Source organism: Streptomyces sp. NPDC020801, assembly GCF_044334385.1.
Taxonomy (GTDB): Bacteria; Actinomycetota; Actinomycetes; order Streptomycetales; family Streptomycetaceae; genus Streptomyces.
This window is the reverse complement of sequence record NZ_JBIRST010000011.1, coordinates 1-57,671: the sequence shown is the minus strand read 5'-3', so window position 1 is coordinate 57,671 and position 57,671 is coordinate 1. Positions and strand designations below refer to the sequence as shown.

Annotated in this window: 43 protein-coding genes, 1 tRNA gene, 1 rRNA gene and 6 pseudogenes (1 of these 51 running past the window's edge); 21 read left to right on the top strand and 30 right to left on the bottom strand. The window is 71.7% G+C overall.

Annotation, left to right across the window (positions count from 1 at the left end; all coding sequences use genetic code 11):
* From ACH4UM_RS22940 to miaA, 5 genes are all read right to left on the bottom strand, one after another.
* Positions 1–1,397 carry the 5' portion of a M1 family metallopeptidase gene (locus ACH4UM_RS22940; protein ID WP_398182228.1) on the bottom strand. Its footprint begins 91 nt before the window's first position, so 1,397 of the gene's 1,488 nt are visible here — the first part of the coding sequence; the start codon lies at positions 1,395–1,397; the stop codon falls past the left edge of the window.
* A 295-nt stretch (positions 1,398–1,692) separates the two neighbouring features.
* Positions 1,693–3,957, bottom strand: coding sequence for a RelA/SpoT family protein (locus ACH4UM_RS22935; protein WP_398182225.1), 2,265 nt, complete (start codon positions 3,955–3,957; stop codon positions 1,693–1,695).
* A 299-nt stretch (positions 3,958–4,256) separates the two neighbouring features.
* A complete protein-coding gene (dapF, locus tag ACH4UM_RS22930) occupies positions 4,257–5,126 on the bottom strand; it encodes a diaminopimelate epimerase (protein WP_398182223.1) in 870 nt (289 codons plus the stop codon).
* A 325-nt stretch (positions 5,127–5,451) separates the two neighbouring features.
* Entirely contained in the window at positions 5,452–5,949 is a 498-nt protein-coding gene (locus tag ACH4UM_RS22925; protein WP_398182909.1) for a hypothetical protein, read from the bottom strand.
* Positions 5,950–6,056: 107 nt separating this feature from the next.
* Positions 6,057–6,995: a tRNA (adenosine(37)-N6)-dimethylallyltransferase MiaA gene (miaA, locus tag ACH4UM_RS22920; RefSeq protein ID WP_398182220.1), complete on the bottom strand. Its 939-nt coding sequence runs from the start codon at positions 6,993–6,995 to the stop codon at positions 6,057–6,059.
* 276 nt (positions 6,996–7,271) lie between these two features.
* On the opposite strand from miaA, the gene ACH4UM_RS22915 reads away from it, so the two are divergent.
* Complete coding sequence (locus ACH4UM_RS22915) at positions 7,272–7,511, top strand: hypothetical protein (protein WP_398182217.1); 240 nt, start codon at positions 7,272–7,274, stop codon at positions 7,509–7,511.
* A gap of 23 nt (positions 7,512–7,534) precedes the next feature.
* Positions 7,535–7,825, top strand: a complete 291-nt coding sequence (locus ACH4UM_RS22910; protein WP_398182215.1) for an antitoxin — start codon at positions 7,535–7,537, stop codon at positions 7,823–7,825.
* A gap of 153 nt (positions 7,826–7,978) precedes the next feature.
* Here ACH4UM_RS22910 and ACH4UM_RS22905 read toward each other — a convergent pair whose 3' ends face one another.
* Positions 7,979–8,692 (bottom strand): class III extradiol dioxygenase subunit B-like domain-containing protein, encoded by a 714-nt coding sequence (locus ACH4UM_RS22905; RefSeq protein WP_398182212.1) that lies wholly within the window; start codon positions 8,690–8,692, stop codon positions 7,979–7,981.
* Positions 8,693–8,857: 165 nt separating this feature from the next.
* Entirely contained in the window at positions 8,858–10,387 is a 1,530-nt protein-coding gene (gene miaB, locus ACH4UM_RS22900) for a tRNA (N6-isopentenyl adenosine(37)-C2)-methylthiotransferase MiaB (protein WP_398182209.1), read from the bottom strand.
* 241 nt (positions 10,388–10,628) lie between these two features.
* Between miaB and ACH4UM_RS22895 the strand changes: the two genes are divergently transcribed.
* From ACH4UM_RS22895 to ACH4UM_RS22885, 3 genes and pseudogenes are all read left to right on the top strand, one after another.
* Positions 10,629–10,991 (top strand): SDR family NAD(P)-dependent oxidoreductase, encoded by a 363-nt coding sequence (locus ACH4UM_RS22895; protein ID WP_398182206.1) that lies wholly within the window; start codon positions 10,629–10,631, stop codon positions 10,989–10,991.
* Positions 10,892–11,113, top strand: a pseudogene (locus ACH4UM_RS22890) (hypothetical protein); the annotation flags it as partial. The gene ACH4UM_RS22895 and the pseudogene ACH4UM_RS22890, both read left to right, overlap by 100 nt.
* 91 nt (positions 11,114–11,204) lie before the next feature.
* A complete protein-coding gene (locus tag ACH4UM_RS22885; RefSeq protein ID WP_398182936.1) occupies positions 11,205–11,471 on the top strand; it encodes a hypothetical protein in 267 nt (88 codons plus the stop codon).
* 206 nt (positions 11,472–11,677) lie between these two features.
* On the opposite strand, the pseudogene ACH4UM_RS22880 reads toward ACH4UM_RS22885, so the two are convergent.
* Positions 11,678–11,878 (bottom strand): annotated as a pseudogene (locus ACH4UM_RS22880) (SDR family NAD(P)-dependent oxidoreductase); the annotation flags it as partial.
* 487 nt (positions 11,879–12,365) lie between these two features.
* Here ACH4UM_RS22880 and ACH4UM_RS22875 point away from each other — a divergent pair.
* Positions 12,366–13,826 carry a hypothetical protein gene (locus ACH4UM_RS22875; protein WP_398182906.1) on the top strand — a complete coding sequence of 487 codons (1,461 nt, stop codon included), beginning with the start codon at positions 12,366–12,368 and terminating at the stop codon, positions 13,824–13,826.
* A gap of 24 nt (positions 13,827–13,850) precedes the next feature.
* Here ACH4UM_RS22875 and ACH4UM_RS22870 read toward each other — a convergent pair whose 3' ends face one another.
* Complete coding sequence (locus tag ACH4UM_RS22870; protein ID WP_398182203.1) at positions 13,851–14,255, bottom strand: MazG nucleotide pyrophosphohydrolase domain-containing protein; 405 nt, start codon at positions 14,253–14,255, stop codon at positions 13,851–13,853.
* A gap of 269 nt (positions 14,256–14,524) precedes the next feature.
* Between ACH4UM_RS22870 and ACH4UM_RS22865 the strand changes: the two genes are divergently transcribed.
* Positions 14,525–15,523 carry a TAXI family TRAP transporter solute-binding subunit gene (locus ACH4UM_RS22865; protein WP_398182200.1) on the top strand — a complete coding sequence of 333 codons (999 nt, stop codon included), beginning with the start codon at positions 14,525–14,527 and terminating at the stop codon, positions 15,521–15,523.
* A 16-nt stretch (positions 15,524–15,539) separates the two neighbouring features.
* Here ACH4UM_RS22865 and ACH4UM_RS22860 read toward each other — a convergent pair whose 3' ends face one another.
* On the bottom strand, positions 15,540–16,970 hold the full coding sequence (locus ACH4UM_RS22860; RefSeq protein ID WP_398182197.1) for an ATP-binding protein: 1,431 nt from the start codon (positions 16,968–16,970) through the stop codon (positions 15,540–15,542).
* 15 nt (positions 16,971–16,985) lie between these two features.
* Positions 16,986–17,672 (bottom strand): response regulator transcription factor, encoded by a 687-nt coding sequence (locus tag ACH4UM_RS22855; protein WP_398182194.1) that lies wholly within the window; start codon positions 17,670–17,672, stop codon positions 16,986–16,988.
* Between the two features lie 287 nt (positions 17,673–17,959).
* Between ACH4UM_RS22855 and ACH4UM_RS22850 the strand changes: the two genes are divergently transcribed.
* The 8 genes from ACH4UM_RS22850 to ACH4UM_RS22815 all read left to right on the top strand — a co-directional run bounded on the left by ACH4UM_RS22850 (position 17,960) and on the right by ACH4UM_RS22815 (position 24,426).
* On the top strand, positions 17,960–18,736 hold the full coding sequence (locus ACH4UM_RS22850; protein WP_398182191.1) for an amino acid ABC transporter ATP-binding protein: 777 nt from the start codon (positions 17,960–17,962) through the stop codon (positions 18,734–18,736).
* Between the two features lie 126 nt (positions 18,737–18,862).
* On the top strand, positions 18,863–19,699 hold the full coding sequence (locus ACH4UM_RS22845) for a glutamate ABC transporter substrate-binding protein (protein WP_398182188.1): 837 nt from the start codon (positions 18,863–18,865) through the stop codon (positions 19,697–19,699).
* A gap of 76 nt (positions 19,700–19,775) precedes the next feature.
* Complete coding sequence (locus ACH4UM_RS22840) at positions 19,776–20,441, top strand: amino acid ABC transporter permease (protein ID WP_398182185.1); 666 nt, start codon at positions 19,776–19,778, stop codon at positions 20,439–20,441.
* Positions 20,438–21,361: an amino acid ABC transporter permease gene (locus ACH4UM_RS22835; RefSeq protein ID WP_398182182.1), complete on the top strand. Its 924-nt coding sequence runs from the start codon at positions 20,438–20,440 to the stop codon at positions 21,359–21,361. Before ACH4UM_RS22840 ends, ACH4UM_RS22835 begins: the two co-directional genes overlap by 4 nt.
* Before the next feature lie 176 nt (positions 21,362–21,537).
* Entirely contained in the window at positions 21,538–23,148 is a 1,611-nt protein-coding gene (locus ACH4UM_RS22830) for an FAD-dependent monooxygenase (RefSeq protein ID WP_398182904.1), read from the top strand.
* 94 nt (positions 23,149–23,242) lie between these two features.
* Positions 23,243–23,329, top strand: a complete 87-nt coding sequence (locus ACH4UM_RS22825; protein WP_318198091.1) for a putative leader peptide — start codon at positions 23,243–23,245, stop codon at positions 23,327–23,329.
* A gap of 90 nt (positions 23,330–23,419) precedes the next feature.
* The gene (locus tag ACH4UM_RS22820) at positions 23,420–24,028 is read left to right on the top strand and encodes a cysteine dioxygenase (protein ID WP_398182180.1); all 609 of its coding nucleotides are present in this window, start codon (positions 23,420–23,422) and stop codon (positions 24,026–24,028) included.
* The gene (locus tag ACH4UM_RS22815) at positions 24,019–24,426 is read left to right on the top strand and encodes a rhodanese-like domain-containing protein (RefSeq protein WP_398182901.1); all 408 of its coding nucleotides are present in this window, start codon (positions 24,019–24,021) and stop codon (positions 24,424–24,426) included. Before ACH4UM_RS22820 ends, ACH4UM_RS22815 begins: the two co-directional genes overlap by 10 nt.
* A gap of 119 nt (positions 24,427–24,545) precedes the next feature.
* On the opposite strand, the gene recX is transcribed toward ACH4UM_RS22815, so the two are convergent.
* The gene (gene recX, locus ACH4UM_RS22810) at positions 24,546–25,415 is read right to left on the bottom strand and encodes a recombination regulator RecX (protein WP_398182178.1); all 870 of its coding nucleotides are present in this window, start codon (positions 25,413–25,415) and stop codon (positions 24,546–24,548) included.
* Between the two features lie 3 nt (positions 25,416–25,418).
* Complete coding sequence (gene recA / locus ACH4UM_RS22805; RefSeq protein ID WP_398182176.1) at positions 25,419–26,546, bottom strand: recombinase RecA; 1,128 nt, start codon at positions 26,544–26,546, stop codon at positions 25,419–25,421.
* Positions 26,547–26,788: 242 nt separating this feature from the next.
* Here recA and ACH4UM_RS22800 point away from each other — a divergent pair.
* A pseudogene (locus tag ACH4UM_RS22800) lies at positions 26,789–27,010 on the top strand (hypothetical protein); the annotation flags it as partial.
* Positions 27,011–27,027: 17 nt separating this feature from the next.
* Here ACH4UM_RS22800 and ACH4UM_RS22795 read toward each other — a convergent pair.
* Together ACH4UM_RS22795 and ACH4UM_RS22790 are read right to left on the bottom strand one after the other, a co-directional pair.
* Positions 27,028–28,332 carry an AI-2E family transporter gene (locus ACH4UM_RS22795; protein ID WP_398182174.1) on the bottom strand — a complete coding sequence of 435 codons (1,305 nt, stop codon included), beginning with the start codon at positions 28,330–28,332 and terminating at the stop codon, positions 27,028–27,030.
* A 59-nt stretch (positions 28,333–28,391) separates the two neighbouring features.
* Positions 28,392–28,586, bottom strand: coding sequence for a DUF3046 domain-containing protein (locus ACH4UM_RS22790; protein ID WP_398182172.1), 195 nt, complete (start codon positions 28,584–28,586; stop codon positions 28,392–28,394).
* Between the two features lie 80 nt (positions 28,587–28,666).
* On the opposite strand from ACH4UM_RS22790, the gene ACH4UM_RS22785 reads away from it, so the two are divergent.
* The gene (locus tag ACH4UM_RS22785; RefSeq protein WP_398182169.1) at positions 28,667–29,611 is read left to right on the top strand and encodes a hypothetical protein; all 945 of its coding nucleotides are present in this window, start codon (positions 28,667–28,669) and stop codon (positions 29,609–29,611) included.
* Between the two features lie 127 nt (positions 29,612–29,738).
* Here ACH4UM_RS22785 and ACH4UM_RS22780 read toward each other — a convergent pair whose 3' ends face one another.
* The 3 genes and pseudogenes from ACH4UM_RS22780 to ACH4UM_RS22770 all read right to left on the bottom strand — a co-directional run bounded on the left by ACH4UM_RS22780 (position 29,739) and on the right by ACH4UM_RS22770 (position 31,704).
* Positions 29,739–30,047, bottom strand: a complete 309-nt coding sequence (locus ACH4UM_RS22780; RefSeq protein ID WP_398182166.1) for an AzlD domain-containing protein — start codon at positions 30,045–30,047, stop codon at positions 29,739–29,741.
* Positions 30,044–30,811 (bottom strand): annotated as a pseudogene (locus tag ACH4UM_RS22775) (AzlC family ABC transporter permease). Before ACH4UM_RS22775 ends, ACH4UM_RS22780 begins: the two are co-directional and overlap by 4 nt.
* Positions 30,694–31,704, bottom strand: a pseudogene (locus tag ACH4UM_RS22770) (AraC family transcriptional regulator). The pseudogenes ACH4UM_RS22775 and ACH4UM_RS22770 overlap by 118 nt, the downstream one beginning before the upstream one ends.
* Before the next feature lie 113 nt (positions 31,705–31,817).
* Between ACH4UM_RS22770 and ACH4UM_RS22765 the strand changes: the two are divergent.
* The 3 genes from ACH4UM_RS22765 to ACH4UM_RS22755 are packed head-to-tail and all read left to right on the top strand — an operon-like array spanning position 31,818 to position 38,467.
* Positions 31,818–36,785, top strand: a complete 4,968-nt coding sequence (locus ACH4UM_RS22765) for an ATP-dependent helicase (protein WP_398182163.1) — start codon at positions 31,818–31,820, stop codon at positions 36,783–36,785.
* Positions 36,786–36,824: 39 nt separating this feature from the next.
* A complete protein-coding gene (locus ACH4UM_RS22760; protein ID WP_398182161.1) occupies positions 36,825–37,670 on the top strand; it encodes an Fpg/Nei family DNA glycosylase in 846 nt (281 codons plus the stop codon).
* Positions 37,671–37,702: 32 nt separating this feature from the next.
* Positions 37,703–38,467, top strand: coding sequence for an SDR family NAD(P)-dependent oxidoreductase (locus ACH4UM_RS22755; protein ID WP_398182158.1), 765 nt, complete (start codon positions 37,703–37,705; stop codon positions 38,465–38,467).
* 484 nt (positions 38,468–38,951) lie between these two features.
* On the opposite strand, the pseudogene ACH4UM_RS22750 reads toward ACH4UM_RS22755, so the two are convergent.
* From ACH4UM_RS22750 to ACH4UM_RS22710, 9 genes and pseudogenes are all read right to left on the bottom strand, one after another.
* Positions 38,952–39,179: pseudogene (locus tag ACH4UM_RS22750) on the bottom strand (hypothetical protein); the annotation flags it as partial.
* A 264-nt stretch (positions 39,180–39,443) separates the two neighbouring features.
* On the bottom strand, positions 39,444–39,818 hold the full coding sequence (locus tag ACH4UM_RS22745; RefSeq protein WP_276112160.1) for a helix-turn-helix domain-containing protein: 375 nt from the start codon (positions 39,816–39,818) through the stop codon (positions 39,444–39,446).
* Between the two features lie 109 nt (positions 39,819–39,927).
* Positions 39,928–40,473, bottom strand: a complete 546-nt coding sequence (locus tag ACH4UM_RS22740) for a CinA family protein (protein ID WP_398182155.1) — start codon at positions 40,471–40,473, stop codon at positions 39,928–39,930.
* Positions 40,470–41,288 carry a CDP-diacylglycerol--glycerol-3-phosphate 3-phosphatidyltransferase gene (gene pgsA / locus ACH4UM_RS22735; protein ID WP_398182152.1) on the bottom strand — a complete coding sequence of 273 codons (819 nt, stop codon included), beginning with the start codon at positions 41,286–41,288 and terminating at the stop codon, positions 40,470–40,472. Before pgsA ends, ACH4UM_RS22740 begins: the two co-directional genes overlap by 4 nt.
* Positions 41,285–42,757 (bottom strand): 30S ribosomal protein S12 methylthiotransferase RimO, encoded by a 1,473-nt coding sequence (gene rimO / locus ACH4UM_RS22730; protein ID WP_398182149.1) that lies wholly within the window; start codon positions 42,755–42,757, stop codon positions 41,285–41,287. Before rimO ends, pgsA begins: the two co-directional genes overlap by 4 nt.
* Before the next feature lie 102 nt (positions 42,758–42,859).
* Positions 42,860–43,693 (bottom strand): helix-turn-helix domain-containing protein, encoded by an 834-nt coding sequence (locus ACH4UM_RS22725; protein WP_398182146.1) that lies wholly within the window; start codon positions 43,691–43,693, stop codon positions 42,860–42,862.
* A gap of 280 nt (positions 43,694–43,973) precedes the next feature.
* Positions 43,974–46,745 carry a DNA translocase FtsK gene (locus tag ACH4UM_RS22720; RefSeq protein WP_398182144.1) on the bottom strand — a complete coding sequence of 924 codons (2,772 nt, stop codon included), beginning with the start codon at positions 46,743–46,745 and terminating at the stop codon, positions 43,974–43,976.
* A 173-nt stretch (positions 46,746–46,918) separates the two neighbouring features.
* Positions 46,919–47,599, bottom strand: a complete 681-nt coding sequence (locus ACH4UM_RS22715) for a two-component system response regulator (protein ID WP_398182141.1) — start codon at positions 47,597–47,599, stop codon at positions 46,919–46,921.
* Between the two features lie 313 nt (positions 47,600–47,912).
* Positions 47,913–53,447: a HAMP domain-containing protein gene (locus ACH4UM_RS22710; RefSeq protein WP_398182139.1), complete on the bottom strand. Its 5,535-nt coding sequence runs from the start codon at positions 53,445–53,447 to the stop codon at positions 47,913–47,915.
* 391 nt (positions 53,448–53,838) lie between these two features.
* Here ACH4UM_RS22710 and ACH4UM_RS22705 point away from each other — a divergent pair, with 391 nt between their 5' ends.
* On the top strand, positions 53,839–56,592 hold the full coding sequence (locus tag ACH4UM_RS22705) for a SpoIIE family protein phosphatase (protein ID WP_398182137.1): 2,754 nt from the start codon (positions 53,839–53,841) through the stop codon (positions 56,590–56,592).
* Between the two features lie 82 nt (positions 56,593–56,674).
* Here ACH4UM_RS22705 and ACH4UM_RS22700 read toward each other — a convergent pair.
* From ACH4UM_RS22700 to rrf, 3 genes are all read right to left on the bottom strand, one after another.
* A tRNA-Thr gene (locus ACH4UM_RS22700) sits at positions 56,675–56,750 on the bottom strand.
* A gap of 41 nt (positions 56,751–56,791) precedes the next feature.
* Complete coding sequence (locus ACH4UM_RS22695) at positions 56,792–57,472, bottom strand: DegT/DnrJ/EryC1/StrS family aminotransferase (protein WP_398182898.1); 681 nt, start codon at positions 57,470–57,472, stop codon at positions 56,792–56,794.
* A 114-nt stretch (positions 57,473–57,586) separates the two neighbouring features.
* Positions 57,587–57,671: ribosomal RNA gene (rrf, locus tag ACH4UM_RS22690) — 5S ribosomal RNA — on the bottom strand; the annotation flags it as partial.

Genomic DNA, 57,671 nt, shown 5'->3' with positions numbered 1-57,671 from the left:
AAGAAGCCGCTCAGATCGCGTCCGGCGAGGTCGGAGGCCAGTCGCTCGAAGTCGGCCGTGGTCGCCGTGCCGTCCCGGTGGGCCCGCACCCAGGCGCGCTCCAGACGTTCGAAGGCCGGCTTGCCGATCTCCTGGCGCAGCGCGTACAGGACGAGCGCGGCACCGTCGTAGACGTTGGCGCGGAAGATGCCGATCTTCTGGCCGGGCTGCGGCGGCTTGGGCAGCGCGGGCGGGCCGCCGGACGCACGCCAGCGGTCGGAGGCGCCGTAGGCGGCCTTCATCCGGGCCTCCATGGACTTGTGCGCCTTCTCGTCCGCGTAGAGGGACTCGTACCAGGTGGCGTGTCCCTCGTTGAGCCACAGGTCGGACCAGGTGCGCGGGCTGACGCTGTCGCCGAACCACTGGTGGGACAGCTCGTGCACCATCACCGACTCCACGTACCACTTCGGGTAGGCGGGTTCGGTGAACAGGTTCCTCTCGAAGAGAGAGAGGGTCTGCGTCTCGAGTTCGAAGCCGGTGGCGGCCGATGCCATGAGCACGCCGTAGGTCTCGAAGGGGTAGCGCCCGACCTTGCTCTCCATCCAGGCGATCTGGTCGGGCGTCTTGGCGAGCCACGGCTCGAGCGCCTCTCGGTCCTTGGTGGGGACGACGTCGCGCACGGGCAGGCCGTGCGGGCCGGTGCGGTGCACCACGGTGGAGCGGCCGATGGAGAGCTGTGCCAGCTCGGTGGCCATCGGGTGCCGGGTGCGGTACGTCCAGGTGGTCGTCCCGGCACGGCGCCGGGCGCCCACGGGCAGACCGTTGGCCACGGCCGTGTAGCCGTCGGGGGCGGTGACCCGGATCGTGAACATCGCCTTGTCGGAGGGGTGGTCGTTGCACGGGAACACCAGGTGTGCGGCGTCCGCCTGGTTGGCCATGGCGAGGCCGTCCGCGGTGCGCACCCAGCCGCCGTCCCGGCCCTTCTCGGCGACGGGATCGCTGGTGTGGTGCACGGTGATCCGCATCCAGCTGTGCCGGGGCAGCGGAGTCCGCGGGGTGATCACGAGGTCCTCACCGGCGGTGGCGAACGTGGCCGGCAGCCCGTCCACGTCGACCGAGCCGACCCTGCCGTGCGCGAAGTCGAGGTTCACGCGGTCCAGGTCGCGGGTCGTACGGGCGTCGATGGTGGTGACGGCCTGGAGCGGCTTGCTGTTGTCGCCGGGATAGCTGAAGGAGAGGTCGTACGACGACACGTCGTATCCCGGGTTGCCCAGGTACGGGAAGAGCCGGTCGCCGATGCCGAGCGGTGCGGGCGGGGCGCTCGCGGCGACGAGACAGAGGGAGGCGGCGCAGGCGGCGCAGGCGAGGAGAGCCGCCTTCGGGCGGCGCGGGACGCGGGATCGGAGGCTGAGCGGCATGCACCACCGCTACCAGCGCACGCACGCGCCACGGCGACGACGCGCGCCCGGCCCACCCGAACGGGGCCTGCCGAAGCACGCCGGCCGGGGCCGCGCCGGGGCGCGGGGGTGTACCGGGGTGCAGGAACGCGCCAGGGGCGCAGGGCCGTACCGGAGGCGCAGAGCCATGCCGGGGGCGCAGAGCCATGCCCCGGCGCGGTACTGGGCGCGGAGGTCAAACAGAGCGCGGAGGCGCGCGGTCGCGTGACGTTGTGTCGGGGGCGTGCGAGGGGGGACGCGGAGGCCCCAAGGGGCGTCAGGCGGGCGGCGGCTGGGGCTGGGTGCGGCTCACGTCGTACACGCCCGGGACGTTGCGCATAGCCCGCATGAGGGCGGGGAGGCCGGCGGCGTCGGGGAGCTGGAGGGTGTAGGTGTGCCGGACGCGCTGCTGCGTGGGCGGAGCCACGGTCGCCGAGATGACCTCGACGCCCTGGAGGGCGATGGCCTCGGTGAGGTCGGCCAGCAGATGGGGGCGGCCGAACGATTCGGCGAGCAGCGTGACACGGCACTCGGTGGTGTCGCCCCAGCGCACGTCGATCCCCGCGCGCCCCGTGCTCCTCATCCGCGCGACCGCGGCGCACTCGACGCGGTGCACCGTCACCACTCCCCCGCGCACTGCGAAGCCGGTGACCTCGTCGGGCGGCACGGGCGTACAGCAGCCCGCGAGCCGCGCGGTCGCGTGCGGTTGGTCGACGACCAGGACGCTCGCCCTGCCGGGCCGGGCCGGTCGGCCGTCCGCGAGGGCGCCGTCGGAGGCGCGGGAGCCGGCCGCGGAGGGCTCCGCGCCGGCGCGCGGAGCGCGGCCGGTCTCCACTCCCGTGCCGGTCTCCGGGACCGGGGCAGCGCCGCCCGGCATGCCGGGGGTCGCGGTCGTCTCGCCGCCGCCGGCCACCCCGCCCGGTGCCTGAGCCGGGGCGTGGCCGGGCGCCGGGTGGGCTGCCAGCCACCGTTGGATGGCGATACGGGCCGCGGGGGTGTGGGCGTGGTCGAGCCACTCCCTGGAGGGCTCGGAGGCAGGGTCCTGGCCCATGAGGAGCTGGACGGTGTCGCCGTCCCTCAGGACGGTGCTCAGCGTCGCCAGGCGACCGTTGACCCGGGCGCCGATGCACGCGTGCGCGTCCTCGCCGTACTGGGCGTACGCGGCGTCCACGCAGGTGGCCCCGTCGGGCAGGCCCAGCGTGCCGCCGTCGGGCCGGAAGACGGTGATCTCGCGGTCCTGGGCCAGGTCCTCGCGCAGCGTGGACCAGAAGGTGTCGGGGTCGGGCGCGGCCTGCTGCCAGTCCAGGAGGCGGGAGAGCCAGCCTGGCCGGGTGGGGTCGGCGCGCTCCCCGTCACTGCCCGCCGACTGCTCCTCCGAAGGAGGAGGAGCGTAGGGATTGCCGAGCGCCACGACGCCGGCCTCGGCGACCTTGTGCATCTGGTGGGTGCGGACGAGGACTTCGACGACCTGGCCGTCCTCGCGGGCGACGGCGGTGTGCAGCGACTGGTACAGGTTGAACTTAGGGACGGCGATGAAGTCCTTGAACTCCGAGACGACCGGCGTCATGCAGGTGTGCAGTTCACCGAGGACCGCGTAGCAGTCGGCGTCCTCGTTCACCAGGACCAGCAGCCGGCCGAAGTCGCAGCCGCGCAGCCGGCCGCGCTTGCGGCCGACCCGGTGCACGGAGACGAAGTGGCGTGGCCGGATGAGGACTTCGGCCGGGATGTCCGCCTCGCGCAGCACACCGCGGACCTGCTCGGCGACCTCGGCGAGCGGGTCGCCCGGGCGGGCCGCGTTCTCGTCGATCAGCTCGCGCGTGTGCTGGTATTCCTCGGGGTGGAGGATCGCGAAGACGAGGTCCTCCAGTTCGGTCTTGAGTGCCTGCACTCCGAGCCGTTCCGCGAGCGGGATGAGGACGTCCCGGGTCACCTTGGCGATACGGGCCTGTTTCTCCGGGCGCATCACCCCCAGGGTGCGCATGTTGTGCAGCCGGTCGGCGAGCTTGATCGACATCACGCGGACGTCGCTGCCGGTGGCGACGAGCATCTTGCGGAAGGTCTCGGGCTCGGCGGCGGCACCGTAGTCGACCTTCTCCAGCTTGGTGACGCCGTCGACGAGGTAGCGGACCTCTGCGCCGAACTGCTCGCCGACCTGGTCCAGCGTCACGTCGGTGTCCTCGACCGTGTCGTGCAGCAGGGACGCCGTCAAGGTCGTGGTCTCGGCGCCGAGTTCGGCGAGGATCAGGGTCACCGCGAGGGGGTGCGTGATGTACGGCTCGCCGCTCTTGCGCATCTGGCCCCGATGGGAGGACTCGGCCAGGACGTAGGCGTGGCGCAGCGGTTCGAGGTCGGCGTCGGGGAAGTGTGCGCGATGGGCCTCGGCCACATGGCCGATGGCGTCGGGCAGCCGGTCGCGCGCGGCGGGTCCGAGGAGTGCGGCCCGGCCCAGGCGGCGCAGGTCGATCCGCGGGCGGGCCCTTCTGCGGGGCGCCGCGGGAGCCACCGGGCCCGGGGCCGCGGGATTCGTGGCATCGGCACTCATGGGCACCTCCGGCTGCGTGGACCGGCGGACGGGGTGCCCCAGGGCGTACTCGGCTCAGGGGTTGGCGACGGATCCCCCGTCCGGGCCGGTGCTTGATGCTACCGAGCCCAGCACGTCCGGCCGACCGCCTCTCGGCAAGCGTGAAACGGATCACCCAATCGAGCGATGATTTCGAGGTTTACGGTTTTCGGCCACCTGACATGCCGTCAGCCGTGGAATCCAACCCGCGCCCTGGCACCAGGGCTTGGATGTTGCCCAGGCCCTCGGTCACCGACGCCGCGATGCCCGCTCGGCCGGGATCAGCCGGCCACTGTTTCCAGCCACTCCGCGCCGATCTCGCCCTCGGCGACGATCACCGCGGGTCCGGTCATCTCGATCTGCCCGTCCGGCCGCTCGGTGATCACCAGGGTGCCGCCGGGCACGTCCACCGTGTACGTCACCGGGGTCCCCGTGACCGCGGGGTCGACGCCGTCGCGCCGGGCGGCCGCCACGGCGACGGCGCACGCGCCCGTGCCGCACGAGCGGGTCTCGCCGGAGCCACGCTCGTGCACGCGCATCGCGACACGGCCCGGGCCGCGGTCGACCACGAACTCGACGTTGACGCCGTCGGGGTAGGCGGAGGCCGGGCCGAAGTGCGGCGGGGAGAACAGGTTGCCGGCGTCCCCGAGGTCGTCGACGAAGGCGACCGCGTGGGGATTGCCCATGTTCACGTTCCGCGCGGGCCAGCGGCGCTCGCCGACGCTCACCGTGACATCGCCCTCGGGGCACCGCGCCCTGCCCATGCCGACGGTGATGTCGCCGTTCTTGGCGATGTGGACCGTCTTCACGCCCCCGCGTGTGGCGATCGCGAGGTCGCCCTCGGTCGCGTGCCCGGCGTGCTGGAGGTAGCGCGCGAAGACCCGGACGCCGTTGCCGCACATCTCCGCGATCGAGCCGTCGCCGTTGCGGTAGTCCATGAACCATTCCGCTTCGGCCGCCATCTCCCGGGCCTCCGGGTGCGCGGCCGACCGCACGACGTGCAGCACGCCGTCCCCACCGATGCCCGCGCGGCGGTCGCACAGGGCTGCGACGGCGGCCGGGGACAGGTCGACGGCGTTCTCCGGGTCGGGGACGATCACGAAGTCGTTCTCCGTGCCATGACCCTTGAGGAAGGCGATGCGCGTGCTCATGCCTCGATCGTACGGGGTGGGTACGACAGGCCGACGATCACGCTCACCGGCCGGCCCGGCACCGCACGGCCGGACCACGGGCAGCCCGCCGCGGAGAGCCCGGCCACGGCGGCCCGACACCGGGACACCGGACGGCCGGGCACCCGGCGGCGACCAGCAGCCTGGTGCTGTGGCCGGAAAGGTTTGCCGGAAGGCTCGCGGCGTCCGGTGCGGTGCATCGCAAGGCGGAGCATCGCCCGCGTACCGGACGTACTCGGGTGATGCGACAACGCGGCGAGGTGCCGTGCCGGGCGTCGCGAGCCGGTGAACCTTTCCGGCCGCAGCACTAGCGGAGCCGGGCCACCCGCCAGACGGCGAGGACGACCACCAGGGCGACGAGGAGGACGTAGGCGCCGATGACCCGCCAGTCGGGGCGGCGCCCGGAGCCCCGGGGCGGTACGCCCGGCCAGGTGTAGCCGACGCGACGGGCGGCCATCATGCCCCAGCCGGCGGCACAGGAGCAGATCAGCAGCCCCAGCATGGCGATCACGGCGCCGCTGTCGCCGTCGAAGGCCAGCGGGAAGGCGAACATCAACGAGCCGACCGCGGCCAGCCCCACGATGGGCGCGAGCTGCCAGATGCGCAGGCGCCGCTGCGGGCGCAGCTCGACCTCCACCTCGGGCCCCGGGAACATCTCCCCGGGCTCCGGGCCGTCAGCGGTCACGCCGCCCTGGGTCTCGTCGGGCCCGTCGGGGCTCAGCGAGCCCTCGTCCGGGTCCGTTCCGGGGCGCTCCACAGTGACGCGCTCGGTGCCTTGTGCGGTGTCGCGAGGGCCGGCCTCCATCGCCACGCGCCCTCCCAACTAGGACTCCACTTGTCGATCGAAGCTCGATGATGGCACGCCTGCGGAGGCCGGGATGACGGCCTGGGCGTCCCGATGCCATCACGTGATCAGGCTGTAACCGGTCGTTCGACCAACGCCAGCGCGAGGTGCGGAAGTTCTGTGACATCCGCCGCAGCACCGCTCAGCCAGTGCACACGCGGGTCGCGCCGGAACCAGGAGTCCTGGCGGCGTGCGAAGCGTTTGGTGGCGCGGACGGTCTCTGCGCGCGCCTCATCCAGCGCGCACTCTCCCGCGAGCGCCGCGAGCACCTGCTGATAGCCGAGCGCGCGCGAGGCCGTACGCCCCTCGCGCAGGCCCTGCGCCTCCAGGGCGCGCACCTCGTCCACGAGCCCTGCCTCCCACATACGGTCGACCCTGCGGGCGATGCGCTCGTCGAGCTCGGGGCGCGCCACGTCGACGCCGATCTGGACGGTTTCGTAGACGGAGTCGTGGCCGGGGAGGTTGGCGGTGAAGGGCCGGCCGGTGATCTCGATCACCTCGAGGGCCCGGACGATACGGCGGCCGTTGCTGGGCAGGATCGCACGCGCGGCCTCGGGGTCGGCGGCGGCAAGACGGGCGTGCAGCGCTCCGGAGCCGCGCAGCGTGAGCTCCTCCTCCAGCCGGGCCCGCACCTCGGGGTCGGTGCCGGGGAACTCCAGGTTGTCCACGGCCCCACGGACGTACAGTCCGGATCCGCCGACCAGGATCGGCCAGCGCCCCTCGGAGAGCAGCGCGTCGATACGCTCCCGGGCGAGCCGCTGGTACTCGGCGACGGAGGCGGTGACCGACACGTCCCAGATGTCCAGGAGGTGGTGCGGCACTCCGCCGCGCTCCTCGGGCGTCAGCTTGGCGGTGCCGATGTCCATCCCTCGGTAGAGCTGCATGGAGTCGGCGTTGACGACCTCACCGCCGAGACGCTGGGCCAGGAAGACGCCGAGGTCGGACTTTCCGGCCGCGGTGGGGCCGACGACGGCGATGACGCGGGGGGCGGGGGGTGCGCTGCTCACCGCACCAGTCTCGCAAACGTCACGAGGGCGCCTCGAACGAGTTGCGTGACGTCATGCGCGCGGGGTCGTTGCCCGTTGCGAGGTTCCCACGGCCGGATTCCGCCGGGCGGTGGTCCGGGCAGTGCGCACTGGCGCACCGGGTCACGCGGGATCTCGCCCTCACGAGTAACGTATGGAGTTGATATGGGAGTTTTTGCGCGACTTTTTCGGAGGTCGAAGGCTGCGGAGGCGACGGCTGCCGAGGAGGTGCCGACCGCTGAGTCGCAGGGTGAAGCGGTGACGGTGGACTCCGAGGCGGCCGGGGCGGCAGCGGAGGGGAAGCCCTCCGGGGCGGACACCGACGCCGCGAGTGGCACGGGCGGCCCGGCGCAGGAGACGAGGAAGGCCGTCGACGACGCCGAGGGTGCCGCCGGGCGGACGGCCGGGAGCCCCGGTTCCGACGGCGTGGAGATTCCCAAGCAGCAGTCCGCCGGCGAGGCGGTCGGACACCAGGCCGTCGAGGGCGCCCGCACGTAACTGCCCGCCAGGGAAGGTGAAGCATGGGTCTGCTGGACAACATGAAGGCCAGACTCGGTCCGGCCAAGGAGAGGGTGGCGCACCTGGCGCAGCGGCACGAGGGCTCGATCGAGCACGGCCTCGTCAAAGCCGCGAAGCTTGTCGACGAGAAGACCAGGGGCAAGTACAGCGACAAGATCCACGCGGGCACGGGCAAGGCCAAGGGCGCAGTGCACCGGCTCGCCCACAAGGACGGCCCGGCCCCGCACGGCGGCACGGCGCCGGGTGGCGCCGCCCCGCCGACGCCGCCGCAGGGACCACCGCCCACGTCCTGAACGGCACACCTTGAGCAGCACAACGGCGGACGGCCGGGAGCGCATGCCTCACTGGCGTCACTGGTTTCGCGTTCCTCGCAGGCCTCGCAGGTCTCGCAGGCCTCGCGTGGCCTCACCGGCCTCCGGCTGTCCGCCGTGCCGCCCGTTCCCTCCTCACGACCAGGCGGCCACCAGGTACCCCACTCCGTACGGCGCGTCGTCGTAGAGCAGCGCACCGGAGAGCCCGGCCCCCTCGGCGGCCCCCGCGAGCACCTGCCACGGGGCCCGGCCCGACGCCTTCAGCCGGTGGGCCGGCTCGGCGTCGAGTGCCTCGAGCGCGGCCAGGTCCGCGGCGCCGAGCGCGCGGGCGACCTCCGCGTCGAAGGGCTCCGCCCGCTCGTCGAGATACCCGGGCGCCTTGAGCGAACGGCACGCGCTGCCGTCGCCCATCACCAGCAGGGCCACACGATCGGACCGCGCGGCGATGTCCCGTCCGGCCGCCGCGCATCGCTCGGGCGCCAGCAGTTCCCCCACGCCGAGCCCCTCGATCGGGGCGTCGGACCAGCCGGTCCGCTCCAGCAGCCATCCGGCGACGGCGAGCGAGGACGGCAGCTCGCGCTCGGACGCGGCGCCGGTGTCCCGGCCGAGCCGTACGTCCAGTTCCACGCCGAAGCCATGGAAGGACCCCCGGGCGCCCTCCGGGTACGGGACGCACCCCGGCTGCTCGTCGGGTCCCACGACCACGAGCAGGTCGGGCCGAGCGGCGGCGAGCACGCCCAGCGCGTCGGTGCACGCGGCCCGCGCGGTATCCAGCTCGGGCGCGGCTCCCGCGGCGATCCCGGGCACGAGAAGGGGCGGACAGGGGCAGACTGCGGCGGCGACAAGCATGATCGGCAGGGTAACGCCGTAAGACACCGCAACGGCACTGCGACGGCCGCCCCGGCCCGACCGGACACCGACGGCCACCCCGGCTCGGCCGAACGCCGCACCGGGCCACGCCGGACCCGGCCGACGCGCTGTTCGCCGCGCTGCCGGGGCGGTCGCCGGACCGGATCAGTCGCAGCCGCAGCCGGTGGTCGCCGCGGCCGGCAGGGGCTCGGGGGCGCCGATCCTCGGCAGGCCGAGCATGACGCCCACGGGCTTGGCCGCCCCGGCGGCGTTGCGCTTCTCCCACGCGTCGCCCGCACGGGTGCGGCGCACGGCGAGGGCCGGGCCCTCGGCGAGGAGGTGGTGGGGGGCGGCGTAGGTGATCTGGACCGTGACCACGTCGCCGGGGCGGACGTCCTGCTCCGGCTTGGTGAAGTGGACGAGGCGGTTGTCGGGGGCGCGGCCGGAGAGGCGGTGCGTGGCGCCGTCCTTGCGGCCCTCGCCCTCGGCGACCATGAGCTCCAGCGTGCGCCCGACCTGCTTCTTGTTCTCCTCCCAGGAGATCTCCTCCTGGAGGGCGACGAGCCGCTCGTAGCGCGCCTGGACGACCTCCTTGGGAACCTGGTTCTCCATCTCGGCAGCGGGGGTGCCGGGCCGCTTGGAGTACTGGAAGGTGAAGGCCTGCGCGAACCGTGCCTCGCGCACCACGTGCAGGGTCTGCTCGAAGTCCTCCTCGGTCTCGCCGGGGAAGCCCACGATGATGTCGGTGGTGATCGCGGCGTGCGGGATGGCGGCGCGGACCTTCTCGATGATCCCGAGGTAGCGCTCCTGCCGGTAGGAGCGGCGCATGGCCTTGAGGACCGTGTCCGAGCCGGACTGCAGCGGCATGTGCAGCTGCGGCATCACGTTGGGGGTCTCGGCCATGGCGGCGATCACGTCGTCGGTGAAGTCGCGCGGGTGCGGCGAGGTGAAGCGGACGCGCTCCAGGCCCTCGACGGTGCCGCAGGCGCGCAGCAGCTTGCTGAACGCCTCGCGGTCACCGATGTCGGAGCCGTAGGCGTTGACGTTCTGGCCGAGCAGTGTGATCTCGCAGACGCCCTCGCCGACCAGGGCCTCGACCTCGGCGAGGATGTCGCCGGGACGGCGGTCCTTCTCCTTGCCGCGCAGTGCCGGGACGATGCAGAAGGTGCAGGTGTTGTTGCAGCCCACGGAGATCGACACCCAGGCCGCGTAGGCGCTCTCGCGGCGCGTCGGCAGCGTGGAGGGGAACGCCTCCAGCGACTCGGCGATCTCGACCTGCGCCTCCTCCTGGACGCGGGCGCGCTCCAGCAGGACCGGCAGCTTGCCGATGTTGTGCGTGCCGAAGACGACGTCCACCCAGGGCGCCTTCTTCACAATGGTGTCGCGGTCCTTCTGCGCCAGGCAGCCGCCGACCGCGATCTGCATCCCCGGCCGCTTCGCCTTCTTCGGCGCCAGGTGGCCGAGGTTGCCGTAGAGCCGGTTGTCGGCGTTCTCGCGTACGGCGCAGGTGTTGAAGACGACGACGTCCGCGTCACCGTCCGATCCCTCCGGCGCCCGCACGTACCCCGCGTCCTCGAGCAGCCCGGCCAACCGCTCGGAGTCGTGGACGTTCATCTGACACCCGTAGGTGCGGATTTCGTAACTCTTGGATCCTTGAACGTCCACGGTGGAGCTCCGGTCGCTGCTGCTGGTCATGGGTCAAGGGTAGGCGGTTCCGGGAGACGCGGCTGCAGCCCTCCTGTCCGGTGCATGGCGCTGCCGCCACGGCGCGTGCAAGGGGCTGTGCGGGCTGGTCACCTCTTGGATCCCCGCCTCGACGGGACGTACTGACGAGCAGGACGACGTACACCCGGTTTCCGAGAAGTCGTGGTGGCGCGATTGAACAGATCGACAGGATCACGGAGTGCCGCTACCGTCGGGCCAAATACCGTACGCCATGAAGGAAGGCAAATTGCCTGGACTCATGAGCGCCGGCGCGGGCAAAGTCGCACGGGTGACCGGAGCGGGCCGCGGAATTGGTCAGCAGATCGCAATCAGTTTGGCCGAGAACGGTTATCGCACGGGCCTTGTGGACAAGCTGTCGGCCGAGCTTTCGGCCACAGCGGAACACATTGAACGGATGGGTGGCGAGGTCGTCACGGTAACCGGAGACGTCACGAACCCGGCAAACGTCGAGCATTGTTATGACACCGTGGAGAAATGCTTCGAGCGCATCGATGTCCTGGTCAACAACGCCGGTTACGCCGAAGGTTCGGTTGCTTCACCGAGACGGATCCGGACGACTGGTGGGAGGTCATGAAGACCAATGTGTGCGGGCCCATGCTCTTTTGCCGCCGCCTGGTCCCGTCAATACTCGAACGGGGCTGTGGATATGTGATCAACATCAATACCCGGGTGGCGGTCCGGGATGATTCAGTGGCCACCTACAGTGCGTTAGGTGTGTCCAAGGCGGCGCTGGCCCGATTTACCGGTGCCCTCGCGCCCCCACGAGACCGCCGACCGTGGTGTCGTCGTGCTCGACATCAACCCCGGAATGGTACGCACCGCGATGACCGAGCAACGGCCGGGCTACCACGAACTTCCGGACAAGGCATTCCTGCCCGTGACGGTGCCCGCGAAGAAGGTGGTTGCCCTGGTGTCCGGGCAGTACGACATGTTGCATGGGCGATTCGTCCATGCCCGCGATGACCTGGATGAATTGGCCAAGCGTGTGACGGACGATCCGCGGGCTCGCGTCCTCGGGTTCGGCAGCACCGGGCCCAACGATCCGGTTGCCTGACATTTCGTCGTGGTGGACGCGTTGGTCGAGGCAGTGGTGCAGGCACCCGATCATGCGATTGAAGTGCGATTGAAGAGATTGCGCAGGGCTGAGATGCGGCGTTCGCCGTGGGTGCGTCTGCGGTCGTAGTGGGCTCTGGCGCCCGTTGAGGCGGTCAGGGAAGCGAATGCCCAGACATAGCCGACGGCAGCGAGACGCTGATTCCGGACGAGACCCTCGGCCGCAGCCGGGTCCCCGACATCGGACGGATACGCCAGCGCCCCGGTCTCCCGTTCGAGGCGCCGCAGTGGTTCGGGCCGCCGGCCGGAGGCCACCACGCGGTGACCCTCCTGGCTCAGCGATCGGGCCGTGGCCTCCCCGATGCCCGTACCTCCGCCGGTCACGATCACAACCCGCTTGTCCGCCATTGCAGTTCAGGTCCCTCCATCAAGATCGCGCAGCGCCCGCGAGCCTAGAACCCGCTGATCCATCGCCGACGAGTTCGAGTCGGGGTTCGCGGTCTCGCCGCGTCCGTGCCGGCGCTGTTGCCGGCGCCGCGCTGCGCCCGCCCGTCCCGTGGCCCCCGCCGAATCGGCGTTGCCGCGGGGCTGTCGTCTCCGCCGCTTCGGCCGACCTGGCCGACTTCGGCCGACCACCTGGGCGGTGGGCCGAAAAGCGCCGTGGTTCAGGTCACCTCGGGAGACTGCCGGAATGTCACGCTCCGCCGGTCCGTCCGTGGCATGCTCATGTTTGATTACTCCACCGGTGTCCCACCGGCACCTCGTGCCGGTTTCTCCGGTGCCGGTGTTTTCCCGGCCCGGTGCCTGCGATGCCGGTTCCTCATGTCACCCCCCACCTTTCTCACCTTTCTCAGGACCCACCTTGCGCAGACGCACGAGGCACAGCCGTGCCCTGATGCCCGCTTTCGCGGTGACCGCCCTCCTCCTCGCCGCCGGCTGCTCCGCACCGCCGCCCACGGGCGGCCGGCCGGTCGCCTCCGGGAACGCGACGGCCCGGCAGCAGCAAGACGACTCGGCCGCCGCCCCGGACCGCACACTCGCCGTCGCGGCCGCCCCCGCCACCGCCGCGGCCGCCGCCGCGAGCCCGGACGGCGCACGCGGCTCGGGCGGTCGAGGGCCGGCGCACCGCACCTCGCTCACCGTCGACTCGTACGACAGCCACACCCGGCGCGCCGTCATATCCACGCATGCGCACGGGACTTCCGCGCCCACCCCCGGCGCCGGCGCGAAGCCGCACGGCGCCGCCGTCGGCGACGTCATCGCCAGTGCCCCCGCGCCCGGCGCCCCGCACGGCCTGCTCGCCAAGGTGACGAGGGTGATCGGCGAGACCGGCAGGGGAACCGAGGTGCAGACCGAACCCGCCGCTCTCAACTCCGTTCTCGGCGACCGGACGGCCCGCGGCTCGGTCCCGGTCTCCCCCGCCTCCTTCGACATCGACAGGCTGCTGCCCGACGTCAAGGTCTCCTGGTCCAAGCCGGGCGACGTGCACGTGGGTCCGAAGGGCACGACCGTGCCGCTGGGCAGCCTGCGGCTCGACGTCGGCGCCAACGTGCCCACGGCCAAGGGCGCACCGGTGTCCGCGGCCGCGTCCGTCTCGGGCTTCGTCCAGGTCGCCCCACGGGTCGACTTCCGCTACGGCGGCCAGGGCACCGACACCGCGCCCGGCTCCGCCTATCTCGGCGTCTCCGGCGACTGGACCTCGGGCTGGGCCCTCAAGGGCCGCGCCGCCGCCTCCGCCACGCCGCTGCGCATCCCGTTCGCCAAGCTGCACGCCGACCCCGTGCTCCAGGTCGGGCCCGTTCCCGTCGTGGTCAACCTCGACCTGACCTGCTACCTCCAGATCAGCGGCGACGGCCGGGTCACGGTCGACGTGGAGCAGAACCTCAAGGGCGGCTTCACGGCGGGCGGCGCCTTCGGCCCGGCGCACGGCTGGACCCCGGTCAGCTCCGCGGACATGACGAGCACCCCGGTGCGCTCGTCGCTGACCAGCGCGGGCGGCGTGAAGGCCGCGCTCGGCGCCGAGGCCACCGTCGGCCTCTACGGCACCGTCGGTGTCAGCGCCGACCTGGCGCCGTATCTGCGCGGGGAGGCCTCCGGCAGCGTGACCGGCGCGGTGAGGCCGGCTTCCGGAACCGGTGCGGCCGGTGGCGTCGGCGCAAGGGGCGCCGGTCCGGCCGGCGCGGGACGTGCGAAGGCCGGCGCCTCCTGGGGCCTCTACGGCGGCGTCGACCTCACCGGCACCCTGCGCCTGCAGCTGTCCGTCTTCGGTACCCCGGTTTTCGAGCGCAGCATCCCGCTGGGCTCGCTGCACCGCGAGTGGCGGCTGGCGGGCGGCGGCACCGCGGGACAGTCCTAGCGGGACAGTCCTGGAAGAGTGATGTCAGGCGCCGCCGGGGACCCAGCCCTGGCGGCGCAGCACCGCCGAGACGTCCGGTGCCCGGTAGTGGTCTCCCTTGAGGACCTTGCCGTCGGCGCGACGTGCGACCCGGCCGCCGGGGCCGAGCTTGGTCATGTTGGAACGGTGGATCTCGGCGATCACCTCGTCGAGGTCGATGCCGTGGACCAGGGCGGTGCCGTAGGCCACGTACACGACGTCCGCGAGTTCGTGCGCGAGCCGGTCGAGCGGGCCGCCGACCGAGACCTCGGCCACCTCCGCCGCCTCTTCGGCGAGCAACTCCCCTCGGTGCGCGGCCAGCGCGGGCGACACCTCGGTGGGGGTGCGGCGGGCGTCCAGGCCGAAGGCGCGGTGGAACTCACGGACGAGGTCGGCGGGCGAGCTGCTCATACGGCGACTCTATCCGCCGCCTCCGGCGCCCCCGGCCGAAGCCCGGACCGGCCGCCTCCCACACCCTCGGCCAAACGGCTCGCGCCAACTGCCGCCCACACGCCGGTCGACGGCCCGGACCGGCCGCCTCCCACACCCCCGGCCGGACTCCCCGGCAACCCTGGTGGGTGGCCCCGACGCCCTGGTGGGTCACCCCGAACGGCCCCGGCCGGCCGCCCGGGGCACCCCGCCCTGGCCAGCACCATGTCCCGGCTGGCAGGATCGCGCGCATGTCCATGGTGTTCTCCCGAATCGGCAGACGCCGTGCCCTGCAGGGCTCGGCCGTCGGCGCCCTGGTCCTCGGGCTGCTGCTGTGGTGGCTGCTGCCGCTGGGCGAGGAGCCGCCGGGCGGGACGGTCACCTTCAGCACCGGCACCCTGCGCGGCGTCTACCAGGAGTACGGCGTGCGGCTGCGCACCGCGTTCCACAAGGACATGCCGGACCTGAAGGTGCGCCTGATGACCAGTGACGGCTCGCAGGAGAACGTCACGCGCGTGGCGACCGGCCAGGCCGACTTCACCATCGCCGCGGCGGACGCGGTGGAGACCTACGAGCTGGACAACCGCCCGGGCGCCGGGCGGCTGCGCGGGGTGGCCCGTCTCTACGACGACTATGTGCAGCTCGTCGTCCCGCGCGACTCCCGCATCGGCTCGGTCGCGGACCTGCGGGGCAAGCGGGTGGCGATCGGGCCGCCGGAGTCGGGGGTCCGGCTGATCGCCGAGCGGGTGCTCAGGGCGGCCGGGATCGATCCGCACAAGGGCATCAGGCCCATGGCCGACGGCATCGACACCGGTCCCGGCCGGCTGCGGCAGGGCGCGATCGACGCGTTCTTCTGGTCTGGCGGGCTGCCCACGGAGGGCCTCAAGCAGCTCGCCGGGACGTTCGCGTTCCGGTTCGTGCCGATCGAGCCCGGGCTCGTGGCCAAGCTCCACGCCGAGGGTGGTGCCACGCGCTACTACCGCGCCACCAACATGCCGGAGTCGGCGTACCCGACCGTCCAGAACGGCTCGACCGTGCCGACGATCGCCGTGTCCAACCTGCTGATGACGCGCCAGGACATGGACCCCAGGCTCACCGAGTGGGTGACCCGCGCCGTCATCAAGAGCCGTGACGGCATCGGCGCCCACGTCCACTCCGCCCAGCTGGTGGACCTGCGCACCGCGATCTACACCGATCCGCTGATGCTGCACGAGGGCGCGCGGCGCTACTACCGGTCGGTCAAGCCGTAGCGCCCTGCGGCGGTTCCTACGACGGCACTGACGACGGCTCCGGGTCCGACCTCGACACGGTGACCGTCACCTTCAGTCCGCGCGGCTCGCCCTGCCGGTGGTGGTCGTAGGAGATCGAGCCGCCGCCCGCGGCGAGCAGGGCCCGGGAGATGGACAGGCCCAGGCCGGAACCCTTGATGTTCTGGTGGCGGCCGCTGCGCCAGAAGCGGTCGCCGATCCGGGCGAGTTCCTCGTCGGTGAGGCCGGGGCCGTGGTCGGTGACCACGACGGTCGACGTGCCGCCGCCCCCGCAGACCCTCACTTCGACGCACTCGTCCTCGGGCGTGAACTTCACCGCGTTGTCGATCACGGCGTCCAGTGCCGAGGACAGTGCCACGGGGTCGGCCCAGGCCGTGGTGGCCGGGCAGTCGCCCACCAGCCGCACCCCCTTGGCCTCGGCGGCCGGCGTCCACGCCGCGACGCGCTCCGCCGCCAGCCCACCGATGTCGATCAGCTGCAGGTCCGCCTCGGCGTGCTCGGCCAGCGCCAGGTCGAGCAGGTCGTCCAGGACCTGCGCGAGGCGCTTGCCCTCGGTGCGGACCGAGGCGATCTCCTCGTTGCCCTCGGGCAGTTCGAGGGCGAGCAGTTCGATGCGCAGCAGCAGCGCCGAGAGCGGGTTGCGCAGCTGGTGCGAGGCGTCGGCGACGAAGGCGCGCTGCTGCTCCAGCACGTCCTCGACGTTGTCCGCCATCTCGTTGAACGACCGGGCGAGCCTTCTGAGTTCCGGCGGCCCGCTCGCCACCGCCACCCGGGACTTCAGCCGCCCGGTGGCGATGTCGTGGGTGGTGGCGTCCAGGACGCGTACGGGTCGGAGCACCCAGCCGGTCAGCCGCAGGGCCGCACCGACGGCGAGCAGCATCGCGGCGATCTCACCCGCGCCGATGAGCAGCCAGCCGTGCAGGGTGGCCGAGCGCATCTGCCCGGTCGGCGAGTCGGTGACGACCACCGCGACGACGTCACCGTCCCGGATGACGGGCGAGGCGACGACGAGCCGGTGCCGCTGCCAGGGCCAGACCTGCTCCGGGTCGTGGCTGCGCCGGCTCAGCAGGGCCTCGTCGAAGGCCGCGCGGACCTCGCCCGTGGGGAGCAGGGACCAGTCGGCCGGCGCGTTGGCCATGGGGGTGCCGGTGCGGTAGAAGACGCCCGCCCGGATGCCGTAGACCTCGTAGTAGCTGGCGAGTTCCCGGCTGAGGGTCTCCAGGCGCTCGTCCGGGACCGTCTGGCGGGAGCCGGTGGGCCGGTCGGTGACGAACTGGGCGAGGGCGGCGAAGCGTGCCGTGTCGTCGATCCGGTCGACGACCACCTTCTGCTGCTGGGCCGCCGCCAGGCTGACGGCGAGCGGGAAGCCGAGGGCGAGCAGCACCGCTGCCATCAGGACGATGAGCAACGGCAGCAGACGTGTGCGCACCCGTGCCCCGTCCCGCTACGCGGCCGGGGCGACGAGCCGGTAGCCGACTCCGCGCACGGTCTCGATCAGGGCCGGCATTCGCAGTTTGGAACGCAGGGAGGCGACGTGCACCTCCAAGGTGCGTCCGGTGCCCTCCCAGCTGGTGCGCCACACCTCGCTGATGATCTGCTCCCGGCGGAAGACCACCCCGGGGCGCTGGGCGAGCAGCGCGAGCAGGTCGAACTCCTTGCGGGTCAGCTGGACGACCGAACCGTCCACGCTGACCTGCCGGTTGGGCAGTTCGATGCGCACGGGGCCGAGGCGCAGGGCGCTGTCGCCCCCGCCGCTCGCGTCCTCGTGGGCGGTGCGCCGGCTGACGGCGTGGATACGGGCGAGCAGTTCCCCGGTGTCGTAGGGCTTCACGACGTAGTCGTCGGCGCCGAGGTTGAGGCCGTGGATGCGGGAGCGGACGTCCGAACGGGCGGTGACCATGATCACCGGGGTGCTGGTTCGCTTGCGGATCTTGCCGCAGACCTCGTAGCCGTCCTGGTCCGGCAGACCGAGGTCGAGCAGGACGACCCCGAATCCGGCGCCTTCGGGGACGAGCGCCTGGAGGGCCTCCTCGCCGCTGCGGGCGTGCGTGACGTCGAAACCGTGCCGGGCCAGGACCGCGGACAGGGCCGCCGCCACATGATTGTCGTCCTCGACGAGGAGCAGTCTCATCCCGGCCCCCTCCGGTTCATCAGTCGTATGGTCATGATGTGTACAAAATGCGCGCACGCGCGCGTGCACCATGGCAGTCACGCTGATGGACGACGACGCCGTCAAGAGGGTTCCGGTTGCGTGCCACCGGTCGTTACCCAGCCGGTACGCGCCCCGCGCGGGTCCGCTACGTCATGTGTCCGGCCGCTACCGGATCGTGATGCTCAGATCTCGCTCAGATGTAATGACGCTGGTCGCGCGGCGTGGCTATGGTCCAGCGAAACCGAGGAGGACGGAGCCTGAAAGCGATGACCGAAGTATCGGTGGCCAGGGAAGACCTGGCCTCGACCGGCGATCTGGTCGTCCTGAAGAGCGTCAACAAGCACTTCGGCGCGTTGCACGTGCTCCAGGACATCGAGCTGACGATCTCCCGCGGCGAGGTCGTGGTGGTCATCGGGCCCTCGGGGTCCGGGAAGTCCACCCTGTGCCGCACCATCAACCGCCTGGAGACCATCGACTCGGGCACGATCACGATCGACGGCAGGCCACTGCCCCACGAGGGCAAGGAGCTGGCCCGGCTGCGCGCCGACGTCGGCATGGTCTTCCAGTCCTTCAACCTCTTCGCCCACAAGACAGTGCTCCAGAACGTGACCTTGGGTCAGGTCAAGGTCCGCCGCACGGACAAGAAGAAGGCCGAGGAGCGGGCCCGTGCCCTGCTCGACCGGGTCGGCGTGGGCGCGCAGGCCGAGAAGTACCCCGCCCAGCTCTCCGGCGGCCAGCAGCAGCGCGTGGCCATCGCGCGGGCGCTGGCCATGGACCCCAAGGTCATGCTCTTCGACGAGCCCACCTCCGCCCTCGACCCCGAGATGATCAACGAGGTCCTCGAGGTCATGCAGCAGCTCGCCCGGGACGGCATGACGATGATCGTCGTCACCCACGAGATGGGATTCGCCCGTTCGGCTGCAAACCGGGTGGTCTTCATGGCCGACGGCCGGATCGTCGAAGAGGCTGCGCCCGACCAGTTCTTCAGCAACCCGCGCAGCGACCGGGCCAAGGACTTCCTGTCGAAGATCCTGCACCACTGAAACGGGCCGCGCGGCCCGCACGCGGCCCGAACCGCCTGTGCCGACCGTCGTCACCGGTCCCGTGACGACGCGCCGTCGCCCGTTCCCGACGGCCCTCAACTCCTCAACACCCGAAGGATGTCCACCATGAAGCTCCGCAAGGTCACCGCCGCCTCGGCCGTCGTGCTCGCCCTCGCCGTCTCGGCGACGGCGTGCGGGTCGAACGACAAGAACGGCGGGGGGTCGTCGGGGGGCGGCAAGAAGATCGCCATCGGCATCAAGTTCGACCAGCCGGGCCTCGGTCAGAAGACGCCGCAGGGCTATTCCGGCTTCGACGTCGACGTGGCCAAGTACGTGGCCAAGAAGCTCGGCTACAACGAGGACCAGATCGAGTGGAAGGAGTCGAAGAGCGCCGACCGCGAGACCATGCTGCAGCGTGGTGACGTCCAGTTCATCGCCGCCACGTACTCGATCACCCCGGAGCGCGAGAAGAAGGTCGACTTCGCCGGCCCGTACCTGCTCGCCCACCAGGACGTGCTGGTCCGCGCCGACGACAACACGATCAAGTCGCCGGCCGACCTCAACCACAAGAAGCTCTGCTCGGTGACCGGCTCGACCTCGGCCCAGAACGTCCACGACAGGCTGGCGCCCAAGGCCAACCTGCTGCAGTACCCGACCTACTCGGCCTGCCTGGGCGGTCTGCAGAACAAGGCGATCGACGCCCTGACGACGGACGACTCCATCCTCGCGGGCTATGCCGCCCAGGCCCAGTTCAAGGGCAAGTTCAAGCTGGGCGGCTTCAGGATGACCAACGAGAACTACGGCATCGGCGTCAAGAAGGGCAGCGACCTCAAGGCCAAGATCAACAAGGCCCTGGAGGAGATGGTCGCCGACGGTTCCTGGGAGAAGGCCGTGAAGGCCAACTTCGGCCCCGCGAACTACAAGAACGAGCCCGCGCCGAAGATCGGCGACATCAAGAGCTGAGTCAGCGCCCGCCGGGTGCGCCACCCACGGGGGTGGCGCACCCGGGGCCCACCCACACGCGGAAGCGCGGGAGATCGTGTTCGACTTTCTTCAAGGTTACGACCTGCTGGGAGCCTTCTGGGTGACCGTGCAGCTCACGCTGCTCTCGGCCGTCGGCTCCCTGGTCTGGGGCACCCTGCTGGCCGCCATGCGCGTCGGCCCGGTGCCCCTCATGCGCGGGTTCGGTACCGCCTACGTCAACATCGTGCGGAACATCCCGCTGACGGTGATCATCCTGTTCACCTCGCTGGGCCTGAACCAGGCCCTCGGTGTCAGCCTCGGCGCTCAGGCCTTCGACACCATCAACTTCCGGCTCGCCGTCCTCGGCCTGATCGCCTACACCTCGGCCTTCGTCTGCGAGGCGATCCGCTCCGGCATCAACACGGTGCCGGTGGGCCAGGCGGAGGCGGCCCGCGCCCTCGGGCTGAGCTTCACCCAGGTCCTGACCCTGGTGGTGCTGCCGCAGGCGTTCCGTTCGGTGGTCGGCCCGCTCACCAACGTCCTGATCGCGCTCACCAAGAACACCACGGTGGCCGCCGCCATCGGCGTGGCCGAGGCGGCCCTCCTGATGAAGAAGATGATCGAGAACGAGGCACAACTCCTGTTGATCTCCGCGGTCTTCGCCTTCGGCTTCGTGTGTCTGACGCTGCCGACCGGCCTGATCCTGGGCTGGGTGGGCAAGAAGGTGGCGGTGAAGCGATGACCTCCGTGCTGTACGACGCGCAGGGCCCCAGGGCCAAGCGGCGCAACGTCCTCTACACGGTCGTGTTCCTCGCCGCCCTCGCCGGGCTGCTGTGGTGGGTCTACAAGAGCCTCGACGACAAGGGCCAGCTGGACTGGGAGAAGTGGAAGCCGTTCTTCTCCGGCTCCGAGGCGTGGAACACCTACCTCCTGCCCGGGCTGAAGAACACGCTGATCGCGGCGGCCCTGTCGATGGTCATCGCGTTGCCCCTCGGCGCCGTCTTCGGCATAGCGCGGCTCTCCGACCACGCCTGGGTCAGGGTGCCGGCCGCCGTGGTCGTGGAGTTCTTCCGCGCCATCCCGGTGCTGATCCTGATGATCTTCGGCAACGCCCTGTTCGCGCAGTACACCAACGTCAGCTCGGACGACCGCCCGCTGTACGCCGTGGTCACGGGCCTGGTGCTCTACAACGCCTCGGTCCTGGCGGAGATCGTCCGCGCGGGAATCCTGGCCCTGCCCAAGGGCCAGACGGAGGCCGCCCAGGCCATCGGTCTGCGCAAGACCCAGACCATGACCTCGATCCTGCTGCCGCAGGCGGTCACCGCGATGCTGCCGGCGATCGTCAGCCAGCTGGTGGTGATCGTGAAGGACACCGCGCTCGGCGGCGCGATCCTCACCTTCCCGGAACTGCTGGCAGCGGTCGGCCCGATGAGTTCGTACTACGGTGCGAACGTCATCGCCTGCTTCACGATCGTGGCGCTGATCTACGTGGTGCTCAACTTCAGCCTCACCACCTTCGCGGGCTGGCTGGAGCAGCGGCTGCGACGCGGGAAGAAGTCCACTGGGGCGGTGCTTGCGCCGGCGGCGGTGGCCGGTACGCAGGCCACCGGAGCCGGCGGTGGCGACGCGGCAGGCGGCTACGCCGGAAAGACGCACATCTGACGGGTGGTCACCCGAACACATGTGACATGGGGACAGTGGAGTGATCACTACTGCCCCCGTCACTTGACGCAAGCAGCGGCAATAGGTTGCATACGTTCTGTGATCGTGCACCCTGCTCCAACCGTTTGCCCACGTCTGTCCGTCAGGACGCCGCCGCGGGCAGGGAGCGCCGCGCCGTGGACCCGGTGATCGTCGTCGGAGCGGGGCCCGTCGGGCTCACGCTCGCCCTGGCGCTGGCGCGCCAGGAGGTGCCGTCCGTCGTTCTCGACGAGGGGCCGGGCAGCGACGCGCCGCGCGCCGCGCGGACGGTCGTGCTGCGGGAGGACACCGCCGCGCTCGTGGAGCGGCTGGCCGGAGTGGAGCTCGGGCAGGCCGGGCTGCGCTGGGCCGGATGGCGGTCGTTGCGGCGCAAACAGGTGATGCGCGAGGTCGCCTTCGGCGACGCCGGAACCACCGAAGCCGCCCCGCTGCACATCGCCCAGCACCTCCTGACCGGCGCCCTGCGCGCCGCCGTCGCCCACGAGCCGCTGATCGAGCTCGCCACGGGCAGCCGGCTGGACACCACAGAGCAGGAGCCCACCGGCGTCACCGCCCACACCCGCGGCCCCAACGGCACCTGGTGGCGCGGTAGTTACCTGGTCGGCTGCGACGGGCCGCGCTCGACCGTGCGCAAGCTCCAGGACATCCGCTTCCCCGGCCGTACGGCCGTCGAACGGCACGCCGTCGCAGCGCTGCGCACCGAACTGCCCCGGCCCGACGAAGCGTTCCTCCACCGGTCGCCGCCGTGGCGGGCCACCGGCCCCTCGGCAGGGGAGATCACCGCCCGCCCACTCCCGGACGGCGTGTGGCGGCTGGACTGGCTGCTGCCGCCCGGCAAGGACCTCGTCACGCCCGAACTGCTCATCGCCCGTATCCGGGAGACCCTCACCGGCTGGACCGGCGAGACGGCACCGTCGTACGAACTTCTGGACACCGGAGTCCACACGGTCCACCACCGGCTGGCCCGCCGCTGGCGTGCCGGGCGGGTCTTCGTCGCCGGGGACGCGGCGCACCTGCTGGGCGCGTTCGGCACCCAGGGGCTGGACGAGGGGCTGCGCGACGCCGACAACCTCGCCTGGAAGCTGGCCCTGGTCTGGCACCACGGTCCGAACGAGGCCCTGCTGGACAGCTACCAGGCGGAGCGCCGCGCGATCGTCGCCGCCCGGCTGCGCGCAGCCGACCAGGTGCTGCCGCTGCTGCGCGGAGGCGGCGGCCTGCGGTCGTACGTGCCCGGGTCGGCGCGCGGGCACGACGCGCTGCTCATGGACGGCCAGCTGGGGCGCGGATCACTGGGCGCGCCCGGGACGTACGCCGCCTCCCCCCTCGCGCCCCCGCCCTCCGAGGCGGAGGTGCCCGTCGACACACCTCCGGGCGGGCCGGTCGCCGATGTGACGGTGACCGCGGAGGACGGCTCCTTCGTCCCGCTGCGGGGCCGGCTGGGCCGCGGTGCCCTGCTGGTGGTGCTGGTGGCGCCGGGAACGGTGGTGTGGGAGCGCCGGCACTGGATGAGCGCCGGGCTCATGCCCCGGCTGGCGGCCGCGGTCAGCGCGCTGCCGCACCCCGCCGAACTGCTGGTCGCCGAGAGCTACCCGGGCGCGGCCCCCCACACCGTGCTCCTGGTACGCCCCGACGGACATCTGGTCACCGCGCTGAGCGGGGTGCGCCCCGCCGATCTGTACGCGGCGGCGGAGGCGACGCTCGGCGGTCCGGCCCACTTGGAGGCGCGGGCCGAGGCGGGCGCGCGCTGACGACGGAACCGGTGGACCGTACTCGCCGTCACGGTGCGGTCCACATGGTGACGGTGAGTTGACCGGTTACCACCGCCATGGTGTACTCCGGATCGTGACCGACACCGATGTGCGCCTGTGGCGGAGGGTCCACATGGACCTCGTCCGCTATGCGGGCTGTGTGTGTCGCTCGTCCTGCTGAGTTCGCATCCTTTCTCGCTTCCCGGCCTTCCCCGCGCGCCGCCGCTGTGCCGTCGCGCGCCTTCCGTGAACGCTCATCAGGACGGTGTACGTGTCTGTCTCACCTCCTGTCTCTCCCTCTGCCTCCCCTTCTGCTTCCTCCTCTGGCTCATCTGCCACTGTCTCCTCTGCCGCGCCAGCCGCTGCCTGGGAATCCGCGTCCGCCACGGCGCCCACGCAGGGCGAACTCCTCGGCTTCGTCCGGCGCACCGCCGCCGACACCGAACTGATCGCCTCCCTTCCGCTCGACCCGGAGGGGCGCACCTGGGTACGCCTGAAGGGGCCCGGCGGCAGCGAGGCCTGGCTGATCGGCTGGCCGCCCGGTACCGGTACCGGCTGGCACGACCACGCCGACTCGGTCGGTGCCTTTCTCACGGCCGCCGGCGAGCTGACCGAGTACTCGCTCGCCGCCCGGCTGCCCACCGACGGCTGGAAGACCCTCGAACTCACCGAAGGCGTGGACCGCGAGCGGCGGCTGCCGGCCGGCCGGGGCCGTTCCTTCGGCCGCCACCACGTCCACGAGGTGCTCAACGAGTCCACCGGCCGGCACGCGATCTCCGTGCACGCCTACTACCCGCCGCTGCCGCGGATCCGCCGCTACAGCCGCACCGGGCAGACGCTGCGCCTGGAGCAGGTCGAGCGTCCGGAGGACTGGCAGTGAGCGCGCGGCGGCCACCGGTCGGGATCGACGAGCTGCTGGAGCGGGTCCGCCGGGGCTACGAGCGCGTCGAGCCGCGCGAGGCATACGGCGCCGCCCGGTCCGGCGAGGCCCTCCTGGTGGACATCCGGTACGCCGCGCTGCGCGAGCGGGACGGCCTGGTCCCCGGCGCCCTCGTCATCGAGCGCAACGAACTGGAGTGGCGGCTGGACCCCCGCGGCAGCCACCGGGCCCCCGCGGCCGTCAGCCACGACCTGCGGGTGGTCGTCATCTGCAACGAGGGCTACGCGTCGAGTCTGGCGGCCGCGTCCCTGCACCAGCTGGGCCTGCACCGGGCGACCGACCTGGTCGGTGGCTTCCAGGCGTGGCGGGCTGCGGGGCTGGAGGTGACGACGGCGTAGACAGCTCCGGCGCCGGGTCAGGCCTGCGCGCCGCGTGCCGTTTTGGTCCTGTGGCGATGGGGCCCGCCACCGCCCGGAGCCGATGCCTCAGTGCGCCTCGTCCACAGGACTCCTCGTTCTCAGTGTCCCTCGTCCGCGAGGAACTCCGTGTCCTCGCCGTCCTCCTCCAGTGCCTGGCGGACCACTCGCAGGGCCAGGCCCTCGGAGTAGCCCTTGCGGGCCAGCATTCCGGCGAGGCGGCGCAGCCGCTTGTCGCGGTCGAGCCCCCGGGTGGAGCGCAGCTTGCGGGCGACGAGCTCGCGCGCGGTGGCCTCTTCCCGATCGGCGTCGAGCCGGCCGACCGCCTCGTCGATCAGCGCCGCGTCGACGCCCTTGGTGCGCAGCTCCCGGGCCAGCGCGCGCCGGGCCAGTCCGCGCCCGTGGTGCCGGGACTCCACCCAGGCGTCCGCGAAGGCACTGTCGTCGATCAGCCCGACCTCCTCGAACCGTGACAGCACCTCCTGAGCCGCGTCGTCCGGGATCTCCCGCTTGCGCAGGGCGTCCGCCAGCTGTTTACGGGTACGCGGGGTCCCGGTGAGCAGGCGCAGACAGATCGCTCGCGCCCGCTCCACCGGGTCCCCCGGGGACTCCCCCTGCTCGGCCCTCGACGAGGAGGGGGAGTCCCCGTCCATTGCGGACGGCTCGCCGAAGCTCCGCCGGCGACGCCCGCGCCCACCGTGCGACCCGCCGTCACGCGAGCCGCCCGCGCCCCGCTGTCCGCCGTCGCTCCGGCGCCGGCCGTCGGCCGGGGCGTCGCCGTATGTGCCGGGCAGGCCGTCGGCCGGGAAGGCGTCCCCGTCGCCGCCCTGCCGGTACGACTCGTCGGGCCCCTCGCCTCCGTACCCGCTGTCACCGCCACCGGCGGAGCCCCGGTGGCCTCCGATGCCCCTCCCCCGTGGGGCACCGGAGGCGGCGTACTCGTACTCGGCCCAGTCGGTTCGTCGTGTCACGGGTCAGCTCTTGGCTGTGGCGGCCTTGGGCTTGGTGGCCTTGGCGGCCGCCGGGGCGGGCACCGTCTTGGCGGCGTCTGCCGCGGCCGCCGGGGCCGACGCGTCCGCACCCGGCTCGGCGGCCGGCTCCTCGGGCCGCACGCCGACGCCCAGCTTCTCCTTGATCTTCTTCTCGATCTCGTTGGCCAGGTCGGGGTTGTCCTTCAGGAAGTTGCGCGCGTTCTCCTTGCCCTGGCCGAGCTGGTCGCCCTCGTACGTGTACCAGGCGCCGGCCTTGCGGACGAAGCCGTGCTCCACGCCCATGTCGATCAAGCCGCCCTCGCGGCTGATGCCCTGGCCGTAGAGGATGTCGAACTCGGCCTGCTTGAAGGGCGGTGCGACCTTGTTCTTCACCACCTTGCAGCGGGTGCGGTTGCCGACCGCCTCCGTGCCGTCCTTCAGGGTCTCGATACGGCGGATGTCGATGCGCACGGAGGCGTAGAACTTCAGCGCCCGGCCGCCGGTCGTGGTCTCCGGGGAACCGAACATCACGCCGATCTTCTCGCGCAGCTGGTTGATGAAGATGGCCGTGGTCTTCGACTGGTTGAGCGCACTGGTGATCTTCCGCAGGGCCTGGCTCATCAGACGGGCCTGCAGACCCACGTGGCTGTCACCCATCTCGCCCTCGATCTCCGCGCGCGGAACGAGCGCGGCGACGGAGTCGATGACGATGAGGTCGAGCGCGCCGGAGCGGACCAGCATGTCCACGATCTCCAGCGCCTGCTCGCCGTTGTCCGGCTGGGAGAGGATCAGGTTGTCGATGTCCACGCCGAGCTTGCGCGCGTACTCGGGGTCGAGGGCGTGCTCGGCATCCACGAAGGCCACCTGGCCGCCGGCCTTCTGCGCGTTCGCCACGGCGTGCAGGGTCAGGGTCGTCTTGCCGGAGGACTCCGGTCCGTAGATCTCCACGACCCGGCCGCGCGGCAGGCCGCCGACACCGAGAGCCACGTCGAGTGCGGTCGACCCGGTCGGGATGACCTCGATGGGCTCCTTCGAGCGCTCACCCATGCGCATGACCGCGCCCTTGCCGAATTGCCGTTCAATCTGTGCGAGCGCGGCGTCGAGCGCCTTCTCGCGGTCGGTACCTGCCATGGGTTCCACCCGGTTTGCTTGAGTCGATCGCTTCACGTCAAAGACGCTAACGCCTGCCACTGACAATGCGCCTCGTCGCCCGTCCGGCCTGTGGATAACTCAGGCACTTATCCCATCAAAACGGGGTGAAGTCCCTTCCGTTGAGCTTCGCCGGAACCTCCATAAGAATGGATGTTCGATTTTCGTGTCAAGCGCATCACGGCCACCGCCGAGACCTCGCGCGCGATCCGCCGACGGCCCGCTCGCGCGCCGGGCATCAGCAGGCGGCGTACCACTCCACGGCGCCGCTCAAGCCGTCGCACGGGGTGAGCCTGCACGCCGTGCTGGTGCTGCCCGCACTGGCCTGGCTGCTGTCGCGCACGTCCTGGAGCGACGTCACCAGGCAGCGGATCGTGTACGGGGCGGTCGGCGGCTACGCGGCCGCCGTGGTCGGCGCCGGGGTCTGGGCGGCCCTCACCTGCTGATCCTTCCGGCCACAGCGCTAGGGACCCGGCCGCTCCCCGGAGGGGTCCTCCTCGGCCGCCGCCGTGCCCGGCGCGTCCGCGCTCCCGGACTCCGTGGCCGGCTGCCGTACCGTCCACAGCCGTCGCGCGCGTGCGAGCAGCCCCGGTGCCGTGCCCCGCCTGCGGTGGCCGTGGACACGGGGGTCGTCCGTGACGGCGTACCGCTTCACGTACGCCCCCAGGAAGGCCTGCAGGGTGGCGACCGCGGGGATGGCGATCAGCGCGCCGACGGCGCCGAGCAGGGCGGTGCCCGCGACGACCGAACCGAAGGCGACCGCGGGGTGGATGTCGACGGTCTTCGAGGTGAGCTTGGGCTGCAGCACGTAGTTCTCGAACTGCTGGTAGATCACGACGAAGACCAGCACCCACAGCGCGTACCACGGGTCGACCGTGAAGGCGATGAGCATCGGGAGGGCGCCGGCGAGGTACGTGCCGATGGTGGGGATGAACTGCGAGACCAGGCCCACCCAGACACCCAGCACGGGCGCGTACGGCACGCCCAGCGCCTGCAGCAGGATGTAGTGGGCGATCCCCGAGATGAGCGCCATCAGGCCGCGCGAGTAGAGATAGCCGCCGGTCTTGTCGACGGCTATCTCCCATGCCCGCAGCACCTCGGCCTGCCGGGCGGGCGGCAGGACGGAGCACAGGGCACGGCGCAGCCGCGGTCCGTCGGCGGCGAAGTAGAACGAGAACAGTGCGATCGTCAGCAGCTGGAACAGGCCGCCGAGCACCTGAGCGGACACGTCGAGCACGCCCGCCGCGCTGTTCTGCGCGTACTTGCGCAGCCAGTCGGAGTGGAGCAGGCCCTCCTGCACGTCCACCGGTCTGAGCTCGGTGTGGAACGTGGTGTTGACCCAGTTGATGACCGAGTCGAGGTAGTCCGGGAAGCCCTCGACCATCTTGATGATCTGCCCGGCGAGGATCGAGCCGAGCAGGGTGACGAAGCCGGCCACGACGATCGTCAGGCCGAGGAAGACCAGGAAGGTCGCGAAACCCCGGCGCATGCCGCGGGCGGCCATCCGGCTCACCGCGGGCTCGATGGCGAGGGCCAGGAAGAACGCGATGAGGATGTTGATCAGCAGGCCGGTCAGCTGGTGGAAGGCCCAGCTGCCGAACTGGAAGACGGCGATGAGGGCGAGTGCGAGCACCATGGCGCGCGGCAGCCAGCGTGGCATGCGGGCGCCCGGCCCGGCCGCGCCCTCGGCCGGGGGCCGGGGGGCCGGCGGCGTGCCGGCCGGGAGTGCGTGCTGGGCCGTCTGCCCGGACTCGTCAGTGGGTGCCACGGTGCAAGTCTCGCCCACGCCGCCGGCATTCCCGCCCGGTCCGCGCTCTTCGTGACCGGTCAGCGCCTCTCCCCAGGAACGTTCATGACATGGCAGACCACGCGCCACACGTCCTTGGCCTCCCAGCCGGCCGCCAGCGCCTCGTGCACCGTGCGCCCGCCGAGGTCCGACATCACGTGGTCACGTGCGAAGGTCTCGGCGTATCCCGTGCCGAAGTGCTCCGCCATCCGCTCCCAGAAGACCGTCAACCGCATGACTCCAGTATCCCGCCCCTGGGGGTGACCCCGAGCCGGGACCGCCTGCCGAGACCGCTTTCCGCCCTACGGTCTGACGCATGGCCGAGACAGGAGCTTCCGCACTCCCCCCGCCGCCCCCGGCGTCCTCCCCGCTCTTCCGCGCCGAGCACTTCGTATGGCTCACCGCGCGCGTGCTGGAACAACGGCTGTTCGCCCACCACTTCCTGAACGGCGGCGCGGACCCGGTGGAGACCGCACTGGACGCCTACCGCAACGAGGACGGCGGGTACGGCCACGCGCTGGAGCCGGATCTGCGCGGTCCCGTCAGCCAGCCGCTGCACACCGCCCACGCGCTGTACGTCCTGGACTCCGTCGGGCGCTGCGGCGGACAGCGCGTGGAGCGCGTGTGCCGCTATCTGACCTCGGTCTCCACCCCGGACGGCGCGCTGCCGGCGGTGCACCCCGGTCAGCGCGGCTATCCGGCGGCCCCTTTCGTGCCGATCGTGGACGACCCGCCGAGCGACCTGCTGGCCACCGGGCCGGTGGTGGGTCTGCTGCACCGCAACGAGGTGTGGCACGCGTGGCTGTTCCGGGCGACCGACTACTGCTGGCAGCGGATCGAGTCCCTGGAGAAGTCCCATCCCTACGAGATCGAGGCCGCCGTCACCTTCCTGGACTCCGCACCCGACCGGTCGCGCGCGCAGGCGGCCGCCGAGCGGCTCGGCTCCCTCGTCCGCGCCCAGCGGCTCGCGGCGCTGGAACCCGACCGCCCGGACGCCTGGCCGGTCGCGCCCGGCTATGCACCCGGCGAGCACCACTTCCCGCACGACTACGCCAGGACACCGGGCTCCCTCGCGCGCGCGTGGTTCACGGACGCGGAGATGGACCGCTCCCTGGACTTCCTGGCGGGCCGGCAGCAGGAGGACGGCGGCTGGCCGATCACCTGGCGCCAGTGGGCGCCCGGCATCGCGTTGGAGGCACGCCCCATGGTGACGATCGAGGCCCTGCGCACCCTCAGGGCCTACGGCCGCGCCGTCGGCTGACGCAGAGGCGGCCCTTCGCCCTTGCGAAGGGGGATGTCCCTTCGAGGATGCTTGTCCCTTCCAGGGGTGTCCCTTCCAGGGGTGTCCCTTCCAGGGATGCCCCTTCGGGGAGGGCTGTCCCCCCGGCTCATCCCGCCATGGCCCGCACCCCGGCCGTCACCACCACGGCGGCCGCGACGACGACGAGGAACGGCGCCCGCAGCACCAGCGCCACGGCGGCGGCCGCGAGACCGGCCGCCCGCGCGTCCAGGACCAGCGTGTGCCCGTCGGCGAACGTCTGCTGCGCGGTGAGGGCGGCGAGCAGGGCGACCGGCAGCAGCGCGGCTAGCCGCTTCACCAGCGGCCGCTCCAGGGCACCCGCGGGGACGAGCAGCCCCGCGAGCTTGACGGCGTAGCAGCCGAGAGCGGTCACCGCGACCGCGATCCACGTGTTCAACGATCCTCCTCCCGTACGTCGTCCCCGGCCCCGCTCCCATGACGGCGGCCGTCCAGGTACAGCACGGCCGGGGCGGCGAGCGCGGCTGCCAGCACCGGTACGCCGGCCGGCAGCGCGGGCAGCAGCCCGAGCCCCAGGAGTACGGCGAGACCGGCGACCGCCCGCTCGGTGGTGGTCTTCAGCATCGGTGCGAGCAGTGCCAGGAACACGGCGGGCCCGGCCGCGTCCAGGCCTCACGCATCGGTGTGCTTGAGCGCCTTGGCGCCCAGTGCGCCGAGCAGTGTGGTGAGGTTCCACAGCAGGTACAGGCTCAGCCCGGTGACGGTGAAGCCGATCCGTGCGCCGCGCCGGTTGGGCTGGGCGAGTGCCACCGCGGTGGTCTCGTCGATGACCCACTGGGCGGCGAGGGGCCGAATCCCGCGCGGGAGAGCGAGCAGCTGCGACAGCCGCAGCCCGTAGAAGGCGTTGCGCATCCCCAGGAAGAAGGCGCCCGCCGCCGCCGTGAACGGGTTTCCCCCGGCCGCCAGCGCCCCCACGAGCGCGAACTGGGACGCACCGGTGAACACCAGCAGACTGAGCGCGCAGGTCTGCAGCAGCGTGAGCCCGCTGCCCGCCGAGGTCACCCCGAAGGCGAACCCGGACAGGCCTACGGCGACCCCGACTCCGAGGGCGTCCCGGACGACGGCGGCGTCCGGTTTTCCTCCGTCGCGATGTCCTTCGTCACCGCTTCCTCCAGGGCCGTTTCCTCCGTCGCCGGCGCGTATGTGCGCGGGAGCTGTCCGTTCTGTCACACCCCGGACGGTAGGTGGAGGCGCGACCGCACGTCTTGTACGTTCTTGCGCTCGCGCTGGTAGGCGCCCGGGGGCACACCCACGATCCGGGAGAAGTGCCGGCTCAGATGCGACTGGTCGGTGAACCCCACCAGGGCGGCGGCCTGCGCGGGCGGGGTGCCCTCGTCCAGCAACCGCCTGGCCCGGCGCACCCGGGCGTCGGTCAGCCAGGCGTGCGGCGGCATCCCGTAGGCGTCCCGGAAGGCCCGCAGCAACGCGAACGGGCCGGTCCCGAGATCGGCCGCCAGCCGCTCCAGGGTGGGCGGCTCGGCCATCCGCTCCTCCAGGACGGCACGCGCGCGTGCCGCCGTCCGCGTCCCCGCCGTGCGCACCTCCCGCTGCGGCAGCGGCCCGCCGTTCAGCCGCAGCAGCCGGGTCACGGCGACTCGCAGCAGCGTGTCGGCGGCCAGCGCGTTCCTTTCTTCGGCCGCCCTGAGCACCTGGTGCACCAGGTGGGCGGCGCGGGGGTCGTCGAGCACCGGGCTCGCGAACCCCGGCGTCCCGCGCAGGCCGGTGGTCTCCCCGGCGATCTCGGCCACCAGCTCCGGCGCCGGATACACCGCCCCGTACCGCCATCCCTCGGGCACCCCCGCCCGCCCGGTGTGCGGGGTGTCGGGATTGACCAGCGCGAGCGCGCCCGCCCCCGCGTACTGATCGGCCCCGCGGTGGTGGAACACCTCGACGCCCTCGGCGATGGCGGCGATCACGAAGTGCTCGTGGGTGTGGCGTACGAAGGCCTTGCGGACGTACCGGGCCCGCAACAGATCGACACCGGGCAGTTCCGCGTACTGCCAGTGCCGTGCGCGTTCCGCATCAGACCCCGCCATGGGTCGATTCTGCGCCGTCGGCGCGGTGCTGTGCACGGGCGGGGGCGGCCGTGAGCGTGCGCGGCCCGCCCGCGGCGGAGGGCGTTGTCAGTGCCGGGGTGCACGATGGACGCATGGTCAGCGACGCACACCGAGCCCTCGGCGGCTTCTCCCCCGCGACCCGCGGCTGGTTCACGGGGGCCTTCTCCGCGCCCACCGCCGCCCAGGCGGGCGCGTGGCAGGCCATCGGCGAGGGCTCCGACGTGCTGGTGGTCGCCCCGACCGGCTCCGGCAAGACCCTGGCCGCGTTCCTCGCCGCCCTCGACCAGCTCGCCTCCACCCCGCCCCCGGCCGACCCGAAGAAGCGCTGCCGGGTGCTGTACGTCTCTCCGCTCAAGGCCCTCGCCGTCGACGTGGAGCGCAATCTGCGCAGTCCCCTCACCGGCATCCGCCAGGAGTCCGTGCGCCTCGGCCTGCCCGAGCCCGAGGTGAAGGTCGGCATCCGTTCCGGCGACACCCCGGCCGCCGAGCGCCGCGCCCTGTCCACCCGCCCGCCGGACATCCTGATCACCACCCCCGAGTCGCTGTTCCTGATGCTGACGTCGGCCACGCGCGACGCGCTGACCGGCGTCGAGACGGTGATCCTTGACGAGGTGCACGCGGTGGCGGGCACCAAGCGCGGCGCGCATCTCGCCCTGTCCCTGGAGCGCCTGGACGAACTGCTGCCGAGGCCGGCCCGGCGCATCGGCCTGTCCGCGACCGTCCGCCCGGTCGACGAGATCGCCCGCTATCTGTCACCCCGCCGCAAGGTGGAGATCGTCCAGCCGGATTCCGGCAAGGAGTTCGACCTCTCGGTCGTCGTCCCGGTGGAGGACCTCGGCGAGCTCGGCGCCTCTCCGGCGACCGAAGGCAACGAGCAAGCGGAGCGGCCCTCGATCTGGCCGCATGTCGAGGAGCGGATCACCGACCTGGTGCAGGCCCACCGCTCGACGATCGTGTTCGCCAACTCCCGCCGGCTCGCCGAGCGCCTGTGCAACCGGCTCAACGAGATCGCCTACGAACGGGCGACCGGGGAGTCCCTGGACGAGCACCACTCCCCGGCCGAGCTGATGGGCGGCTCGGGCGCGGCGCACGGCGCGCCCCCCGTGATCGCCCGCGCCCACCACGGCTCGGTCTCCAAGGAACAGCGGGCGCTGGTGGAGGAGGACCTCAAGGCGGGCCGTCTCCCGGCGGTGGTCGCCACCTCCAGCCTGGAGCTGGGCATCGACATGGGCGCCGTGGACCTCGTCGTCCAGGTCGAGTCCCCGCCGTCCGTGGCCTCCGGTCTGCAGCGCGTCGGCCGCGCGGGACACCAGGTCGGCGCGGTCTCCACCGGCGTGGTCTTCCCGAAGTACCGCGGCGACCTGGTCCAGGCCGCGGTGGTCACCGAGCGGATGCGTTCGGGTGCCATCGAGTCCCTCAAGGTGCCCGCCAATCCCCTGGACGTCCTCGCCCAGCAGCTCGTCGCGATGACCGCGTTGGACACCTGGCAGGTCGACGACCTGCTCGCCGTGGTCCGCCGGGCGGCGCCGTTCGCCTCGCTGCCGGAGTCGGCGTTCACGGCCGTGCTCGACATGCTCGCCGGACGCTATCCCTCGGACGCGTTCGCGGAGCTGCGCCCGCGCGTGGTGTGGGACCGCGTGGCGGGGACGGTCACCGGCCGCCCCGGGGCGCAGCGCCTCGCCGTCACCTCCGGTGGCACGATTCCCGACCGCGGCCTGTTCGGGGTCTTCCTCGCCGGTTCCGACCCCAAGAAGGGCGGCGGCCGGGTCGGCGAGCTGGACGAGGAGATGGTCTACGAGTCCCGGGTCGGCGACGTCTTCACGCTCGGCACCAGCTCCTGGCGCATCGAGGACATCACGCGCGACCGAGTCCTGGTCTCCCCCGCTCCCGGAGTGCCGGGCCGGCTGCCCTTCTGGAAGGGCGACCAGCTGGGCCGGCCGCTGGAACTGGGCCGCGCGGTGGGCGCGTTCCTGCGCGAGGTCGGCTCGCTGTCCGAGGAGGACGCGCGGCTCCGGCTGCTCGCGGCCGGCCTCGACGCGTGGGCCGCCGGCAACGTCCTGTCCTACCTGGCCGAGCAGCGCGAGGCCTGCGGCCACGTCCCCGACGACCGGACGATCGTCGTGGAGCGCTTCCGGGACGAGCTGGGCGACTGGCGGGTCGTCGTGCACTCCCCCTTCGGCGCCCAGGTGCACGCCCCGTGGGCACTGGCGCTCGGCGCCCGCCTGTCCGAGCGGTACGGCATGGACGCGCAGGTCATGCACGCCGACGACGGCATCGTGCTGCGCCTGCCGGACGCCGACCTGATGGGCCTGGACCTCCTCGACCAGGAGCCCATGAAGGCCGGCCTGGAGTACGACTCCGAGCAGGCGCCCGTCGGCGCGGGGGACGTCGCCTTCGACAAGGGCGAGGTCGACCAGGTCGTCACCGACCAGGTCGGCGGCTCGGCCCTGTTCGCCGCCCGCTTCCGCGAATGCGCCGCCCGCGCGCTGCTGCTGCCGCGCCGCAACCCCGGCAGGCGCACCCCGCTGTGGCAGCAGCGCCAGCGCGCGGCCCAACTGCTGCAGGTGGCCAGCGAGTTCGGTTCGTTTCCGATCGTCCTGGAAGCGGTCCGCGAGTGCCTCCAGGACGTCTTCGACGTTCCGGGCCTGGTCGAGCTGATGGGCGACATCGAGTCCCGCAGGGTACGGCTGGTCGAGGTCACCACACCGGAGCCCTCGCCCTTCGCGCGCTCGTTGCTCTTCGGATACGTCGCCCAGTTCCTGTACGAGGGGGACTCGCCGCTCGCCGAGCGCCGCGCCGCCGCCCTGTCCCTGGACTCGCGGCTGCTGGCCGAGCTGCTGGGCCAGGCGGAGCTGCGTGAACTGCTCGACGCCGAGGTGCTGGTCGAGCTGGAGCGCGAGCTGCAGTGGCTGACCGAGGACCGCCGCGCCAAGGACGTCGAAGGCGTCGCGGACGTACTGCGGCTGCTCGGTCCGCTCACCGACGCGGAGCTGGCCGAGCGGGGTGCCGAGCCGGGCTGGGCCCGGGAACTGGCCGGGGCACGCCGGGCCATCCGGGTCCGGATCGCGGGGGCCGATCACTGGGCCGCGATCGAGGACGCGGGCCGCCTGCGGGACGCGCTCGGCACGGCACTTCCGGTGGGCGTCCCGGAAGCGTTCACCGAGCCGGTGAAGGACCCGCTGGGCGACCTCCTCGCGCGCTACGCCCGTACTCACGGCCCGTTCACGTCGGCCACGGCGGCGACCCGGTTCGGTCTGGGCGTGGCGGTCACGGAGGGTGCGCTGCAGCGGCTGGCGGCGGGCGGCCGGGTCGTACAGGGCGAGTTCCATCCGGCGGGCATCGGCCAGGAGTGGTGCGACGCGGCGGTCCTGCGCCGGCTGCGCCGGCGCTCGCTGGCCGCGCTGCGGCACGAGCTGGAGCCGGTGCCGCCGGCCGCGCTCGCGCAGTTCCTGCCGCAGTGGCAGCACATCGGCAAGGGGCACGGTCTGCGGGGCATCGACGGACTGGTGCGCGCGGTCGAGCAGTTGCAGGGTGCGTCCGTGCCCGCCTCCGCGCTGGAGAAGCTGGTCCTGCCGTCCCGGGTGGCGAACTACACCCCGTCGATGCTGGACGAACTGACCGCGGCGGGCGAGGTGGTGTGGGCGGGCGCCGGCGGGCTGCCCGGCAAGGACGGCTGGGTGTCCCTGTATCTCGCGGACGCGGCGCCGCTGCTTCTGCCACCGCCGCATCCCCTGGAGCTGACCGCACTGCACCAGTCCGTCCTCGACACACTCTCCGGTGGTTACGGACTGTTCTTCCGTCAGATCGGAGACCAGGTCCGCGCGACCACCCACCCCCAGGCCACGGACCCGCAACTGGCCGACGCCCTCTGGGACCTGGCCTGGTCCGGGCGGCTCACCAATGACACACTGGCCCCGATGCGCTCCCTGCTGGGCTCGGGCCGCACCGCGGGTTCCACGGCCCACCGCGCCAAGCGCGCCGTCCCGCGCGGCCGCTACGGCTCGCTGGCCGCCGCCGCTCGCACCGCCTCCCGCGGCGGCCCGCCGACCGTTGCCGGCCGCTGGTCCCTGCTGCCGGACCGCGACGCCGACCTCACCGTGCGCGCGCACGCCCTGGCCCGCACCTTCCTCGACCGGCACGGCGTGGTCACCAGAGGAGCGGTGTCCGCGGAGGGCGTCGAGGGCGGTTTCTCGGCCGTGTACCGGGTCCTGTCCGCCTTCGAGGAGAGCGGCCAGGCCCGGCGGGGCTACGTGGTGGAGGGCCTGGGCGCCGCCCAGTTCGCCATGGACGGCGCGGTCGACCGCCTCCGGGCGGTGGCCAACGCCCGGGAGCGCGGCGAGGGCCTGCCGGGCGCGGGCTTCGGGAGCGGTGGCCGGACGCCCCCCGCAGGCTTCGAGCAGACCGGTGACTTCGCGCAGGCCGGCGGCTTCGCGCAGGCAGGGGACTTCGCGCAGGCAGGGGACTTCGGTGCCGCCGGACTCGACGGTGACTTCGACTGGCTGGACACCCCACGCACCGCACCTGATGACCGTGTCTCTCCAAGGGACTTCGCTTCCCCCGGCCACGGCGGCCCCAGAGGCAGCGGGCAGACCTTCCCGTACGGCCCCGGCCCCGGTTCAGCGCCCGGCTCCGGACCGGGAGTCGGGGGTGGCCGTAACGCCTCGGCCGACACCCGGGCGGTCGTCCTCGCCGCCGCCGACCCGGCGAACGCCTATGGTGGGGCACTGTCCTGGCCCGAGCCGCCGACCGGCGCCGGGCACAAGCCGGGGCGGAAGGCGGGTTCCCTGGTGGTGCTCGTGGACGGGGAGCTGACGCTCTACATGGAGAGAGGCGGCAAGACGCTGCTGGCCTGGCCGGCCGACCCGGAGGGCACGGCGGCCGACGACCCGCGCCTCAGGGCCGCCGCCGAGACGCTCGCGGCCTCCGCCCGCGCGGGCTCCCTCGGCACGGTCACGGTGGAAAGGATCAACGGTACCTCGGCCCTGACCTCTCCCATCGGTGCCCTCCTGGAAGCGGCGGGGTTCATCGCGACCCCGCGCGGGCTGCGCCTGCGCGCATGACCGGGGCAGACCCGCACCGGCGCATGTCACCCTGGACCCATGCCCGAAGGTGACACGGTCTGGCAGGCGGCGAGGCGGTTGCACGGCGCCCTCGCGGGCGAGGTGCTGACCCGCAGCGACTTCCGGGTTCCGAAGTACGCCACCGTCGACCTCTCCGGCCGTACCGTCCTGGACACCGTCTCCCGCGGCAAGCATCTGCTCACCAGGGTCGAGGGCGGCCTGACCCTGCACTCGCATCTGCGGATGGAGGGCGCGTGGAAGGTGTACGGCGCCGGCGAACACTGGAAGGGCGGGCCCGCCCATCAGATCCGTGCGGTCCTCGGCACCGCCGACCGCACCGCCGTCGGCTACCGCCTTCCGGTGCTGGAGCTGATGCGCACCACCGAGGAGGAGCGCGCCGTCGGCCACCTCGGCCCCGATCTCCTCGGCCCCGACTGGGACCCGGACCGGGCCCTGGCCAACGTCCTCGCCGACCCCGCCCGCCCCCTCGGCGAGGCACTGCTCGACCAGCGCAACCTCGCCGGAATCGGCAATGTCTACAAGAGCGAGCTGTGCTTCCTGCTCGGCGCCACCCCGTGGCTGCCCGTCGGCGCCCTCCCCGCCGCCCGCGCCGCCAAGCTGCCCACGCTCGCCCAGAAGCTCCTGGAGGCCAACCGCGACCGCATGGTGCGCCGGACCACGGGCCTGCGCAACCAGGACCTGTTCGTCTACGGCCGGGCACCCCGCCCCTGCCTGCGCTGCGGCACCTCCGTCCGCGTGGCCGACCAGGGCGACGGCTCGCAGGAGCGCCCCACGTACTGGTGCCCCACCTGCCAGTCCGGTCCCGCGCCGGCGCCCGGCGTCCCGCAGAGATGGCGGGACCGCTATTACCGCACAGCCAATTGACGACCCGTCAGAAACGCTCGTACGGTCCCTGCATGCCCGTCAAGGCGTACGACCTCACCGGACGCACCGCTTTCGTCACCGGCGCCGCCGGTGGCATCGGCCGGGCCTCGGCCGTCCTGCTCGCCGAGGCGGGCGCGACGGTGCACTGCGCCGACCGCGACACGCAGGGCCTGCACGAGACGGCGGCTCTCATCAAGGACCACGGCGGCACCGCCCTCACCCACCCCCTGGACGTCACCGACCGGACCCGGCTCCGGGAGGCCGTGGAGTCCTGCGCACGCCTGGACGTGATGGCCGCCATCGCCGGGATCATGCACAGCAGCCCGGTCCTCGACACCCGGGACGAGGACCTCGACCGGGTGCTGAACGTCAACTTCAAGGGCGTGCTGTACGCCTGCCAGGAGGCGGCCCGGGTGATGCTGGCGCACGGCACCAGGGGCAGCATCGTCACCATGGCCTCGGGCGCCGTCGACACCGGCGGTCCCGGACTGCTCTGCTACGGCGCGGCCAAGGCGGCCGTGATCCAGCTGACCAAGACGCTGGCGACGGAGATGGGCGAGCACGGGATCCGGGTCAACGCCATCGCGCCGGGCTGGATCCGCACGCCGATGACCGACCGCCACGACACACGGGCCCAGGCGCACACCGAGTCGCTCATGGCACGGATGTCACCGCTGGGCCGGGTCGGCGAGCCGGACGACGTCGCCCACGCCGTACTGCACCTGGCCTGCGACGCGTCGGCCTTCACGACGGGTCAGATTCTCCGCCCGAACGGCGGGGTGGCGATGCCTTGGTAGCCCCGAAGGGCCAGCGCCCGCCACCGGTGTCGAGCCCTCCCGCACGGGAGCCGTACGGCCATCCCGCGGAATCGCCGGACGAGGGTCCGCCGCCGTCGGCGGACGAGGGCCCCGGCGCACGACGGCCGGACACCACCTCCGGGGCGCCGGCGGACGCCGGTCCCCGGGGATCGGCGGGCGGCACCCCAGGAGCGTCGGCGCACGGCGTTCCCGGTCCGTCCGCGGGCACCGCCGGACCGTCCGCGGACACCATTCCCCGATCGCCCGCGGACACCGGCCCCGGACCTTCCACGGGCAACGAACCCGAACCGTCCGCCGGCACCATTGCCGAATCGCCCGCGGACACCGGCCCCGGCCCCTCCCCCGACGACGGCCCCGTGCCCGCCCATGTGGTGTCCCCGTCGCCTTCGGTCAGCGGCCCGCGCATCCGCGTGGACGGTCCTCCCCCAAGGCATCCGTCGCCGAGCGCGTCCAGCCCCGTGACCCGCCCGATCGCCTCCCAGGCCCGCTGCCACCGCCCCGTGCCCAGGGCGCACCTCGCACCGCCCTTCGGCACGCAGTGCACCGGAAGCAGGCTCAGCCCCCAGCCACCGGCCGCGACCGCCCCTTCCAGCACGCCCGCGTCGCCCGACAGCACCAGCCGCAGCACCGCCCACCACCACACCGCCCCGAGTCCCAGAGCCGCGCCCCAGCGCACTGTCGGCCGCGCCATCGCACTCACCTCCAGCCCGACGCTAGAACGCCGTCCTCGCGTGCAGCAGGGCGCACCGGGGCACACGGAGGCGCACCTGCCGCTTCCCGGCGCCGGTCACCCGAACGCGGCCAGGCCTCCACCATCACCGCCTCGTCACGCGGCGGCAAACGGGAGCGGGGGCACAACGCGAAGGCCCCGGCCGTGCCTCTCCGGGTCGGTCTTCCCGGAGAGCCCCGGCCGGGGCCTCACGACGTATGCGTCAGATCACGCGCGCGTGGCAGATCAGGCCGCCACCACGTCCACCGCTTCCGCGGGCGCCTTGATGGTCACCCGTTCCGGTGGCACACCGGTCACCGACACGGAACCCAGCATCGGGCGAACCGGCGTGGGCACGGGATCGGTAGCCGCAGCAGACTGGGCCAGCTCCGCGAGTGCGAGCTCGTCGCTCACTTCCCGCATGAGCTCGGACATCCGTACGTCCAGCGCGTCGCAGATGGCGGAGAGCAGCTCGGAGGAAGCCTCCTTCTGCCCCCGCTCCACCTCGGAGAGATAGCCGAGCGAGACTCGGGCGGACGAGGAGACTTCGCGCAGAGTACGGCCCTGGCGTTGGCGCTGCCGACGCAGCACGTCACCCAGCAGGCGACGGAGCAGAATCATCGGTGGCTCCCTCCTCGGACCGCGTAGCCGCATCCTTCACGCCCCACCGTACCGCCTCGCGCCGCGGCCGTGCGGGGAGCGATGTCGTGTTCACTCAGGGCTGCAAACATCAAAACCCCCCGTTCCGTTCCGTATCCTGTGCCCGCTCATTCCCGGTCTGTTCGCCCGCGATCTGCTCCAGGAGCAGTGCGAGTACGCTCCGTACACTCTCCATACGAATTTCCGCCCGGCCGCCGTTCAACCGCAGTGCGGCCGTTTTCCCGCCGCGAGGGGTGCCCGGCCGTGTGCCAGGTGGCCCGTCCACGGCCACGAAGACCGTGCCGACGGGCTGTCCGTCCTGGGGGTCGGGGCCGGCCACTCCGGTGGTCGCGATGCCCCAGTCGGCTCCCAGGGCCTTGCGCACACCGGCCGCCATCTGGGCCGCGACCTGCGGATCCACCGCTCCCCGCTCGGCCAGCAGGGTGGCATCGACACCCAGCAGCTGGTGTTTGAGCTCGGTGGCGTAGGCGGTGACCGATCCCCGGAAGACCTTGGAGGCTCCCGGTACCGAGGTGATCTCCGCCGCGACCAGGCCACCGGTCAGCGACTCGGCCACGGCGACCGTCTCGCCCCTCACCGTGAGTAGTCCCACGACTTCGGCGGCCGGCGAACTCACGCTTCCGACTCCTCCAACGCCGCCCGGCGCTCGGCGATTCCCTGCCGGCGCAGCACGATGGCCTGTCTCACATAGTCGAGCCCGGTCACCACGGTCAGCACCACGGCGACGGCCATCACCCAGAACCGCAGGGTGGCCAGCCAGCCCGTCAGCGCCAGCACGTACATCCCGACGGCCACGCCCTGTGTGAGCGTCTTGAGCTTGCCGCCGCGGCTGGCGGGGATCACGCCGTAACGGATGACCAGGAAACGCAGGAGCGTGATCCCGAGTTCCCGGCCCAGGATCACCGCGGTCACCCACCAGGGCAGGTCACCGAGGCCGGAGAGACAGATCAGCGCCGCTCCCATGATCGCCTTGTCGGCGATGGGATCGGCGATCTTCCCGAAGTCGGTGACGAGGTTGTAGGTCCGCGCGAGGTGGCCGTCGAACAGGTCGGTGATCATGGCGACGGCGAAGGCCGCCCAGGCGAGCGAGCGCCACGCCGGGTCGTACCCCCCGCCGGCCAGCATCAGGGCCACGAAGCCGGGCACCAGGAGCAGCCGGAGCATCGTCAGCAGATTGGCGACGTTCCACACGCTGGCCTGGTTGACGGCGGCCGCCGCGATCTTCCCGCCGCGCGCGGGCTTGCCGCCGTCCTGCTCCTCGGGCACGCGGTCTGCCCCGCCGGAACCGGCACCGGAAGCAGAGGGACCGGACATGGCCGAGGTACCGGGTGCGCCGGCAGCGCCGGAAGCCCCGCCCGCGCCGGTACGGCCCGAGGCCGCCCCCTGAGCACCGGAGGAGCCGCCCGCCGCGGATGCCGGGACTCCGGTCATCTGCCTGCCTCCTCACGCCATGCGAGCGAGCCCGCCAGCGGTTCGGCCACCAGGTCGACACCTTCCGTACCGACCACCTTCGCCTCGACCATACGGCCGATGCTCAGGCCCTCGCCGCTCGTCAGCAGCACCTGGCCGTCCGTCTCCGGCGCCTGGTGGGCCGCACGGCCGAGGGCGCCCTCCTCGGCGTCCACGGACTCCACCAGCACGTGCACCGTCTCACCGACGCGCTCCTCGGCCCGCTGGGAGACGAGCTCCTCGGCCAGCCGGGAGACCTGGGCCAGTCGCTCGGCGACGACGTCCTCGTCCAGCTTGTTCTCGTACGTCGCCGCTTCCGTGCCCTCCTCGTCGGAGTAGCCGAAGACGCCGATGGCGTCCAGGCGTGCACCGTTCAGGAAGCGCTCCAGCTCGGCCAGGTCCGCCTCGGACTCGCCGGGGAAGCCGACGATGAAGTTGGACCGCACGCCGGCCTCGGGGGCCTTGGTGCGGATGGTGTCGAGCAGCTCCAGGAAGCGATCGGTGTCGCCGAAGCGGCGCATGGCGCGCAGCACGTCGGGCGCGGAGTGCTGGAAGGAGAGGTCGAAGTACGGGGTGACCTTGGGGGTGGAGGTCAGTACGTCGATCAGCCCGGGGCGCATCTCGGCCGGCTGCAGGTAGCTGACCCGGACGCGCTCGATGCCGTCGACCTCGGCGAGCTCGGGCAGCAGGGACTCCAGCAGGCGGATGTCGCCGAGGTCCTTGCCGTAGGAGGTGTTGTTCTCGGAGACCAGCATGACCTCCTTGACGCCCTGCTCGGCCAGCCAGCGCGTCTCGTTCAGCACGTCGCTGGGGCGGCGGGAGATGAAGGAGCCGCGGAAGGAGGGGATGGCGCAGAAGGAGCAGCGCCGGTCGCAGCCGGAGGCGAGCTTGACCGAGGCGACCGGGGCGCCGTCCAGGCGGCGGCGCAGGGGCGCGCGGGGACCGGAGGCCGGAGCGAGACCTTCCGGAAGGTCGGTGGGGCCGTGGCCCGGAATCGCGACCTCCGTGCCGGCCTCCTGCCGCTGGGCCGGGCTGATGGGCAGGAGCCTGCGGCGGTCGCGGGGGGTGTGCGAGGCGTGGATGCCGCCGCTCAGGATGGTCTGCAGGCGGTCGGAGATGTCCGCGTAGTCGTCGAAGCCGAGCACGCCGTCGGCCTCGGGGAGGGCCTCGGCGAGCTCCTTGCCGTACCGCTCGGCCATGCAGCCGACCGCGACCACGGCCTGTGTTCTGCCGTGGTCCTTGAGGTCGTTGGCCTCCAGGAGGGCGTCGACGGAGTCCTTCTTGGCGGCTTCCACGAAGCCACAGGTGTTGACCACGGCGACGTCCGCGTCCGCGGCGTCCTCCACGAGCTGCCAGCCGTCCGCCTCCAAACGGCCTGCGAGCTCCTCCGAGTCCACCTCGTTACGGGCGCAGCCGAGAGTGACGAGTGCGACGGTACGGCGTTCAGGCATGGGCTCAAGACTACTTCGTCTCTCCGACACCCCACGTCGACGGGGTTGGCCGATCTTGGCCAACCCCGTCTCCGCCTGCCTGCTCCCACCGCTGGGTACGGGCTATCCGACCTGCGGGTCGCCCTTGGTGTACGTGAGGCGTTCCACGGCGCCCGGCTGGAACTGGTCCTCGATCTTCTTGCCGTTGACGTAGAGCTGGATCGCCCCGGCGTCGCCGAGGATCAGGTTGATCTTGCTGCTGTCCTGGAAGGTCTTCGACTGGCCCTGCTTGAGCAGCCCGTCGAAGAGCATCCGGCCGTTGTGGTCCTTGGCCGAGATCCAGCTGCGTCCGCCCGTGGCGCTGACCTGGACGGTCACCTTGTCCTGCGGGGCGGCCGCGATGGCGCTGTCGGAGGGCGCCGGCTTCTGGTCGGCGGGCTTGCTGCTCTTCGGCGTCGGCGAGGCGGGCGCGCTGCTCGTGGGCGTCGAGCCTTCGGCGACCTGTGCCTTGCCGCCGTCGCCACCTCTGAAGGCGGTGAAGCCGACGAAGCCGACCACCACGACGATCGCGGCGACCATGGCCGCGGTCCAGTTGGGCCCGCGGCGCTCCGGGCGGATGCGTTCCGCCTCGAACAGCGGGGCAGCCGGGGTGGGGGCGGGTCGGCCGCCGTGCTCGGCGTCGTACTGCGCGATCAGCGGGGCCGGATCGAGCTGCACCGCCTTGGCCAGGGTCCGGATGTGCCCTCGGGCGTAGACGTCTCCGCCGCAGGGAGCGAAGTCGTCGGCCTCGATGGCGTGCACGATGGCGATGCGGACCCGGGTGGCGCTGCTGACCTCGTCGACGGTCAGCCCGGCGGCGATCCGCGCCTGCCGCAGGGCGTGGCCGATGGAGGGGCGGGCCTCCTGGGAAACGTCTTCGAAGGGACGCTCGTCTTCAGGGGAGTTGCCGATGGACACGGGGGCGCCTTTCGAGCGTGTAGCCGCCTGTGCTGGACGTTCAGTCTAGGGGGGTGCCGGAGGTTGGAGCGACCCGGCGGTAGGACTTTGTAGGCCATCGGAATGGCCGGACGATCCGATGGTGGGACAGGCGCGGAGCCCCCGGTGGGGCCCGTACCGGTCCTCTCGCTCAACTTGACGTACGTCCAAGGGAAAGGGTTGCCCACCGCTCGCTAACGGGTGGATCACGGTGCGCCCACCCGCCCGCAGTAAGCACATCCGCCGGACGGACCTCTTTCTGCTACCCCTCGGACTCGCCTCGAATCACGGCCAGCACACCGTCCAGCTCGTCGGGCTTCACCAGCACGTCGCGCGCCTTGGACCCCTCGCTCGGGCCGACGATGTTCCGCGACTCCATGAGGTCCATCAGCCGTCCGGCCTTGGCGAAGCCGACGCGCAGCTTGCGCTGGAGCATGGACGTCGACCCGAACTGCGTGGAGACGACCAGCTCGGCCGCCTGGCACAGCAGGTCGAGGTCGTCGCCGATGTCCTCGTCGATCTCCTTCTTCTGCTTGGTGCCCACCGTGACGTCGTCCCGGAAGACCGGCGCCATCTGGTCCTTGCAGTGCTGGACGACCGCCGCGACCTCCTCCTCGGTCACGAACGCGCCCTGCAGACGGGTCGGCTTGCTCGCGCCCATCGGCAGGAAGAGCCCGTCGCCCTTGCCGATCAGCTTCTCGGCGCCGGGCTGGTCGAGGATGACGCGCGAGTCGGCGAGCGAGGAGGTGGCGAAGGCGAGCCGGGAGGGCACGTTGGCCTTGATCAGACCGGTGACGACGTCGACCGAGGGCCGCTGTGTGGCGAGCACCAGGTGGATGCCGGCCGCGCGGGCGAGCTGCGTGATGCGCACGATCGCATCCTCGACGTCGCGCGGCGCGACCATCATCAGGTCGGCGAGCTCGTCGACGATGACCAGCAGATAGGGGTACGGCTGCAGTTCCCGCTCGCTGCCCTCCGGCGACTTCACCTTGCCGCTGCGGACGGCCTCGTTGAAGTCGTCGATGTGCCGGAATCCGTACGCGGCCAGGTCGTCGTAGCGCAGGTCCATCTCGCGGACCACCCACTGGAGCGCCTCGGCGGCCCGCTTGGGGTTGGTGATGATCGGTGTGATCAGGTGCGGGATGCCCTCGTACGCGGTCAGCTCCACGCGCTTGGGGTCGACCAGGACCATGCGGACGTCCTCCGGGGTCGCCCGCACCATGACCGAGGTGATCAGGCAGTTGATGCAGGACGACTTGCCGGAGCCGGTGGCGCCGGCGACCAGGACGTGCGGCATCTTCGCGATGTTGGCCATCACATAGCCGCCCTCGACGTCCTTGCCGAGCGCGACCAGCATCGGGTGGTCGTCCTCGGCGGCGTCCGCCAGGCGCAGCACGTCCCCGAGATTGACCATCTCCCGGTCGGTGTTGGGAATCTCGATGCCGACCGCGGACTTGCCGGGGATCGGGCTGATGATCCGCACGTCCGGGCTGGCGACGGCGTACGCGATGTTCTTGGTGAGCGCGGTGATCCGCTCGACCTTCACCGCGGGGCCGAGTTCGACCTCGTAGCGCGTGACCGTCGGGCCGCGCGTGAAGCCGGTGACTCGGGCGTCGACCTTGAACTCGGTGAAGACGTTGGTGAGCGAGTCGACGATGGCGTCGTTGGCGGCGCTGCGCGCCTTGCCGGGGCCGCCTCGCTCGAGCAGGTCCAGCGAGGGCAGCGAGTAGGTGATGTCGCCGGACAGCTGGAGCTGCTCGGCGCGCGGCGGCAGGTCGCGGGTCTGGGGCGGCGGTGTCTTCGTGAGGTCGGGGACGCCGGCGGTCGGGTTCTCCCGCTCCGCGGGGCGCGCGGCCGGTGCGCCCGGCCTGGGGCGCCCGGCCGGGCCGTCCTGGCCCGGCCGGGCGGCCGGCACCGGGGTCGGGGTCGCCGTCTCCGCCCGGTCGCTCACGCTCACGCCCTGGGTGAGGTCGGCGACGATCGGCGACGGCGGCATGCCGTGCAGGACCGCTCCGTCGAGCGCCGCGGCGGCTGCGGCGGCGACGTCCACGGCGTCCATCGGCCGCTCCATGTCGGGCTGCGGCACGGCCGAGCGACGGGGGCGGCCGCGGCGCCTGGACAGGGCCTCCTGCTCCGCGCCGTCGGGATCGTAGGACTGCGGGGCGCCTTGGCGCTTGCGGGGGCGCGCGGGCAGCGCCTCACGCCACTGTTCGTCGTAGCGCGCGTCGTCCTCGCCGTACTCGGTGGGCTCGTCGTCCTGTGGGTCGGGCAGGATGCCGAGCTTCGCACCGAGCAGCCGCAGCCGCTGCGGGACCGCGTTGACCGGGGTGGCGGTGACGACCAGCAGGCCGAAGACCGTGAGCAGCACGAGCAGTGGTACGGCGAGAACCTCGCCCATGGCGTACGTCAGCGGGGTCGCGGCGCCCCAGCCGATGAGGCCGCCGGCGTCCCTTATGGCCTGCATGCCGTCGCTGCGGGCGGGCGCGCCGCAGGCGATGTGCACCTGTCCGAGCACTCCGATGACGAGCGCGGACAGGCCGATGACGATACGGCCGTTGGCCTCGGGCTTCTCGGGATGCCGAATGAGGCGGACGGCGATGACCGCGAGCAGGATCGGCACCAGCAGGTCCAGCCGGCCGAAGGCTCCGGTCACCAGGATCTCGACCAGGTCGCCGACGGGCCCGCGCAGATCGGCCCAGGTGCCGGCGGCGACGATGAGCGCGACGGCGAGCAGCAGCAGGGCGACGCCGTCCTTGCGGTGTGCGGGGTCGAGATTCCTGGCGCCCCGCCCTATGCCGCGGAAGACGGCGCCGACGGCGTGCGCGAGTCCGAGCCACAGGGCGCGCACGAGCCGGTACACGCCCCCGGTGGGGCTCGGCGCCGGTTTGGGCACGGGCTTGCTCGCCGCGGCCTTCTTGGCGGGCGCCTTCCTGGCAGGAGCCCTCTTCGCAGCGGCCTTCTTCGCCGGAGCCCTTGCGGGAGCGGCCGCCTTCTTCGGGGGCTGCTTCTTGGCTGCGGAGGGACGTGAGGCCATAGGTGTGAGATTACCGGTGGAGACGACTGCGGACACGTGTGCCGAGGGCTTCACCCGTTCGTGTCGTGCCTACTGGAACGGCAGACTGACGCGCCTTCACGGCCGGTTCCAGGGACGACCGGTCACACGGTGTGCCCTCGTCCCGACGCCGGCGTGCCGCCAACGCCCTTGGTTCAGCCCTGCGATGGGACCGAAGAAGCACTCCCCGCACCGGGCTCCAGCGCGTCCAGTGCCCGCCGCAGGCCCGTCAGCTTCCGCTCCAGGTGCGCCGCGGTGGCCACCGCCGCCGCGTCCGCCGACTCGTCGTCCAGCTGCTTGGACAGGGCCTCCGCCTGCTCCTCGACCGCCGCCAGGCGCGCGGACAGCTCGGCCAGCAGGCCGGCCGACTCCTTGGCCTCGCCGACACCGCTCCTGGGGCCGCCCTCCAGCTGCAGCCGGAGCAGGGCCGCCTGCTCCTTCAGCTGGCAGTTCTTCATGTACAGATCGACGAAGACCGAGACCTTCGCGCGCAGCACCCACGGGTCGAACGGCTTGGAGATGTAGTCCACCGCGCCCGCCGCGTAGCCGCGGAAGGTGTGGTGCGGGCCGTGGTTGATCGCGGTGAGGAAGATGATCGGGATGTCCCGGGTCCTCTCCCGCCGCTTGATGTGCGCGGCCGTTTCGAATCCGTCCATGCCCGGCATCTGGACGTCCAGCAGAATCACCGCGAAGTCGTCCGTGAGCAGCGCTTTGAGCGCTTCCTCCCCGGACGATGCCCGCACCAGCGTCTGATCGAGCGCGGAGAGGATGGCCTCCAGCGCCAGCAGATTCTCCGGCCGGTCATCGACCAGGAGGATCTTGGCCTTCTGCACCATGGCCCGCCCTCCTCGCCCCGGCTTGGGGCCGCCCCTGTCCGCAGGAATCGGGGAGGCACCGACGGGTGCCGCCCCAGGGGACGACTCCCTTGCGCCGCCCGTCCTTGTGCCGGTCATCGTAGCCGCACCCCGCCTGTCGCCACACCCTGTCACCGCGATGTCACTGTGCACATAGCAGAAACGTAGCGGGAGACCAGAAGGTTCCCCGAATCCCGTACTTCTACACGGCTTCGGACACCCTGAGTCAACCACTTCCCTGCTCCGTTCCGGCCACCCTCGGTCGGCGACCCGCACGGCACGCCACCGGCTCCCGTCACTCCGCGCGCATCCACTGCTCCATCACGGCCAGCAGGTGATCGGGGTCGACCGGCTTGGTCACGTAGTCGGAGGCGCCCGACTCGATCGCCTTCTCCCGGTCGCCCTTCATCGCCTTCGCGGTCAGCGCGATGATCGGCAGGCCCGCGAACTGCGGCATCCTGCGGATCGCCGTGGTCGTCGCGTACCCGTCCATCTCGGGCATCATGATGTCCATCAGAACGACCGTCACGTCGTCGTGCTGCTCCAGGACCTCGATGCCCTCACGGCCGTTCTCCGCGTACAGCACCGACAGGCCGTGCTGTTCCAGGACGCTGGTCAGTGCGAAGACGTTGCGGATGTCGTCGTCGACGATGAGCACCTTCTCGCCGCCGAACCTGACGTCCCGGTGCATCTGCGACACCGCGTCAGCCTCGCCCGCCGATCCCGCCGATCCCGCCGAACCGGCCGAACCGGCCGGCCACTGCTCATGCGGCTGCTGTCCCTGCGGTACGGGCCACTGCTCGGCGGCCGGCAGCGCCCTGCGGCGGCGCCGGAAGAGCGCGGCGGCGCCGTTCTGCGTCTCGTGGTAGGACTTCACCTCGGCCGGCGTCTCGATCTGGGCGCCGGACAGCTCGGAGAGGTCGGCCGTATGCGGCTCGGCGGCCACCAGCTCGTCTGCGTCCAGGGCGGACCCGGGCTGCTGGTAGCCGTGCGGCGGCAGTTCGCCCGGGTGCAGGGGCAGGTACAGCGTGAACGTGGAGCCGCGGCCCGGTTCGCTCTGCGCGTGGATCTCGCCGCCGAGCAGCTGTGCGATCTCCCGCGAGATGGACAACCCCAGGCCCGTACCGCCGTACTTGCGGCTGGTGGTGCCGTCCGCCTGCTTGAACGCCTCGAAGATCACCCGCATCTTGCTCGCCGCGATGCCGATGCCGGTGTCGGTGACGGAGAACGCGATCATCGCGGCGTCCGGATCGGTCAGCGAACCGGTCTCCAGCAACTGCTCCCGGATCGTCTGCGGAACGTCGTCCCGCGCGGGACGGATGACCAGCTCCACCGACCCGGAGTCGGTGAACTTCACCGCGTTGGACAGCAGGTTGCGCAGCACCTGCAGCAGCCGCTGCTCGTCGGTGTGGAGGGTGGCGGGCAGTTCGGGCGACACGCGCACCGACAGGTCCAGGCCCTTCTCGGCGGTCAGCGGCCGGAAGGTGGCCTCCACGTAGTCGATGAGCTGGACGAGCGCGATGCGCGTCGGGGAGACGTCCATCTTGCCCGCCTCGACCTTCGACAGGTCCAGGATGTCGTTGATCAGCTGGAGCAGGTCGGAGCCGGCGCCGTGGATCGTCTCGGCGAACTCCACCTGCTTCGGGGAGAGGTTCCCCTCGGCGTTGTCGGCGAGCAACTTGGCCAGAATCAGCAGGGAGTTGAGCGGCGTACGCAGCTCGTGCGACATGTTGGCCAGGAACTCGCTGCGGTAGCGCATGGAGACCGCCAGCTGTTCGGCCCGCTCCTCCAGGACCTGCCGCGCCTCCTCGATCTCGGAGTTCTTCGCCTCGATGTCCCGGTTCTGCTGGGCCAGCAGTTCGGCCTTCTCCTCCAGTTCGGCGTTGGAGGCCTGCAGGGCCTTCTGCCGCTGCTCCAACTCCTCCGACCTGAGCCGCAGTTGCTCGGTCAGCTCCTGCGACTGCTTCAGCAACTGCTCGGTCTTGGTATTGACGGAGATGGTGTTGACGCTGGTGGCGATCATCTCCGCGATCTGGTTGAGGAAGTCCTTCTGGATCTGCGTGAACGGCGTGAAGGACGCCAGCTCGATGACGCCGAGCACCTTCCCCTCGAACAGCACCGGCAGCACGATCACCTGTGCGGGCGGCGCCTCGCCGAGCCCGGAGGAGATCTTCAGATAGCCGCTGGGCGCGTTCTCCACCAGGATGGTGCGCTTCTCCTCGGCGGCCGTCCCGATGAGCGCCTCACCCGGCCGGAACGAGGTCGGCATGGAGCCCATCGAGTAGCCGTAGGAGCCCAGCATCCGCAGCTCGTAGGCGTTCTCCGGGTCGCCGCCGAGGTCCTTGTCGTCGACCAGCGGCATGGCGACGAAGAACGCGCCGTGCTGCGCGGAGACCACCGGCGTCAGCTCGCTCATGATCAGCGAGGCCACGTCCTCCAGGTCACGTCGGCCCTGCATCAGCGCGGAGATGCGGGCGAGGTTGCCCTTGAGCCAGTCCTGCTCCTTGTTGGCGATCGTGGTGTCGCGCAGGTTGGCGATCATCTTGTTGATGTAGTCCTGCAGTTCCTGGATCTCGCCGGAGGCGTCGACGTCGATCTTCAGGTTCAGGTCGCCGCGGGTCACCGCGGTCGCCACGCGTGCGATGGCACGCACCTGCCGGGTCAGGTTCCCGGCCATCTCGTTCACGGACTCGGTCAGGTCCCGCCAGGTGCCGTCCACGTCGCGCACGCGTGCCTGACCGCCGAGCTGGCCCTCGGTGCCCACCTCGCGGGCGACCCGGGTGACCTCCTCGGCGAAGCTCGACAGCTGGTCCACCATCGTGTTGATGGTGGTCTTCAGCTCGAGGATCTCGCCGCGCGCGTCGATGTCGATCTTCTTGGTCAGGTCGCCCTTGGCGATGGCGGTGGTGACCATGGCGATGTTGCGGACCTGACCGGTCAGGTTGGACGCCATCTGGTTCACCGACTCGGTGAGGTCCTTCCAGGTGCCGGCCACACCCGGGACGTACGCCTGTCCGCCGAGGATGCCGTCCGTGCCCACCTCGCGGGCCACCTTGGTGACCTGGTCGGCGAACGAACTCAGCGTCTTCACCATGGTGTTGAAGGTGTCGGCGAGCTGCGCGACCTCGCCGCGCGCCTCGATCGTCACCGTGCGGGTCAGATCGCCGTTGGCGACCGCGGCCGCCACCTGGGAGATGTTGCGCACCTGCATGGTCAGGTTGTTGGCCATCAGGTTGACGTTGTCGCTGAGGTCCTTCCAGATGCCCACGACTCCGGGCACGTGCGCCTGGCCGCCGAGGATGCCCTCCGTGCCCACCTCTCGGGCGACCCTGGTCACCTGCTCGGCGAACGAGGACAGCTGGTCCACCATCGTGTTGACGGTGGTGACGAGTTCGAGGATCTCGCCCCTGGCGTCGACGGTGATCTTCTTGGACAGGTCGCCCTTGGCGACGGCGGTCGTGACCTCGGCGATGTTGCGGACCTGGATGGTCAGGTTGTTCGCCATGAAGTTCACCGACTGCGTGAGGTCCTTCCAGGTGCCCGAAACGCCCTGGACCTCGGCCTGGCCGCCGAGGATGCCCTCCGTACCCACCTCGCGGGCCACGCGGGTGACCTCCTGGGCGAACGACGACAGCTGGTCCACCATCGTGTTCAGCGTGTTCTTCAGCTCCAGGATCTCCCCGCGCGCGTCCACGGTGATCTTCTGGGAGAGGTCACCGCGGGCCACGGCGGTGGCGACCTGCGCGATGTTGCGCACCTGCGCGGTGAGGTTGCCGGCCATGCCGTTCACGGAGTCCGTCAGGTCCCGCCAGACACCCGCGACGCCCGGCACCTGCGCCTGGCCGCCCAGGCGGCCCTCCGTGCCCACCTCACGGGCGACCCGGGTGACCTGGTCGGCGAAGGCGGAGAGCTGGTCGACCATCGTGTTGATGGTGTTCTTCAGCTCGAGGATCTCCCCGCGCGCGTCGACGTCGATCTTCTGGGAGAGGTCGCCGCGGGCCACCGCCGTCGTCACCTGGGCGATCTGCCGCACCTGGGAGGTGAGGTTGCCCGCCATGAAGTTGACGGAGTCGGTGAGTTCCTTCCAGGTTCCCGACACGCCATCCACCCGGGCCTGACCGCCGAGACGGCCCTCCGTGCCCACGTCCCGGGCCATCCTGGTCACCTGGTCGGCGAAGGACGACAGCTGGTCCACCATCGTGTTCACGGTGTTCTTCAGCTTGAGCATCTCGCCGGAGACGTCCACGGTGACCTTCTGCGACAGATCGCCGTTGGCCACCGCCGTCGTCACCTGGGCGATGTTCCTCACCTGTCCGGTGAGGTTGCGGAACGCGGTGTTGACGGAGTCCGTCAGGTCCTTCCAGGTGCCCGCCGCGCCCGGCACCTGCGCCTGGCCGCCCAGCTCGCCCTCGACACCGATCTCCCGCGCCACACGCGTCACCTCGGCACCGAAGGAGGACAGCTGGTCCACCATGCCGTTGACCGTGTTCTTCAGCTCCAGCATCTCGCCGGCCACGTCGACGGTGACCTTCTGCGACAGGTCACCGCTGGCCACCGCCGTCGTCACCGCGGCGATGTCCCTCACCTGTGTGGTGAGATTCCGGAACACCGTGTTGACGGAGTCGGTGAGGTCCTTCCAGGTACCGGCGACGCCCGGCACGTTCGCCTGCCCGCCCAGGCGGCCCTCGGCACCGACCTCGTTGGCCACGCGGGTGACCTCGTCCGCGAAGATCCGCAGTGTCTCGGTCATCTGGTTGATCGTCTCGGCCAGCTGCGCGACCTCGCCGCGCGCCGGGACGGTCACCTTCTGCGACAGGTCACCGTTGGCCACCGCCGTCGTCACCTGCGCGATGCCGCGCACCTGTGCCGTCAGGTTGCCGGCCATCAGGTTCACCGAATCGGTGAGTTCCTTCCACGTGCCGTCGACCCCGGGCACATGCGCCTGGCCGCCCAGGATGCCGTCCGTGCCCACCTCGCGGGCGACCCGAGTCACCTCGGAGGAGAAGGCGGAGAGCTGGTCGACCATCGTGTTGACGGTGTTCTTCAGCTCCAGCATCTCGCCGGCGACGTGGACGGTCACCTTCCGCGACAGATCGCCCTTCGCCACCGCCGTGGTCACCAGCGCGATGTCCCGCACCTGCGCCGTCAGCCGGGACGCCATCGTGTTGACGGAGTCCGTGAGGTCCTTCCACGAGCCGGACAGGCCGCGCACCCGCGCCTGCCCGCCCAGCTTGCCCTCGGTGCCCACCTCACTGGCCACGCGCGTGACCTCGTCGGTGAACGTCGACAGCTGGTCGACCAGGTTGTTGACCGTCCGCCCGACCTTCAGGAACTCACCCCGCAGCGGCTGCCCGGCCCCCTCCGGCACCTGCGTCCGCAGCTCCATGCGCGGCGACAGATCGCCCTCGGCGACCGCGGACAGTACCCGGCCGACTTCGGAGACGGGCCGTACGAGGTCGTCGACCAGCGCGTTGGAGTTGTCGATCGCGGTCGCCCAGGAGCCCTCGCAGGCGCCCGTCTCCAGCCGCTCGGTGAGTTTTCCCTCACGGCCCACCATGCGTCGCACGCGCGACAACTCGCCCGTCAAATGCAGATTGCGGTCCGCCACCTCATTGAAGACGGCGGCGATCTCCGACATCACGCCGTCCCCGGCCACCGTGAGCCGCTTTCGGAAATTGCCGTCGCGCATCGACACCAGAGCGGCCAGCAGTCGGTTCAGGGCGGCCGCGTCCACCGCGGTGCTGCCGCTGCGCGGTTTGCGCTGGTTGTTCAGGGACTGTCCGCCTTTCGCGCGCGTCTTCGTGCCCCGCGTCGCTGCGCCAGACTCCACTGTGTCCCTCCCGCAGGGATCGACCGTCGTACTGCTGTGCTCCGGTACTACTGCTCGTACTACTGATCGGCGTACCAGTTACTGCTGCGTATTCCTGTCCGATGTAATCAGGCCGGACCCAGGGTTGCTGCCCTGCGTACAGAGAACACACTCGGCCTGCCCGGACCTTCACCGGAAGCTTGCCCAGTGTTTCACCCCCGCCGAACCAGGCCATAACAGTTCGGCAGCTTTGCACACCGTCCGCACACCCTCCCGGCGGAAACACTGCTGACCGGCATCCGCACGGGCGGCGAAGGTAAGTAACCTTGCATGCGGCTGTCCAGCCACGCCGGTCCGTCCGGCCTGGGCGGTGGCACGGGAACGAGCGGGCATCGGAGGGCGGCCGCACAACATGACCACCGGAGTGATCCCGGGGGGACAGACCCCGGAGCCACGGCCGAAGGGCCCGCAGCTGCCGGAGCAGCGGCGCGAGCCGTTCGGCCACCAAGGCCTGCACGTCGACAACCGGACGAGGAGTTCTGTGATCACCGCGCGCGCGGCCGCCAGTTTCGAGCCCCTCGGGCGATCGGTCGCGACCGCCCGGTCCTTCGTCCGCGACACCCTCCAGGGGTGGGGCTTCGGCGACATCGTCGACGACGCCGTTGTACTCACGAGCGAACTGGTCACCAACGCCGTCGTGCACGCCGGCACGGCCGCCGACGTGCTGTGCCTGCGCAGTGACGGAGGGGTACGGATCGAGGTCTCCGACCGCTACCCCGAGCGCGAGGTCCCGGTCCAGAGCGTGGCCGTCAACATGGGCAGCCCCGACCGCGAGGGCGGCCGCGGCCTCCAGCTGTGCGCGGCCCTGGCCGGCCGCTGGGGCGTGGAGTACACACCCACCCACAAGACCGTCTGGTTCCAGCTGGACCTGCCCGAGCGCCCGGTCGGCACCCGCACGGCCGGTCCGTCGCTGCCCGCGGACCTCCTCCCGCTCGCCGACGGCAGGGTCCGTGTCGCCGTCGTCCAGATCGACCGCGGCGGCGCCATCACGGCGTGGAACGAGGACGCCGAGGACCTGTTCGGCTACGCCGCCGAGCAGGTCACCGGAAAGCCGCTGACCGACCTCGCGGCCTGGCCGCACACTCCCGGCACCGGCACCGGAATCGCCGAGGCGCTGCAACTCTCGCGCTGGGAAGGCAGTTACGGCGTCCGCGGCGCCCACGGCCGCGTACTGCCCGTCTACGCCTCCCACCTCCGCGTCCGCGACACCGACGGCGAGCCGTCAACCGTGTGCCTCCTCGTACGGGACCACGAACGGGCCGTTCTGCAGACACCGTTGCGCGTCACGGCGGCCACCGACGCGGCCTCCTCCTCCGACGGCCCGAGCGCCGACCCCTTCGAGGTGTTCATCGGCTCCCCCGCCCCCGACGACCTCGACGGCCTCCTGCAGCGCACGGTGGAACGCGCCCGCGACATGCTCGACGGCGACTCCGCCTTCCTGCTGCTGGCCACCGACGACGAAACCGAACTGGAGGTCCGTGCCTCCACCGGCCTGCCCTCCGCCCGCCAGCGCTTCGCCCGCGTTCCCGTCGACGCCGGCCCCGGCCGCTACGGTTCCGCCCGCATGCCCGCCGTCCACGACGACCTCACCGCCGTCCCCGGCGCCGTACCCCTCCTGCACAGCACGGGCATGCGCTCGGTCGTGACCGTCCCGCTGAAGGTCGAGGGCCGCCTCACCGGCTCCCTCGGCGTCGCAGCGGAGGCACCGGGCAGATACTCCAACGAGGAGGCGCTGCGCCTGCAGTTCGCCGCCGACCGCATCGCGCTCGCCGTCGAGTCGGCCCGCCTGGGTGAGCTGGAGCGGCTGCGCCGCGGCTCCCTCAGCTTCCTCGTCGAGGCCTCCGACCTGCTGGCCGGCACCCTCGACCGCGACCAGACCCTCGCCCTGATGGCGCAGATGACGGTCCCGACCCTGGCCACCTGGTGCGCGGTCTACACGATCGCCGACCAGGCCTCCGAGCCGTATCTGTCCTACGTCCTGCACGAGGACGAGGAACTGATCGACGGCATCAAGTCGCTGCTGTCGAAGATCTCCCCGCCGGACCCGGTACCGACCCCCGGTGCCCGTGTCTGGTCCGCCCCCGGCGAGGCCGCCCACCAGGCGGCTCTGCGCACCTCCATGCGCAGCCTCAGCCTGGGCGACTCGCACCACCGGATCGGTACGACCATCGGCCCGACCCTCGCCACGGCCGCCGCGGTCGGCGGCGAGACCGTCGTCCTGCCGCTGGTCGCCCGCAACCGCGTCATCGGCATGCTGACCCTCGGCAAGCCCACCGACGAGCACTTCCGCCAGGAGATCCTGGAACTGGCCGAGGACTTGAGCCGCCGCGCCGCCCTCGCCCTGGACAACGCCCGCCTCTACTCGGAGCGCACCGCCATCAGCCAGTCCCTCCAGCGCAGCCTGCTGCCCCCGGGGCTCCCCCACATCGAGGGCGTCGAGGTGGAGGTCATCTACCGCGCGGCCGGCGAGGGCAACGAGGTCGGCGGCGACTTCTACGACCTCTTCCCCATCCGCGACGGCGCCTACGGCTTCGCCATCGGCGACGTCTGCGGTACGGGCCCGGAGGCCGCGGCCGTCACGGGACTGGCCCGGCACGCGCTCCGGCTGCTGGCCCGGGAGGGCTTCGGCGGCCCGGCCGTCCTGGAACGCCTGAACTCCGCGATCCTCGACGAGGGCGCCCGCAGCCGATTCCTCACTCTCCTGTACGGCGAGCTGTGGCCGCAGGAGGACGGCAGCGCCCAGTTGAAGGTGGTCTGCGCCGGCCATCCGCTGCCGCTGCGCCTGCGCCAGGACGGCTCCGTCGAACCGGCCGCCGAGCCGCAGCCGCTCCTCGGCGTCATGGAGGATCTGGAGTTGTACGAGCAGACGGTCACACTGGACCCGGGCGACGTCCTGCTGTGCGTCACGGACGGCGTCACCGAGCGCCGTGAGGGCACGCGCATGCTGGGCGACGACGGCCTCGCGGACGTCCTCACCACCTGCACGGGCCTGACGGCCGGTGCCGTGGCGGCCCGCATCATGCGGGCGGTGGAGCGCTTTGCGTCCGACGCGCCCTCGGACGACATGGCGATCCTGGCGATGCGCGTGCCCGGCCTCCACCCGTAAGGCACCCAAGGCCGGCCGGGAACCGCAAGGCCGGGCATGGCATGCAAGAGGCCCCCGCCCTGTGGGCGGAGGCCTTTTCTGCTGGAGCCCCCAAACGGAATCGAACCGTTGACCTTCTCCTTACCATGGAGACGCTCTGCCGACTGAGCTATAGGGGCCGGTCACCTTTTCGAGGTTTCCCTCTCGGCAACGGGATAGATCATACCCCGAACACGGCCGTGCCCCCAACCGCGATCGGCCCGCCGAGCGCGTTGCACGCCGAAACGATCCGCTGCATTTCGCGCCGCGTCAGCGAAGCGTCCACCGGCAGTGCGAGCGTCTCCTCGGCCGCCCGCTCCGTCTCGGGCAGGGACACGCACCGACGGAACTCGGGCAGCCGGTGAGCGGGCGTCTTCACCGGCACCCGGCAATCAACTCCCCTGGTCCGTATGGCCCGTGCGAAGGCGTCCCGGTCCGGCCGGCCGTTCCCCGGCACCCGCACCACGTACTGCTGATAGGTGTGCCCGTCGCCCCCGTCGGGCGTGCGCACTCCCCTCAACTTCGCGTCCAGATAGGCGGCCCGCTCCCTGCGCTGCGCCGTCTCGTCGTACGGCGCCTCGGACTCGCCCTGTTCCAGGATCAGCAGTCCGTGCCGCTGCCCGACCCCGTGCAGCCGCCCGACGTCGGCCGAGCGACCGAATCGGTGTACGGCAACCACGGCCGCCGTCCGCGGAGTTACGGCCGCTTCGACGGCTGCCGCGTCCAGGCAGTACGTCACTGGATCTATGTCGGCGAACACCGGCAAGCCGCCGACCTTGGTCACCGCCTCGGCGACCTCCACGTTGCCGAACGCCGGCACGACGACCTCGTCACCGACACCGACACCGGCGGCTCTCAGCATGGCAGCAGTACCCATGGTGCGGATGCTGGTTGCGCAACGTGAACTTCAAGTGACGGCAAACAAAAAAGGGTTGGACCCGGAACCGAAGTTCGGGGTCCAACCCTTTCAAGATTTGTTCGGCGGTGTCCTACTCTCCCACAGGGTCCCCCCTGCAGTACCATCGGCGCTGTAAGGCTTAGCTTCCGGGTTCGGAATGTAA

Coding starts and splice junctions, on each gene's coding strand:
- ACH4UM_RS22720 (WP_398182144.1), bottom strand. CDS start 46,745: ATGGCCTCACGTCCCTCCGCAGCCAAGAAGCAGCCCCCGAAGAAGGCG.
- dapF (WP_398182223.1), bottom strand. CDS start 5,126: ATGAGCACGCGCATCGCCTTCCTCAAGGGTCATGGCACGGAGAACGAC.
- ACH4UM_RS22905 (WP_398182212.1), bottom strand. CDS start 8,692: ATGCTTGTCGCCGCCGCAGTCTGCCCCTGTCCGCCCCTTCTCGTGCCC.
- rimO (WP_398182149.1), bottom strand. CDS start 42,757: ATGCCTGAACGCCGTACCGTCGCACTCGTCACTCTCGGCTGCGCCCGT.
- ACH4UM_RS22895 (WP_398182206.1), top strand. CDS start 10,629: ATGAAGGAAGGCAAATTGCCTGGACTCATGAGCGCCGGCGCGGGCAAA.
- ACH4UM_RS22745 (WP_276112160.1), bottom strand. CDS start 39,818: ATGATTCTGCTCCGTCGCCTGCTGGGTGACGTGCTGCGTCGGCAGCGC.
- ACH4UM_RS22865 (WP_398182200.1), top strand. CDS start 14,525: ATGTCCATGGTGTTCTCCCGAATCGGCAGACGCCGTGCCCTGCAGGGC.
- ACH4UM_RS22715 (WP_398182141.1), bottom strand. CDS start 47,599: ATGGTGCAGAAGGCCAAGATCCTCCTGGTCGATGACCGGCCGGAGAAT.
- ACH4UM_RS22850 (WP_398182191.1), top strand. CDS start 17,960: ATGACCGAAGTATCGGTGGCCAGGGAAGACCTGGCCTCGACCGGCGAT.
- ACH4UM_RS22855 (WP_398182194.1), bottom strand. CDS start 17,672: ATGAGACTGCTCCTCGTCGAGGACGACAATCATGTGGCGGCGGCCCTG.
- ACH4UM_RS22835 (WP_398182182.1), top strand. CDS start 20,438: ATGACCTCCGTGCTGTACGACGCGCAGGGCCCCAGGGCCAAGCGGCGC.
- ACH4UM_RS22875 (WP_398182906.1), top strand. CDS start 12,366: ATGCCCGCTTTCGCGGTGACCGCCCTCCTCCTCGCCGCCGGCTGCTCC.
- ACH4UM_RS22755 (WP_398182158.1), top strand. CDS start 37,703: ATGCCCGTCAAGGCGTACGACCTCACCGGACGCACCGCTTTCGTCACC.
- ACH4UM_RS22790 (WP_398182172.1), bottom strand. CDS start 28,586: ATGCGGTTGACGGTCTTCTGGGAGCGGATGGCGGAGCACTTCGGCACG.
- ACH4UM_RS22845 (WP_398182188.1), top strand. CDS start 18,863: ATGAAGCTCCGCAAGGTCACCGCCGCCTCGGCCGTCGTGCTCGCCCTC.
- ACH4UM_RS22910 (WP_398182215.1), top strand. CDS start 7,535: ATGGGTCTGCTGGACAACATGAAGGCCAGACTCGGTCCGGCCAAGGAG.
- recA (WP_398182176.1), bottom strand. CDS start 26,546: ATGGCAGGTACCGACCGCGAGAAGGCGCTCGACGCCGCGCTCGCACAG.
- ACH4UM_RS22785 (WP_398182169.1), top strand. CDS start 28,667: ATGGCCGAGACAGGAGCTTCCGCACTCCCCCCGCCGCCCCCGGCGTCC.
- ACH4UM_RS22935 (WP_398182225.1), bottom strand. CDS start 3,957: ATGAGTGCCGATGCCACGAATCCCGCGGCCCCGGGCCCGGTGGCTCCC.
- pgsA (WP_398182152.1), bottom strand. CDS start 41,288: ATGACCGGAGTCCCGGCATCCGCGGCGGGCGGCTCCTCCGGTGCTCAG.
- ACH4UM_RS22760 (WP_398182161.1), top strand. CDS start 36,825: ATGCCCGAAGGTGACACGGTCTGGCAGGCGGCGAGGCGGTTGCACGGC.
- ACH4UM_RS22870 (WP_398182203.1), bottom strand. CDS start 14,255: ATGAGCAGCTCGCCCGCCGACCTCGTCCGTGAGTTCCACCGCGCCTTC.
- ACH4UM_RS22695 (WP_398182898.1), bottom strand. CDS start 57,472: ATGCTGAGAGCCGCCGGTGTCGGTGTCGGTGACGAGGTCGTCGTGCCG.
- ACH4UM_RS22765 (WP_398182163.1), top strand. CDS start 31,818: ATGGTCAGCGACGCACACCGAGCCCTCGGCGGCTTCTCCCCCGCGACC.
- miaB (WP_398182209.1), bottom strand. CDS start 10,387: ATGACCAGCAGCAGCGACCGGAGCTCCACCGTGGACGTTCAAGGATCC.
- ACH4UM_RS22925 (WP_398182909.1), bottom strand. CDS start 5,949: ATGGAGGCCGGCCCTCGCGACACCGCACAAGGCACCGAGCGCGTCACT.
- ACH4UM_RS22705 (WP_398182137.1), top strand. CDS start 53,839: ATGACCACCGGAGTGATCCCGGGGGGACAGACCCCGGAGCCACGGCCG.